Annotated in this window: 51 protein-coding genes and 1 riboswitch (1 of these 52 running past the window's edge); of the genes, 23 read left to right on the plus strand and 28 right to left on the minus strand. The window is 43.0% G+C overall.

From position 1 onward, the window contains the following. The first annotated feature begins 579 nt into the window (after positions 1 to 579). From secE to rpoC, 8 genes are all read left to right on the plus strand, one after another. Positions 580 to 966, plus strand: a complete 387-nt coding sequence (gene secE / locus AABS66_RS19165) for a preprotein translocase subunit SecE (protein WP_004265885.1) — start codon at positions 580 to 582, stop codon at positions 964 to 966. After that, a complete protein-coding gene (nusG, locus tag AABS66_RS19170; RefSeq protein ID WP_004264378.1) occupies positions 967 to 1,512 on the plus strand; it encodes a transcription termination/antitermination protein NusG in 546 nt (181 codons plus the stop codon). Positions 1,513 to 1,691: 179 nt separating this feature from the next. Next, positions 1,692 to 2,120 (plus strand): 50S ribosomal protein L11, encoded by a 429-nt coding sequence (gene rplK, locus AABS66_RS19175; protein ID WP_164456258.1) that lies wholly within the window; start codon positions 1,692 to 1,694, stop codon positions 2,118 to 2,120. A 4-nt stretch (positions 2,121 to 2,124) separates the two neighbouring features. Next, positions 2,125 to 2,826: a 50S ribosomal protein L1 gene (gene rplA, locus AABS66_RS19180; protein WP_206086831.1), complete on the plus strand. Its 702-nt coding sequence runs from the start codon at positions 2,125 to 2,127 to the stop codon at positions 2,824 to 2,826. A gap of 325 nt (positions 2,827 to 3,151) precedes the next feature. Next, positions 3,152 to 3,649 carry a 50S ribosomal protein L10 gene (rplJ, locus tag AABS66_RS19185; RefSeq protein WP_154626049.1) on the plus strand — a complete coding sequence of 166 codons (498 nt, stop codon included), beginning with the start codon at positions 3,152 to 3,154 and terminating at the stop codon, positions 3,647 to 3,649. A 60-nt stretch (positions 3,650 to 3,709) separates the two neighbouring features. After that, positions 3,710 to 4,078, plus strand: a complete 369-nt coding sequence (gene rplL / locus AABS66_RS19190; RefSeq protein WP_206086830.1) for a 50S ribosomal protein L7/L12 — start codon at positions 3,710 to 3,712, stop codon at positions 4,076 to 4,078. Positions 4,079 to 4,435: 357 nt separating this feature from the next. Next, entirely contained in the window at positions 4,436 to 8,464 is a 4,029-nt protein-coding gene (gene rpoB, locus AABS66_RS19195) for a DNA-directed RNA polymerase subunit beta (protein WP_206086829.1), read from the plus strand. A 108-nt stretch (positions 8,465 to 8,572) separates the two neighbouring features. Continuing rightward, positions 8,573 to 12,796: a DNA-directed RNA polymerase subunit beta' gene (gene rpoC, locus AABS66_RS19200; protein ID WP_225820899.1), complete on the plus strand. Its 4,224-nt coding sequence runs from the start codon at positions 8,573 to 8,575 to the stop codon at positions 12,794 to 12,796. 82 nt (positions 12,797 to 12,878) lie between these two features. Here the strand turns inward: rpoC and AABS66_RS19205 are convergent, their stop codons facing one another. Continuing rightward, a complete protein-coding gene (locus AABS66_RS19205; protein ID WP_430225323.1) occupies positions 12,879 to 13,388 on the minus strand; it encodes a pyridoxamine 5'-phosphate oxidase family protein in 510 nt (169 codons plus the stop codon). Positions 13,389 to 13,429: 41 nt separating this feature from the next. After that, positions 13,430 to 14,146 (minus strand): class I SAM-dependent methyltransferase, encoded by a 717-nt coding sequence (locus tag AABS66_RS19210; RefSeq protein ID WP_430225324.1) that lies wholly within the window; start codon positions 14,144 to 14,146, stop codon positions 13,430 to 13,432. Between the two features lie 337 nt (positions 14,147 to 14,483). Between AABS66_RS19210 and AABS66_RS19215 the strand changes: the two genes are divergently transcribed. Beyond that, positions 14,484 to 15,401 carry a VWA domain-containing protein gene (locus AABS66_RS19215; RefSeq protein WP_430225328.1) on the plus strand — a complete coding sequence of 306 codons (918 nt, stop codon included), beginning with the start codon at positions 14,484 to 14,486 and terminating at the stop codon, positions 15,399 to 15,401. A gap of 64 nt (positions 15,402 to 15,465) precedes the next feature. Here the strand turns inward: AABS66_RS19215 and dcuC are convergent, their stop codons facing one another. Together dcuC and pepT are read right to left on the minus strand one after the other, a co-directional pair. After that, positions 15,466 to 16,839 carry a C4-dicarboxylate transporter DcuC gene (gene dcuC / locus AABS66_RS19220; RefSeq protein WP_206086824.1) on the minus strand — a complete coding sequence of 458 codons (1,374 nt, stop codon included), beginning with the start codon at positions 16,837 to 16,839 and terminating at the stop codon, positions 15,466 to 15,468. Then, a complete protein-coding gene (gene pepT, locus AABS66_RS19225) occupies positions 16,836 to 18,089 on the minus strand; it encodes a peptidase T (RefSeq protein ID WP_272682097.1) in 1,254 nt (417 codons plus the stop codon). The genes dcuC and pepT overlap by 4 nt, the downstream gene beginning before the upstream one ends. 906 nt (positions 18,090 to 18,995) lie before the next feature. Between pepT and AABS66_RS19230 the strand changes: the two genes are divergently transcribed. Both AABS66_RS19230 and AABS66_RS19235 read left to right on the plus strand, forming a co-directional pair. Next, positions 18,996 to 20,555, plus strand: coding sequence for a sulfatase-like hydrolase/transferase (locus tag AABS66_RS19230; protein ID WP_206086822.1), 1,560 nt, complete (start codon positions 18,996 to 18,998; stop codon positions 20,553 to 20,555). A 124-nt stretch (positions 20,556 to 20,679) separates the two neighbouring features. Beyond that, positions 20,680 to 21,399 (plus strand): oligogalacturonate-specific porin KdgM family protein, encoded by a 720-nt coding sequence (locus AABS66_RS19235; protein WP_206086821.1) that lies wholly within the window; start codon positions 20,680 to 20,682, stop codon positions 21,397 to 21,399. Between the two features lie 179 nt (positions 21,400 to 21,578). Here AABS66_RS19235 and AABS66_RS19240 read toward each other — a convergent pair whose 3' ends face one another. The 11 genes from AABS66_RS19240 to agaR form a co-directional block, all read right to left on the minus strand. Then, the gene (locus tag AABS66_RS19240) at positions 21,579 to 22,646 is read right to left on the minus strand and encodes a glycoside hydrolase family 88/105 protein (protein WP_430225325.1); all 1,068 of its coding nucleotides are present in this window, start codon (positions 22,644 to 22,646) and stop codon (positions 21,579 to 21,581) included. Positions 22,647 to 22,663: 17 nt separating this feature from the next. Further along, complete coding sequence (kduD, locus tag AABS66_RS19245; protein WP_206086819.1) at positions 22,664 to 23,419, minus strand: 2-dehydro-3-deoxy-D-gluconate 5-dehydrogenase KduD; 756 nt, start codon at positions 23,417 to 23,419, stop codon at positions 22,664 to 22,666. A gap of 67 nt (positions 23,420 to 23,486) precedes the next feature. Further along, a complete protein-coding gene (gene kduI, locus AABS66_RS19250; protein ID WP_206086818.1) occupies positions 23,487 to 24,317 on the minus strand; it encodes a 5-dehydro-4-deoxy-D-glucuronate isomerase in 831 nt (276 codons plus the stop codon). Between the two features lie 37 nt (positions 24,318 to 24,354). Beyond that, entirely contained in the window at positions 24,355 to 25,527 is a 1,173-nt protein-coding gene (gene nagA / locus AABS66_RS19255; RefSeq protein WP_206086817.1) for an N-acetylglucosamine-6-phosphate deacetylase, read from the minus strand. After that, positions 25,524 to 25,955, minus strand: a complete 432-nt coding sequence (gene agaF / locus AABS66_RS19260) for a PTS galactosamine/N-acetylgalactosamine transporter subunit IIA (protein WP_206086816.1) — start codon at positions 25,953 to 25,955, stop codon at positions 25,524 to 25,526. Before agaF ends, nagA begins: the two co-directional genes overlap by 4 nt. Positions 25,956 to 26,017: 62 nt before the next feature. Continuing rightward, positions 26,018 to 26,905 carry a PTS system mannose/fructose/sorbose family transporter subunit IID gene (locus AABS66_RS19265; protein WP_206086815.1) on the minus strand — a complete coding sequence of 296 codons (888 nt, stop codon included), beginning with the start codon at positions 26,903 to 26,905 and terminating at the stop codon, positions 26,018 to 26,020. Continuing rightward, the gene (agaW, locus tag AABS66_RS19270; RefSeq protein ID WP_094962833.1) at positions 26,895 to 27,665 is read right to left on the minus strand and encodes a PTS N-acetylgalactosamine transporter subunit IIC; all 771 of its coding nucleotides are present in this window, start codon (positions 27,663 to 27,665) and stop codon (positions 26,895 to 26,897) included. Before agaW ends, AABS66_RS19265 begins: the two co-directional genes overlap by 11 nt. 48 nt (positions 27,666 to 27,713) lie before the next feature. Continuing rightward, entirely contained in the window at positions 27,714 to 28,208 is a 495-nt protein-coding gene (agaV, locus tag AABS66_RS19275) for a PTS N-acetylgalactosamine transporter subunit IIB (protein WP_206086814.1), read from the minus strand. 34 nt (positions 28,209 to 28,242) lie between these two features. Then, entirely contained in the window at positions 28,243 to 29,427 is a 1,185-nt protein-coding gene (locus AABS66_RS19280; protein ID WP_206086813.1) for an SIS domain-containing protein, read from the minus strand. 8 nt (positions 29,428 to 29,435) lie between these two features. Continuing rightward, positions 29,436 to 30,719: a tagatose-bisphosphate aldolase subunit KbaZ gene (gene kbaZ, locus AABS66_RS19285; RefSeq protein ID WP_206086812.1), complete on the minus strand. Its 1,284-nt coding sequence runs from the start codon at positions 30,717 to 30,719 to the stop codon at positions 29,436 to 29,438. A gap of 51 nt (positions 30,720 to 30,770) precedes the next feature. Then, the gene (agaR, locus tag AABS66_RS19290; protein ID WP_206086811.1) at positions 30,771 to 31,547 is read right to left on the minus strand and encodes a transcriptional repressor AgaR; all 777 of its coding nucleotides are present in this window, start codon (positions 31,545 to 31,547) and stop codon (positions 30,771 to 30,773) included. 527 nt (positions 31,548 to 32,074) lie between these two features. Here agaR and AABS66_RS19295 point away from each other — a divergent pair. The 6 genes from AABS66_RS19295 to AABS66_RS19320 all read left to right on the plus strand — a co-directional run bounded on the left by AABS66_RS19295 (position 32,075) and on the right by AABS66_RS19320 (position 39,668). Then, on the plus strand, positions 32,075 to 33,310 hold the full coding sequence (locus AABS66_RS19295) for an anaerobic sulfatase maturase (protein ID WP_349416040.1): 1,236 nt from the start codon (positions 32,075 to 32,077) through the stop codon (positions 33,308 to 33,310). Between the two features lie 23 nt (positions 33,311 to 33,333). Beyond that, positions 33,334 to 34,941 (plus strand): sulfatase family protein, encoded by a 1,608-nt coding sequence (locus tag AABS66_RS19300; protein WP_430225326.1) that lies wholly within the window; start codon positions 33,334 to 33,336, stop codon positions 34,939 to 34,941. Positions 34,942 to 35,004: 63 nt separating this feature from the next. Then, positions 35,005 to 36,471 carry a DUF2264 domain-containing protein gene (locus tag AABS66_RS19305; protein ID WP_272539921.1) on the plus strand — a complete coding sequence of 489 codons (1,467 nt, stop codon included), beginning with the start codon at positions 35,005 to 35,007 and terminating at the stop codon, positions 36,469 to 36,471. Between the two features lie 115 nt (positions 36,472 to 36,586). Next, positions 36,587 to 37,441 carry a tagatose bisphosphate family class II aldolase gene (locus tag AABS66_RS19310; RefSeq protein ID WP_206086807.1) on the plus strand — a complete coding sequence of 285 codons (855 nt, stop codon included), beginning with the start codon at positions 36,587 to 36,589 and terminating at the stop codon, positions 37,439 to 37,441. An 88-nt stretch (positions 37,442 to 37,529) separates the two neighbouring features. Beyond that, entirely contained in the window at positions 37,530 to 38,108 is a 579-nt protein-coding gene (locus tag AABS66_RS19315; protein WP_206086806.1) for a DJ-1/PfpI family protein, read from the plus strand. 258 nt (positions 38,109 to 38,366) lie between these two features. Beyond that, positions 38,367 to 39,668, plus strand: coding sequence for a uracil/xanthine transporter (locus AABS66_RS19320; protein ID WP_206086805.1), 1,302 nt, complete (start codon positions 38,367 to 38,369; stop codon positions 39,666 to 39,668). A 54-nt stretch (positions 39,669 to 39,722) separates the two neighbouring features. On the opposite strand, the gene thiH is transcribed toward AABS66_RS19320, so the two are convergent. The 12 genes from thiH to AABS66_RS19380 all read right to left on the minus strand — a co-directional run bounded on the left by thiH (position 39,723) and on the right by AABS66_RS19380 (position 51,363). Then, positions 39,723 to 40,844 carry a 2-iminoacetate synthase ThiH gene (gene thiH / locus AABS66_RS19325; RefSeq protein ID WP_272539920.1) on the minus strand — a complete coding sequence of 374 codons (1,122 nt, stop codon included), beginning with the start codon at positions 40,842 to 40,844 and terminating at the stop codon, positions 39,723 to 39,725. Continuing rightward, the gene (locus AABS66_RS19330; RefSeq protein ID WP_206086803.1) at positions 40,841 to 41,611 is read right to left on the minus strand and encodes a thiazole synthase; all 771 of its coding nucleotides are present in this window, start codon (positions 41,609 to 41,611) and stop codon (positions 40,841 to 40,843) included. Before AABS66_RS19330 ends, thiH begins: the two co-directional genes overlap by 4 nt. A gap of 2 nt (positions 41,612 to 41,613) precedes the next feature. Further along, a complete protein-coding gene (gene thiS, locus AABS66_RS19335; protein ID WP_225820908.1) occupies positions 41,614 to 41,814 on the minus strand; it encodes a sulfur carrier protein ThiS in 201 nt (66 codons plus the stop codon). Beyond that, on the minus strand, positions 41,802 to 42,560 hold the full coding sequence (locus tag AABS66_RS19340) for a HesA/MoeB/ThiF family protein (RefSeq protein WP_430225327.1): 759 nt from the start codon (positions 42,558 to 42,560) through the stop codon (positions 41,802 to 41,804). Before AABS66_RS19340 ends, thiS begins: the two co-directional genes overlap by 13 nt. A 74-nt stretch (positions 42,561 to 42,634) precedes the next feature. Further along, on the minus strand, positions 42,635 to 43,300 hold the full coding sequence (gene thiE, locus AABS66_RS19345; RefSeq protein WP_206086800.1) for a thiamine phosphate synthase: 666 nt from the start codon (positions 43,298 to 43,300) through the stop codon (positions 42,635 to 42,637). Continuing rightward, entirely contained in the window at positions 43,284 to 45,269 is a 1,986-nt protein-coding gene (gene thiC, locus AABS66_RS19350; protein WP_206086799.1) for a phosphomethylpyrimidine synthase ThiC, read from the minus strand. Before thiC ends, thiE begins: the two co-directional genes overlap by 17 nt. 147 nt (positions 45,270 to 45,416) lie before the next feature. After that, a riboswitch (TPP riboswitch) is annotated at positions 45,417 to 45,528 on the minus strand. Between the two features lie 521 nt (positions 45,529 to 46,049). Then, the gene (locus AABS66_RS19355; RefSeq protein WP_272539918.1) at positions 46,050 to 46,712 is read right to left on the minus strand and encodes an HAD family hydrolase; all 663 of its coding nucleotides are present in this window, start codon (positions 46,710 to 46,712) and stop codon (positions 46,050 to 46,052) included. 18 nt (positions 46,713 to 46,730) lie between these two features. Continuing rightward, a complete protein-coding gene (locus AABS66_RS19360) occupies positions 46,731 to 47,747 on the minus strand; it encodes an ABC transporter ATP-binding protein (protein ID WP_272539928.1) in 1,017 nt (338 codons plus the stop codon). After that, positions 47,747 to 48,571, minus strand: coding sequence for an ABC transporter permease (locus AABS66_RS19365; RefSeq protein WP_206086795.1), 825 nt, complete (start codon positions 48,569 to 48,571; stop codon positions 47,747 to 47,749). Before AABS66_RS19365 ends, AABS66_RS19360 begins: the two co-directional genes overlap by 1 nt. After that, positions 48,561 to 49,463: an ABC transporter permease gene (locus tag AABS66_RS19370; protein ID WP_206086794.1), complete on the minus strand. Its 903-nt coding sequence runs from the start codon at positions 49,461 to 49,463 to the stop codon at positions 48,561 to 48,563. The genes AABS66_RS19365 and AABS66_RS19370 overlap by 11 nt, the downstream gene beginning before the upstream one ends. After that, positions 49,463 to 50,278, minus strand: coding sequence for an alkaline phosphatase family protein (locus tag AABS66_RS19375; RefSeq protein WP_272574382.1), 816 nt, complete (start codon positions 50,276 to 50,278; stop codon positions 49,463 to 49,465). The genes AABS66_RS19370 and AABS66_RS19375 overlap by 1 nt, the downstream gene beginning before the upstream one ends. Positions 50,279 to 50,310: 32 nt before the next feature. Then, positions 50,311 to 51,363 (minus strand): ABC transporter substrate-binding protein, encoded by a 1,053-nt coding sequence (locus AABS66_RS19380; RefSeq protein ID WP_225820915.1) that lies wholly within the window; start codon positions 51,361 to 51,363, stop codon positions 50,311 to 50,313. Positions 51,364 to 51,628: 265 nt separating this feature from the next. Between AABS66_RS19380 and nudC the strand changes: the two genes are divergently transcribed. From nudC to AABS66_RS19410, 6 genes are all read left to right on the plus strand, one after another. Then, entirely contained in the window at positions 51,629 to 52,420 is a 792-nt protein-coding gene (gene nudC, locus AABS66_RS19385) for an NAD(+) diphosphatase (protein ID WP_206086791.1), read from the plus strand. Positions 52,421 to 52,512: 92 nt separating this feature from the next. Beyond that, complete coding sequence (hemE, locus tag AABS66_RS19390) at positions 52,513 to 53,577, plus strand: uroporphyrinogen decarboxylase (protein ID WP_349416032.1); 1,065 nt, start codon at positions 52,513 to 52,515, stop codon at positions 53,575 to 53,577. 117 nt (positions 53,578 to 53,694) lie between these two features. Continuing rightward, the gene (gene nfi, locus AABS66_RS19395) at positions 53,695 to 54,366 is read left to right on the plus strand and encodes a deoxyribonuclease V (protein ID WP_272682151.1); all 672 of its coding nucleotides are present in this window, start codon (positions 53,695 to 53,697) and stop codon (positions 54,364 to 54,366) included. A 74-nt stretch (positions 54,367 to 54,440) separates the two neighbouring features. After that, positions 54,441 to 55,028 (plus strand): YjaG family protein, encoded by a 588-nt coding sequence (locus tag AABS66_RS19400; protein WP_206086788.1) that lies wholly within the window; start codon positions 54,441 to 54,443, stop codon positions 55,026 to 55,028. 199 nt (positions 55,029 to 55,227) lie between these two features. Further along, a complete protein-coding gene (locus tag AABS66_RS19405) occupies positions 55,228 to 55,500 on the plus strand; it encodes an HU family DNA-binding protein (RefSeq protein WP_206086787.1) in 273 nt (90 codons plus the stop codon). Between the two features lie 89 nt (positions 55,501 to 55,589). Then, the gene (locus AABS66_RS19410) at positions 55,590 to 56,216 is read left to right on the plus strand and encodes a DUF1481 domain-containing protein (RefSeq protein WP_206086786.1); all 627 of its coding nucleotides are present in this window, start codon (positions 55,590 to 55,592) and stop codon (positions 56,214 to 56,216) included. Between the two features lie 210 nt (positions 56,217 to 56,426). Here the strand turns inward: AABS66_RS19410 and purD are convergent, their stop codons facing one another. After that, positions 56,427 to 57,671, minus strand: partial view of a phosphoribosylamine--glycine ligase gene (purD, locus tag AABS66_RS19415; RefSeq protein WP_206086785.1) — the 3' portion only. 39 nt of this gene lie beyond the right edge of the window; the window shows 1,245 of its 1,284 coding nt (coding positions 40-1,284); the start codon falls outside the window, past its right edge — the gene reads right to left on this strand; the stop codon is at positions 56,427 to 56,429.

Here is a 57,671-nt window from a genome sequence, read left to right on the forward strand (position 1 = left end):
GCTCTTTCTGAATAAGAAAGAACTACTTAGTAAAAAGGGCGTCTTATAGACGTCCTTTTTATACGTTGCAAAATTAAGAACCTATCTCATCAATCATTTCTAAATAATTATTGGTGAGATAGGCTCTGAAACAACGAATTAATAATTGCGTTGGTTCCTTTGCGCAGTTATATGAGATTTATTAAGGTTTTGCTCCGAAGATATGGTATATTTTACCGCTGCCACAAAAAGAACCTGGTTTTTCCTATTGGTGTGGCTGAAAATTTACTGAGCATGCTGAAAATCCTGCAAAATGGATAGCACTTGTGAAATGGAAAGTACTGACGAACGAATAGTACTTGCGAAATAGAATGTGGCTGCAATGGGCTGTATTTGCAGAACGAATAGCGCTAATTACCTCCATTAACAAGGCTAATTGTTTTAACTCGCGGGTGATGTTATTGATATCCCTATCAAATTTTGCAGGCTTAGTTTGTAGTAATTGAGGGATATGTTGGCATATTCTATTGGTTTGGCTTGATTGTTTTACCTTTGTAAGCAAACAGGCTTTGTACATACTTCATGGTAACAGGTTGAATTATGAGTGCGAATAGCGAAGCTCAAGGAAGTGGACGCAGTGCAGACATTTTCAAATGGGTGATTGTCTGTGCCCTATTAATAATTGCAATTGTTGGCAACTATTACTTCCGTCAATATAATCTCGCGCTGCGTGCTTTTGCAGTTGTGGCTGTGGTCGCTATTGCAGGTGCTGTCGCTTTATGGACAACAAAAGGTAAAGCAACACTGGCGTTTGCACGCGAAGCTCGTGTCGAGATGAGAAAAGTCATTTGGCCTACTCGCCAGGAAACATTACAAACTACTTTAATTGTTGCCGCAGTAACGGCTGTAATGTCATTAATACTGTGGGGATTAGATGGTATCCTGGTGCGTTTAGTTTCATTTATTACAAGCCTGAGGTTATTCTAAATGTCCGATTCACCTAAAAAGCGCTGGTATGTCATTCAGGCATTCTCTGGTTTTGAAGGTCGCGTAGCACAATCTTTACGTGAACATATCAAATTACATGCTATGGAAGATTCTTTTGGCGAAGTTATGGTTCCAACAGAAGAAGTTGTTGAAATCCGTAGCGGTCAGCGCCGTAAGAGTGAACGTAAATTCTTCCCAGGCTATGTCTTAGTCCAAATGGTCATGAATGATGACTCTTGGCACTTAGTACGTAGTGTACCTCGTGTAATGGGGTTCATTGGTGGGACTTCAGACCGTCCAGCACCAATTAGCGATAAAGAAGTTGATGCTATTATGAACCGCTTACAACAAGTTGGTGATAAACCACGTCCGAAAACATTGTTTGAACCAGGTGAAATGGTTCGCGTTAGCGAAGGTCCATTTGCTGACTTTAACGGTGTTGTTGAAGAAATCGACTATGAAAAGAGCCGCTTAAAAGTCTCTGTTTCTATTTTCGGTCGTGCAACTCCTGTCGAATTGGATTTTGGCCAAGTCGAAAAAGCCTAATCTAAACGACAAAACTGACTTGCAAAAGGCGTGAAATTTGACTACAATTTCGCGCCTTTTGTTTTTATGCTTTGCCAGTTTTGCTTCTTAATTGAGCTTATATTATAGGCAGGGCATGTTTAATGTAACGGGGAGCCTTACGAACGTTAAGGCGTTATCACCCATCTAGAGGAAATATCATGGCTAAGAAAGTTCAAGCCTACGTTAAGCTGCAAGTTGCAGCTGGTATGGCGAACCCAAGTCCACCAGTTGGTCCAGCTCTGGGTCAACAAGGTGTTAACATCATGGAATTCTGTAAAGCGTTCAACGCAAAAACAGACAGCCTGGAAAAAGGTTTACCAATTCCTGTTGTTATTACTGTTTACGCAGACCGTTCTTTCACTTTCGTTACCAAAACTCCACCTGCAGCAGTTCTGCTGAAAAAAGCAGCTGGCGTTAAGTCTGGTTCAGGCAAGCCTAACAAAGAGAAAGTTGGTAAAGTGACCTCTGCTCAGATTCGCGAAATCGCTGAAACTAAAGCTGCGGACATGACTGGTGCTGATGTTGACGCAATGATGCGTTCAATCGAAGGTACTGCTCGTTCCATGGGCCTGGTTGTGGAGGACTAAGACAATGGCTAAACTGACTAAGCGCATGCGCAATATCCGTGAAAAAGTTGATGCTACTAAACAGTATGACATCGCTGAAGCCGTTGCACTGCTGAAAGAATTAGCGACTGCTAAATTCGTTGAAAGCGTTGACGTTGCTGTTAACCTGGGCATCGATGCTCGTAAATCTGACCAGAACGTTCGCGGTGCAACTGTACTGCCACACGGTACTGGCCGTTCAGTTCGCGTTGCTGTGTTCGCACAAGGCGCAAATGCTGAAGCTGCTAAAGCTGCTGGCGCTGAACTGGTTGGTATGGAAGATCTGGCTGATAAAATCAAAGCTGGCGAAATGGACTTTGACGTTGTTATTGCTTCTCCAGATGCAATGCGCGTTGTTGGCCAATTAGGTCAAGTTTTAGGCCCACGTGGTCTGATGCCAAACCCGAAAGTAGGTACTGTAACGCCTAACGTTGCTGAAGCGGTTAATAACGCTAAAGCAGGTCAGGTTCGCTACCGTAACGACAAAAACGGAATCATCCACACCACTATCGGTAAAGTTGATTTCGACGCTGACAAACTGAAAGAAAACTTAGAAGCACTGCTGATCGCGCTGAAAAAAGCAAAACCAGCTTCTGCTAAAGGTGTTTTCATCAAGAAAGTTAGCCTGTCTACCACTATGGGTGCAGGTGTTGCTGTTGACCAAGCAGGTCTGTCAGCGACAGTTTAATTGCTATAGCTTCGGCTAATGAGTAATTAGGCTTTACCTTTGCGTCGATTTTGTATAAAATTTGACGCCTTGAGTTTGTTGGGTATAGAAATGTATCCAACAAACCACAAATTTCGGTATGGAGTCTGGCCTTTCCAGACCCCGTCCAAGACCGCAGGTGTGCTATTTATAGTCACTTAATTTACCTGCGTAGACGGTGACAGAGATACCTAGAATTTTATTCTGGATTCTATTCTGCTCACCGTGTTTTAGCGCTCAAATACATGTTGTATTCGAGTGATGTGAGTCCCGGGGGTTTCCCGGTTAATCCAGGAGCAAGAAGCTAATGGCACTAAATCTTCAAGACAAACAAGCGATTGTTGCTGAAGTCAGCGAAGTAGCCAAAGGCGCGCTTTCTGCAGTTGTTGCTGATTCACGCGGCGTAACTGTAGCAAAAATGACTGAACTGCGTAAAGCAGGTCGCGAAGCTGGCGTTTATATCCGTGTTGTTCGTAACACACTGATTCGCCGTGCTGTTGAAGGTACTTCTTATGATGTACTGAAAGACGCGTTTGTTGGTCCAACCTTAATTGCTTTCTCTAACGAACACCCGGGCGCTGGCGCTCGTCTGTTCAAAGAGTTCGCGAAAGCGAATCCAGCATTTGAGATTAAAGCTGCGGCCTTTGAAGGTGAGTTAATCCAAGCGAAAGATATCGATCGTCTGGCAACTCTCCCAACTTACGATGAAGCAATCGCACGCCTGATGGCAACCATGAAAGAAGCCGCTGCCGGCAAATTGGTTCGTACTCTGGCTGCTCTGCGCGATCAGAAAGAAGCTGCATAAGCCCTTTCCTTCGTTGCTTTTTAACGTATAAACTATTTCTGAATTTTAGGAACACTTGTTATGTCTATCACTAAAGACCAAATCCTTGATGCAGTTGCAGAAATGTCTGTAATGGACGTTGTTGAACTGATTACTATGATGGAAGAAAAATTCGGCGTTTCTGCTGCTGCAGCTGTTGCTGTTGCTCCAGGTGCTGCTGCTGAAGCTGCTGAAGAAAAAACTGAATTCGACGTTGTTCTGTCTGCTATCGGCGGTAACAAAGTTGCAGTTATCAAAGCAGTTCGTGGCGCAACTGGTCTTGGCCTGAAAGAAGCTAAAGACATGGTAGAATCAGCTCCAGCGACTATCAAAGAAGGCGCAAGCAAAGACGAAGCTGAAACTCTGAAGAAAGCTCTTGAAGAAGCAGGCGCTTCTGTTGAACTTAAATAAGTTCAATTTCAAGAACGCAGCTTAATTTAATTAGGCTGACGGCTGGTGATTTTTTAATCACCAGCCTTTTTGCGCTGTAAAGCGTGATGGGTGTTAACAGCTTTTCACGCAGTTTTAATGTTAACAACAACCCTCCAATACTTCTTTCTATTGACGACTTAATATACTGTGTTCTTCGCTACGACCCGCTCGGGTAGCTCGGTAGCCAAAGCGCGCAATGAAATGATTTAAGAGTAATAGCAATGAGTATTAAGGAAAGTATTCATTTTCCATTTCTTATATAAAACGCGTTGCGGTTAAGACTCTTACTTTAAGAGCTAACCACTTGGGTCACTGATCAACGAGCTGAGGAAACCTATGGTTTACTCCTATACCGAGAAAAAACGTATTCGTAAGGACTTTGGTAAACGTCCACAAGTTTTGGACATACCTTACCTCCTTTCTATCCAACTTGACTCGTTCCAGAAGTTTATCGAGCAAGATCCAGATGGCCAGAATGGGCTGGAAGCAGCTTTCCGTTCTGTGTTTCCAATTCAGAGCTACAGCGGTAATGCTGAACTTCAATATGTCAGCTATCGTTTAGGCGAGCCTGTTTTTGATGTTAAAGAATGTCAAATTCGCGGTGTGACTTATTCTGCTCCTCTACGTGTTAAATTACGCCTGATCGTTTATGAGCGTGAAGCACCAGAAGGCACCGTTAAAGATATCAAAGAACAAGAAGTCTACATGGGTGAAATTCCACTCATGACTGAAAACGGAACTTTCGTTATCAACGGTACAGAGCGTGTTATCGTATCTCAGTTACACCGTAGTCCAGGTGTGTTCTTCGATAGCGATAAAGGTAAAACACACTCTTCAGGTAAAGTGCTCTATAACGCACGTATTATCCCTTACCGTGGTTCATGGCTTGATTTCGAATTTGACCCGAAAGATAACCTGTTTGTACGTATTGACCGTCGCCGTAAATTACCAGCGACCATTATTCTGCGTGCAATGGATTACAACACCGAAGAAATTTTAAACCTGTTCTTCGAAAAAACTGTATTCCAAATCCGCGATAACAAACTGATGATGACGCTGGTTCCTGAGCGTCTGCGTGGTGAGACTGCTTCTTTTGATATCGAAGCGAACGGTAAAGTCTATGTTGAAAAAGGCCGCCGTATCACTGCTCGTCATATTCGTCAGTTAGAAAAAGAAGAAGTTAGCAACATCGAAGTACCTGTTGAATATATCGCAGGTAAAGTTGTTGCAAGAGACTACATCGATGAAAGTACTGGTGAGCTGATTTGTGCAGCGAACATGGAACTTTCTTTAGACATGTTGGCACGTTTGAGCCAGTCTGGTCACAAAACAATCGAAACATTGTTTACCAATGACTTAGACCACGGTGCTTACATTTCTGAAACCGTTCGTGTCGACCCAACTAACGACCGTCTGAGTGCATTGGTAGAAATCTACCGCATGATGCGTCCTGGTGAGCCACCGACCCGTGAAGCGGCAGAAAACCTGTTCGAGAACCTGTTCTTCTCTGAAGATCGTTACGACTTGTCTGCTGTAGGTCGTATGAAGTTCAACCGTTCACTGAACCGTGATGAAATCGAAGGTTCAGGTATCCTGAGCGAAGAAGACATCATCGAGGTGATGCGTAAACTCATCGATATCCGTAACGGTAAAGGTGAAGTCGATGATATCGACCACTTAGGTAACCGTCGTATTCGTTCCGTTGGTGAGATGGCAGAGAACCAATTCCGTGTTGGTCTGGTTCGTGTTGAGCGTGCAGTGAAAGAGCGTCTTTCTCTGGGTGATCTTGATGCATTAATGCCACAGGATATGATTAACGCTAAGCCTATTTCAGCCGCAGTTAAAGAGTTCTTTGGTTCCAGCCAGCTGTCACAATTTATGGACCAGAACAATCCACTGTCTGAAATTACGCACAAACGTCGTATCTCTGCATTAGGCCCTGGTGGTCTGACTCGTGAGCGCGCGGGCTTCGAAGTACGTGACGTACACCCAACTCACTACGGTCGTGTATGTCCAATCGAAACGCCTGAAGGTCCAAACATCGGTCTGATCAACTCATTATCTGTTTATGCACAGACCAATGAGTACGGTTTCTTAGAAACCCCATACCGTTTAGTTCGTGATGGCTTAGTCACTGATGAAATCCACTATCTGTCTGCAATTGAGGAAGGTAACTTCATCATTGCTCAGGCGAACACCGTATTAGGTGAAGATGGTAGCTTTATCGAAGAGTTAGTCACTTGTCGTAACAAAGGTGAATCAAGCTTATTCAGCCGTGAACAGGTTGAATATATGGACGTTTCGACTCAACAGGTTGTTTCTGTTGGTGCGTCACTGATCCCATTCCTTGAACACGATGACGCCAACCGTGCATTGATGGGTGCGAACATGCAACGTCAAGCGGTTCCAACTTTACGTGCTGACAAACCATTAGTTGGTACAGGTATGGAACGTGCAGTAGCGGTTGACTCGGGTGTAACGGCTGTTGCAAGACGTGGTGGTTCAGTTCAGTACGTTGATGCGTCTCGTATCGTTATCAAAGTTAACGAAGATGAGATGTATCCAGGCGAAGCTGGAATCGATATTTATAACCTGACTAAATATACCCGTTCTAACCAGAACACCTGTATTAGCCAGATGCCTTGTGTATCTTTAGGTGAGCCAGTTGAGCGTGGTGACGTGTTAGCAGATGGTCCTTCAACAGACCTCGGCGAATTAGCACTGGGTCAAAACATGCGCGTGGCATTCATGCCATGGAATGGTTATAACTTCGAAGACTCCATCTTAGTTTCTGAGCGTGTTGTTCAAGAAGACCGTTTCACGACTATTCACATTCAGGAACTGTCTTGTGTGTCTCGTGACACCAAATTAGGGCCTGAAGAAATCACTGCGGATATTCCAAACGTCGGTGAAGCTGCGCTTTCTAAACTGGATGAATCCGGTATCGTTTATATCGGTGCAGAAGTGAAAGGCGGCGACATTCTGGTTGGTAAAGTAACACCGAAAGGTGAAACTCAGTTAACCCCAGAAGAGAAACTGCTGCGTGCTATCTTCGGTGAAAAAGCGTCAGACGTTAAAGACTCTTCTTTACGTGTCCCTAACGGTGTTTCTGGTACGGTTATTGACGTACAAGTATTTACCCGTGATGGTGTAGAGAAAGACAAACGTGCATTAGAGATCGAAGAAACTCAGTTACGTGATGCGAAGAAAGACTTAACAGAAGAGCTACGTATTTTCGAAGCTGGCCTGTTTGCCCGTATCCGTTCTGTACTGGTTAACGGCGGAATTGAAGCTGACAAACTGGACAAGCTGCCTCGCGATCGTTGGTTAGAGTTATCTTTAGCTGATGAAGAGAAGCAAAACCAGTTAGAACAATTAGCTGAACAGTACGACGAACTGAAATCTGAGTTCGAGAAAAAACTCGATGCAAAACGTCGTAAAATTACCCAAGGTGATGATCTGGCACCTGGCGTACTGAAAATTGTTAAGGTTTATCTGGCTGTTAAACGTCAGATTCAACCGGGTGATAAAATGGCGGGTCGCCATGGTAACAAAGGTGTTATCTCAAAAATCAACCCAGTTGAAGACATGCCTTACGATGAAAACGGTAACCCAGTTGACATCGTTCTGAACCCACTGGGCGTACCATCACGTATGAACATCGGTCAGATTTTGGAAACCCACTTGGGGATGGCAGCAAAAGGTATTGGTGAGAAAATCAATGCTATGCTTAAACAGCATGAAGAAGTTGCCAAACTGCGTGAATTTATCCAAAAAGCGTACGATTTAGGTGATGATCCACGCCAGAAAGTTGACTTGAACACTTTCTCTGACGAAGAAGTGATGCGTTTGGCTGAGAACCTGAAAAAAGGTATGCCAATTGCGACACCAGTGTTTGATGGTGCGAAAGAGAAAGAAATCAAAGAACTACTGAAACTGGGCGGTCTGCCAACTTCAGGTCAGATTACATTATTCGATGGTCGTACTGGCGAGCGTTTCGAGCGTCAAGTTACTGTCGGTTACATGTACATGCTGAAACTGAACCACTTGGTTGACGATAAGATGCACGCCCGTTCAACAGGTTCTTACAGCTTGGTTACTCAGCAACCGCTGGGTGGTAAAGCGCAGTTCGGTGGTCAGCGTTTCGGGGAGATGGAAGTGTGGGCACTGGAAGCATACGGTGCAGCCTATACTCTTCAAGAAATGCTTACAGTTAAATCGGATGACGTTAACGGCCGTACGAAGATGTATAAAAACATCGTCGATGGCAGCCATCAGATGGAACCTGGCATGCCGGAATCTTTCAACGTATTGCTGAAAGAAATCCGCTCACTGGGTATCAACATCGAGCTGGAAGACGAGTAATTCGTTTTGTGCCGGAGGGTTCGCCTTCCGGCCTATGTAAGCACTGGGATTTGGGGAGAGTGTCTTTGAATACTCACCTGACAGGTCTAACTCCGACAGGAGCATTTTGTGAAAGACTTAATAAAGTTTCTGAAAGCGCAAACCAAGACCGAAGAGTTTGATGCTATCAAGATTGCTCTGGCATCACCTGATATGATCCGTTCATGGTCATTCGGTGAAGTGAAAAAGCCAGAAACGATTAACTACCGTACGTTCAAACCTGAGCGTGATGGTCTTTTCTGTGCGCGTATTTTCGGGCCAGTGAAAGACTACGAATGTCTGTGCGGTAAGTACAAACGTTTAAAACACCGCGGTGTGATTTGTGAGAAGTGTGGCGTTGAAGTTACACAGACCAAAGTCCGTCGTGAGCGCATGGGTCACATTGAACTTGCTTCTCCGACCGCACATATTTGGTTCTTAAAATCACTGCCATCCCGTATCGGTTTGCTGCTCGATATGCCACTGCGTGATATCGAACGTGTTCTGTACTTTGAATCATATGTTGTTGTTGAAGGCGGGATGACTAGCCTTGAGCGCGCACAGATTCTGACAGAAGAGCAATACTTAGATGCGCTGGAAGAATTCGGTGACGAATTTGATGCGAAAATGGGTGCGGAAGCTATCCAAGGCCTGCTGAAAAACCTCGATCTTGAGAACGAGTGTGAAACGCTGCGTGAAGAGTTAAACGAAACTAACTCTGAAACTAAGCGTAAAAAGCTGACCAAACGTATCAAACTGCTGGAAGCGTTCATTCAATCTGGTAACAAACCAGAGTGGATGATCTTAAACGTGCTGCCAGTATTACCACCGGATCTGCGTCCATTAGTTCCACTGGATGGTGGCCGTTTCGCAACATCAGATCTGAACGATCTGTATCGTCGCGTGATCAACCGTAATAACCGTCTGAAACGTCTTCTGGATCTGGCTGCGCCAGACATCATCGTACGTAACGAAAAACGTATGTTGCAAGAAGCGGTTGATGCGCTGTTAGATAACGGTCGTCGTGGTCGTGCTATCACAGGTTCTAACAAACGTCCTCTGAAATCTTTGGCTGATATGATCAAAGGTAAACAAGGTCGTTTCCGTCAGAACTTACTTGGTAAGCGTGTTGACTACTCAGGTCGTTCTGTTATCACCGTAGGTCCATACCTACGTCTGCATCAGTGCGGTCTGCCGAAGAAAATGGCTCTTGAGTTATTCAAACCATTTATCTATGGCAAATTAGAATTACGTGGTCTGGCAACAACCATCAAAGCTGCGAAGAAAATGGTTGAGCGCGAAGAAGCGGTTGTTTGGGATATCTTGGATGAAGTTATCCGCGAACACCCAGTCATGCTGAACCGTGCACCAACACTTCACCGTCTGGGTATCCAAGCGTTCGAACCAATTCTGATCGAAGGTAAAGCTATCCAATTGCACCCACTCGTTTGTGCGGCATACAACGCCGACTTCGATGGAGACCAAATGGCGGTACACGTTCCTCTGACTCTGGAAGCTCAGTTAGAAGCACGTGCGTTGATGATGTCAACCAACAACATCCTGTCACCTGCAAGTGGTGAGCCTATCATCGTTCCTTCTCAGGACGTTGTATTGGGTCTCTACTACATGACTCGTGACTGTGTAAACGCGAAAGGCGAGGGCATGGTATTAGCCGGTCCTAAAGAAGCTGAGCGTGTTTACCGTTCAGGTCATGCTTCACTGCATGCCCGCGTTAAAGTCCGTATCACTGAAGAAGTGAAAGATTCGGAAGGTAACATCACTATCAACACGGGGTTAGTTGATACCACGGTTGGTCGTGCAATTTTGTGGATGATCGTACCAAAAGGTCTGCCTTACGCGTTGGTTAACCAAGCGTTAGGTAAGAAAGCGATCTCTAAAATGCTGAACACCTGTTACCGTGTTCTGGGCCTGAAGCCTACGGTTATTTTTGCTGACCAAATCATGTATACCGGATTTGCCTATGCGGCACGTTCAGGTGCATCAGTTGGTATCGACGATATGGTTATTCCAGAGAAAAAAGCTGGGATTATCGCCGAAGCAGAAGCTGAAGTGGCAGAAATTCAGGAACAGTTCCAGTCTGGTCTGGTTACAGCAGGCGAACGTTACAACAAAGTTATCGATATCTGGGCAGCGGCAAACGAACGTGTTGCTAAAGCGATGATGGAAAACTTGTCAACTGAATCCGTTATCAACCGTGATGGCGTCGAAGAACAACAAGTTTCTTTCAACAGTATCTTTATGATGGCCGACTCTGGTGCTCGTGGTTCCGCCGCTCAGATCCGTCAGTTAGCGGGTATGCGTGGTCTGATGGCTAAGCCAGATGGCTCCATCATCGAAACACCAATCACGGCAAACTTCCGTGAAGGTCTTAACGTTCTCCAGTACTTTATTTCGACGCACGGTGCGCGTAAAGGTCTTGCCGATACCGCATTGAAAACAGCGAACTCTGGTTATCTGACTCGTCGTTTAGTCGACGTTGCACAGGACTTGGTTGTGACTGAAGACGACTGTGGAACTCACGAAGGTATCCTGATGACTCCGGTTATCGAGGGTGGCGACGTTAAAGAGCCACTGCGTGAGCGTGTACTGGGTCGTGTGACTGCTGAAGATATCCTGATCCCAGGTACAGCGGACATTCTGGTTCCACGTAACACCCTGCTTCATGAAAAACTGTGTGACCTGTTAGAAGCTAACTCTGTCGACAGCGTGAAAGTACGTTCTGTTGTAAGTTGTGAAACAGACTTTGGTGTGTGTGCACACTGTTATGGTCGTGACCTTGCTCGTGGTCATATCATTAACAAAGGTGAAGCTATCGGTGTTATCGCGGCACAGTCAATCGGTGAGCCAGGTACACAGTTAACGATGCGTACGTTCCACATTGGTGGTGCGGCATCTCGTGCTGCAGCTGAATCTAGCATCCAAGTCCGTAACACAGGTACTCTGAAACTGGTTAACGCGAAATTCGTTACGAACTCAGAAGGCAAACTGGTTATTACTTCGCGTAATACTGAGCTGCGTCTGATTGACGAATTCGGTCGTACGAAAGAAAGCTACAAAGTACCTTACGGTGCACACCTGTCTAAAGGTGATGGCGCTGCGGTAACGGGCGGCGAGACTGTTGCGAACTGGGATCCACATACCATGCCAGTCGTCAGTGAAGTTTCTGGTTTCATCAGCTTCTCTGACATGCTTGATGGTCAAACAATGACGCGTCAGACTGATGAATTAACGGGTCTGTCTTCAATCGTTGTTCTGGATACTGCGGAACGTACCAGTGGTGGTAAAGACCTGCGTCCTGCTCTGCGTGTTATTGACGCAAATGGTAACGATGTTCTTATCCCTAACACGGACATGCCAACTCAGTACTTCTTACCGGGTAAAGCAATTGTTCAGTTAGACGATGGCGTTGCTATCAATGCGGGTGATACTTTAGCGCGTATTCCACAAGAATCTGTGGGTACTAAAGATATCACGGGTGGTCTGCCACGCGTAGCTGACTTGTTCGAAGCACGTCGTCCGAAAGAGCCTGCAATCTTGGCTGAAATCAGCGGTATTATCTCGTTTGGTAAAGAAACCAAAGGTAAACGTCGTCTGGTTATCACCCCATTAGATGGTAGCGATCCGTACGAAGAGATGATCCCTAAATGGCGTCAGCTTAACGTGTTCGAAGGTGAGATTGTTGAACGCGGTGACGTTGTTTCTGATGGTCCAGAATCTCCACATGATATCCTGCGTCTGCGTGGTGTCCATGCTGTTACGCGTTATATCACGAATGAGGTTCAGGAAGTTTACCGCTTACAAGGCGTTAAGATAAACGATAAACACATCGAAGTTATCGTTCGTCAGATGCTGCGTAAAGTCACCATCGCGGATGCAGGAAGTTCTGAATTCCTTGAAGGTGAACAAGTCGAGTACTCACGTGTTAAAGTTTCTAACCGTAAATTGGAAGTGGAAGGCAAAATTCCAGCCAATTACGCACGCGACCTGTTGGGTATCACTAAAGCATCTCTGGCAACAGAGTCCTTTATCTCAGCAGCATCGTTCCAAGAAACAACACGCGTACTGACAGAAGCAGCCGTTGCAGGTAAACGCGATGAACTGCGTGGTCTGAAAGAAAACGTTATTGTTGGACGTCTGATCCCAGCAGGTACTGGTTTTGCGTATCACCAAGACCGTATCCGTCGCCGTCATCTGAACGACGTTGTGGAAGCGCCACAAGTTAGCGCAGATGAAGCAACAGCGAACTTAGCTGAACTGTTAAATGCAGGTTTCACGAGTGACAACCAGAATTAATTTCTGATTTCCAAGTGTTTCTTGATAAAAACTGGTGTCGTAAGGCACCAGTTTTTTTATGCCTAACAGATGATAAAAACGCTTATTTATTACTAAGCAATGATATTGGAACGGTGACTCTTCGACTTTCTTGCTTATCCTCCCAGCTTTTTATATCAAACATCCATAAATGATCGACTGTCACTTCATAAAAGCGTGAATGGCCATTGCTACGTAATGCATTTAAGTTTACCTGAGTGAAAGAGGGCGATATTTCATCAAAAGGTGATTGGGGATAAAATTCTTCAAGGGCTTCTTCACATTCCGCATCCGTGAGCTCTCGTGCTTTCCCTGTAAATTGCATTCCATCTAGACCTGATTTTAGCATTTCAGGTAATGAGTGATTAAATAATGAGCCACTGATCTTTTCATTTTGTTGGATATTCTTAGAGTGCTTTGCTTGTCGAGATGAAAACCAAATAAAGCGTAGTGGGTTTAATTTGACGCAATGTTCGACGGTTGATGCCCAAGGTAATTGATCATTACCTTGTGTAGCCAGTGTTAAAAAGCGGGTATTTTGCAGTAGTAATAAACTGCGTGTTTTTAAATTCATATAGGGTCCTTTAATCAAAATTGTAGGTTTATTAGAAATAACTATGCGGTTTTCGATGCAGTTATAAGTAGGGCGTGGGGACATTGTAGGTAGTCCAAATATAGCTCTGTAGTTTCAGAATGGTCGGCAATTATGTTTCCATATTGAAGATAGCTGAATCCAGCCTGTAAAATAGTATTACCTAAAGTGTTATAGGAATAATAGTAAGCTTGTATTGTTTCATTATACGGAGGGAGGCAAATATTAAAATGAATGGAACTTTCATATTTTCTTGGTTGTTTTTCAATTAACCGAAAACCATAATTATAATAATATTCGTTATTTCCAGAAAAATCAGGGTTAATTGTTAATATCGTGAAGCGACCATTTGGTTTCAATACACGATAAATTGACCGCACAATAGAATGTATGTCATTCGTATGCTGGAAATAAGGAAAAACATAAATGGCAAGAGCTAAATCAAAATATTCAAAATAATTATCAAGATTAGAGGTGTAAATAATATTTGAATTATTCAGTTTTGCATTTTTTCTTGCCAAATTGAGCATATTGGATGAAATATCAAACCCAAATATATTTTTTTCTCCTTCTTTCTCTAACCAGTGTGATATAAACCCTGCACCACATCCATAATCTAAAATAGCCAGTGTTTCTAGCTTATCTATATATGGTTTTATCGTAGAAATATCGATATGCATACGAAAGGGCCACTGAAAGGCATGACTGTAAATTTCAGTAAGTTGATCAAATTTTTTCATGTTACTTTAAATCATTTATTAAGTTGAATTAATCGTTTATTTTTATATTTATCATAATTTTTTAATTGGATGTTTTTACTGGTTATTTATTTTCTCTCACATGAGTTTTGAAAAAAATTTGAAATAATATAATGTTGGTAAATTTATATGTAAATATTGAGTTTTATTAGATGTTGTTAATTTTTATAGGATGATGATAAATAAAAAATAGTGATAATAAATGACCTCGATATCAATTAGAGGGAATAATAAGGGGATTAATTATTTTTTATTTTAAATTTTAAAGGAATATTAAATGGATAAAGATATTATAAATAATCAGAGTGATAATGAAAAAATGAACTTGTCTACCCAACAAGGGAATTTTTCGAATAATTTTGCCGCTATTAATACTTCCCAGATTGTCACTGGAAGTGGTTCTATTGCATTGGATTTAGTCGTTATTATTGATACCAGTGGTTCAATGTCTGATGAGTCAAATGACCTGAGTCAGCAAATTGATGCGGCTATCGAAAAAGCAGCTGCGAATTGTCCTTCTCAGTTAAGAGCCACTTTTTTAGGTATTCAAGGGACATGGGATAACACAAAATTTGACCAATCAGTGAGTGACTATTTAACTGCTTTAGGCGTTAATCAAAGTAGTTTACAGGCAAGGCAGCCTTTTAAAGAAGCTGATGGTATTGACCATGCAGGTAATAAAGAAGATTTGTGTCGCGCGGTGATTGATGTCAGTAACTATTTTGATTGGCGTGATAACGCACGTAGAGCGATTTTTGTCTTGGGGGATGAAGGCTTAGAAGGCGGCGGAGGGACGTTAACGAGCGCGGCGGTATTGAAAAATAACGAGGCTATTGCCGTTGCACAAAATGCCCATGTAAAAGTATATACTTATCAAGGCACACCAAATGATGATCCATCCAATATTGACCGTTTCCCAACCTTGAGTGACCGAGACAAAGTCACGAAAGAGTATGAGCGTTTAGCAGTACAAACGGGGGGACGTGCGTATATTTATACTACTGGAATAGCGAATTTTTCGTTGGTTCTGCAAGAGATTTTATGTGATAGCTTAACGCCTCCGAGTCGCCCAGATACAGAGAAGTCTAGCTGTGCAACGGTTTGTGAACAGCTCCCTTTAATTATCGCGACAGTTAATACATTGGCTGAAATTATCAATAAAACGATAGATGCTTGTTGTCCAGGAGGATCCGATAAGCACCATGATGTGGTTAAGGCTTGCCAATGTGATCATTGATTTTTAAGCAAAAAAAGAGGGAGTTTCTCCCTCTTTTCTATTTTGTGACTCATAGTCATACAGACTAATAGAAGATACCAATGATTGCACAGTGTGCAACAAAACCGACCATCAGCGGTACCGCCGTTCGTTTCACCACATCGAAAGGCTGTAGTTTTGCTCCACTGGATACGGCAATGATCACGCCTGCTACTGGGGACATACCACGACCCATATGGGAAGCTTGTTGCATCGGTAGGATCATCGAGATCGGGTTCACGCCCATGCTGTGTGCGATTTGCGGAATTAACTCCACAAACGCTAAGAATGGCGCATTACCTGAGCCCATGATAATTGCGGCAGCAAGTGTCACTAGGGCAAAGACGATCGCCATAGCAAATGGCGGTAAGCCGACTGACTCCGCCCCTAAAATCAGTTGGTCAATCGCACCACTGACTTTGATACCGTGAGCAAATACCCCAGCTGCAACGAGTAAGCCAACAACGTTACTAAAAGCATGTCCCATTCCGTTAAGGAACGTCTGAAAGCCATTACATACCAATTTAAAATTACGTACTCTTAGGGTTTCAATCACCATACAAATTGCCATCGCAATCAATACAATGGTCACCACATCTAAGTGAATACCTGCAAAGAATAGATTGGATGTACCGACCGCCATCACGATTGGTAGCATAGGAAGAAATGCATAGTATCCTGGAACGGATTTTTTGCTTTCAGCTTTCTCATTGGATTGAACGGCTTTACCGATTTCAGGCACAAAGCCTTGTTTACGGTCACAATGACGTTGCCAGAAAATATGTGTAATACCTACCACCAGCACAGTGGCTAATGCCGCAGGGCCTTGGTAGTAAAGGACATATTCAACGACAGACATATCAACGGCTTTTGCGCCACGAATCGCATCGATGGCGGTTGGTGTGTATGCAACACCGAGGGAGGTTGCAATAACCCCAGCCGCGGATGCAGGGGATAAACCCAAGCCAATCATTATCGGGAACATGGTTCCCATCAGTAATACAGCAAGACCAGTTGCTGACGGGATTGCCAGTTGTAGGATACTTGCCAATAAGAAAGAGAAAAACAGCAACACATATGGCGAACGCATGTTTTTCAGTGGCTTAGTGGCAACACGAACAACGGCTTCATTTGCACCGATATGGTCCATATACTGTGCAAAGCCCATCAAAGCCATGATCATCAAACCAAGATCTGCCGCACGACTACTGAAAAGGTCACGCATTACTTCAAATGGATCGAGCCAGGTTATCCCTGTTGTTGCGACGTTTTTAGGCAGGATTGGCCCCCAACCCAGTGCCATGGTGAAGATCATCAGTGCTAAACCCGCGATGAGTAACACAGGTTCTGCTTTGTAGCCCTTCAAAATAAACCGCGCAACCAAAACAACGATAATCAGAACCGTTAGAATTGGGATCATGCTTTCGCTCCTGGTTTGAAGCGTTCAGCCGTAATTTGGACCACTTGTTTCAGAACATCGCTTGCTGCGTACAGAGATTTTACTGGGAGGTATTCATAGATTGAATGGAAGTTATGAGCACCAGTAAAAATATTCGGGCAAGGTAAGCCATTTTGCGACAATGCCGCACCATCATAACCCCCACGCATTGGAATAACTTTCGGTGTAATTCCGCAAGCTTGGTAAGCATCAACAGCAATATCAATCGGATAGCTGTTATCACCTTGCAGGCTGTTATACACATTTGAATAGCGGTCGGCTAATTTGCAAACGACGCTTTCTTTGCCCCACAGGTCTTCACAGTTTTCAGCCAGTTTTTTCAAGAAAGCCATACGTGCACGGTAGCCTTCTTCAGTAAAATCGCGAACGTCCATTTTTAACACAGTACGCGCGCTGTTTCCTGACATTTGTTTAACCCAGTAGTAGCCTTCACGCCCTTCGGTATATTCGGGTGCTTCACCCCCAGGTAACATGGCAATAAATTTTTGTGCCATCAGTAATGAGTTGATTAATTTACCTTTTGCAGACATTGGGTGGGCAGATTTACCTGTAAAGATAATTTCTGCATCCCCTGCGTTCCAGTTTTCATACACTAACTCACCAATACCACAGCAGTCGAGAGTATAGGCAAAGTCTGCACCAAACTCTTTAACATCAAACACTTTTGCACCGCGCAGGCCTTGTTCTTCATCAGGTACAAAACCAACTTTGATGGTTCCGTGTTTTACGTCAGGGTTTTGTTTGAAGTACTGCAGCATATCCATGATAGATGCGATAGCCGCTTTATCATCAGCACCTAATAAGCTGGTTCCATCGGTGACAATGATGTCATCGCCAATGTAATTGACTAGCTCAGGGAAGTCGCTCTTACGTAAGTAAATATTCAGTTCTTTGTTCATACACAAGTCTTCGCCGGTATAAGGCAATATTTGTGCTTTAGTATCATTAGTTTGTTCTGCACTTGTGTCTAAGTGCCCAAAAAATGCGACAGTTGGGACGTCGTAATCAAGGTTAGAGGGCAGTGTGGCGGTGACAATGGCAGTGTCACGCAGTTTAATATCTTCAACGCCCAGAGCCTCTAGCTCCTGAACCAGTTGTTTCGCAAGTACACGTTGCCCTTCTGAGGATGGCATAATTCCTGCCGCGCCCTTTTCCCTATCAGTGGTGGTGTTAATTTTGGTGTAAGAAATAAACCGCTCAACAATATTCATTCTTTTAATTCCCCAGCATCTTATAGAATGCGTTTTACATTAGTTATATCTGTGACTGTAATTTCATTTCACAGTATTATTCTTGTATCACAACTAAAGATATTTTGAATATCAGACCTGTTGAATTTTTCTAAGAAATGCTAGTGAGAATATAAAATTGATAATTAATAGTGGCATTATTCGTATAATGAATTAAAATGAGCGACTTTATTCCTACCTTATTTTTCCCAACTTTGCATTGTTAAATTATTGATATTGATACGTGATAATATTCTTTCACAATGTATATTTTATTTAACACCTAGTATTAAACTCGCTCTATCTTAAATTTAATTAATATATATTTTTGTTAGGTAATTAAAAGATAATTTATTCTAAAAATAAAAACAATTTTAATTTAACAACATTAATAGAAAAGTAGATGGAATGAATGCTTAAAATCATATTTTGACATTTTATTTCTTTATCTTTCATTTAGATAATTGAATAAATTTTATAATGCCTCTTATATTGGTTGATTTTTATAGGGTAGTGATAAAAATTTTTCTTTGTATTGTTTCACATTGCCTCTATCTACCCCTTATTTGAAAGTAAATGAAAAATTACTGTCGACTGTTTAACTACCACTTGCTATGTAATTTCAAAGCAAAATTCCACTTTTGTGCTCAGTATCTCTGAATTATTAATTTTTATTAAAAATCAGTTGATTATGGTTATTTTTCCTAAGTTGTTATCATCTTTTTACAGCGAGGTAATCGACTTATTTTCGATGAATTGCTTACTTTTTGTGATCTCTACTTGAATTTTGGTATTTTCGATCACTTACTTTTTGATCTTATGTAAAAGTATAAATAATATGTATTAACCAAAAACGAAAGAAAACGTAAACAAAAAGAGGATGAAGCAATGACTGTTTCGCGAAGAACCTTTATAAAAGGATTAGCAGCCAGCGGTGCAGCAATATCGGTTTCTAGTCCCATTTTAGCCAATGAAGGAAAACCTTCAAACGGTACACCTTATCGGCCTGATAATGCGCCTAATTTATTGATAGTATTTCCTGATGAAATGCGTGCCCATGCGCTACAATTTATGGGAGAAGATCCGTCAATTACGCCTAATTTAAATAAGTTTGCCAAACAGGCGAAAGTCATGACGCAAATGGCGTCAAATTACCCATTATGTTCTCCATTCCGTGGCATGTTTATGACAGGACAATATCCTGTTCGTAATGGTATCACTGGCAATGCACATGATTATGGCGGAAAGGTAGGGATTGATTTATCGCCTTATGCTAATTGTTGGTCTGATGTATTAAAATCACTAGATTACAGCACAGGTTATATTGGTAAATGGCATTTAGATGCGCCATACGCCCCTTTTATTGAAAGTTATAACAACCCGATGGAAGGGCGTTATTGGAATGAATGGGCAGCGCCAAATCGCCGCCATGGCTTTGATTTTTGGTACTCCTATGGGACATATGACCTGCATATGAAGCCAATGTATTGGGCTAACGATACGCCACGTGAAAAACCTGTTTATGTCGACCAATGGGGACCAGAACATGAAGCGGATATGGCCATAAAATTCTTACAGAATAAAAATGGGCAATATCGTGACAATACAAAGCCATTTGCGCTGGTTGTTTCAATGAACCCCCCACATTCACCGTATGACCAAGTTCCACAAAAATATCTCGATGTCTATAAAGGAAAAACATCACAAGAGTTAAATACTCGGCAGAATGTTAAATGGGATACGGAATACCAAGAAGGTTACGGCCCTCAATATTTTAAAGAATATCTGGCAATGGTAAACGGCGTCGATGAACAATTTGGTCGTATTGTTGATGAGCTTGAAAAACAAGGGCTTGCAGATAATACACTAGTCGTTTTCTTTTCGGATCATGGGAGTTGTCTTGGTGCAAATGGCCAACCGACGAAAAATAACCCATATGAAGAATCGATGCGTGTTCCGATGATGTTCCGCTTGCCAGGTAAAATTAAACCAGGACAAGATGATGCATTAATGTCAGCACCAGATATCTATCCAACGATCCTAGGCTTATTGGGGTTAGAGCAGTGGATCCCTGGCTCAGTTGAAGGCAGTAACTTAGCTGAGCGTGTCGTTACTGGTGAAGGTGAAGTCGCCAATTCTCAACTTTATTTATTTATTCCTTATGGTGAACCTTCGTTTGGTAAACGTGGCGTAAGAACGAAAACACATACATTGGTTATTGACCGCCAAGATGGACAACCATTGAAATATACGCTTTATGATAATGTAAACGACCCTTATCAAATGAAAAATGTGGCAGACGAAAATAAGCCAATTATTGATGAATTAATTAAAGATGAGCTCATACCATGGTTAGAAAAAACGGGTGATTCTTGGAGACCAACAGAATTCATTACAGCAACAACAAATAAATTAAATAAAAAAGTTTCAGCTTGTGAAGTTAAATAAATCATTTTTTGCCACCTAATAAACTAGGTGGCATTAATTTAAAAAAATGAAAATATTATTCTCTAATAAAACAGGGAATCACTATCCTCGTGCTTAAATAGTACACAGCTTTGGAATAAAGATAATGAAAAAATTAATTATTGCTAGTGCAGTATTACTTTCAATTTCATCACAATATGCTCTTGCAAATAACTATAAAACAACAATTGAGTATCGCCATCAATATTTAGATGCATCAGGAAAAAGTGGAGATAGAATTAAGGCTTTTTTGGATACAGGGAAAAATATTGGATTTGAACTAGATGCTCGTTATGGGAATAAAGATGGTGCCTATGATGCAATGAAAATTGATGGCTCCGAATTCTCAGCATTTTATTATAAAAAATTGAACCCAAATTTAGTGGGACTAGTTGGTGCTTCTCTTGATTTTGATAAATTAGGTCTAGTGTATGTTCCTTATGTTCGTTTAAATTATACATTCGATAATGGCATTCGTTTGCAAGGCCGTTATAAATGGAAAGTATGGGATTATGGCCAAGCAGGGGAGAATGGCAGTAATTATCACTCTAAGATCCAAGAGTTTGATAGTTGGATCGGCTACAAATGGGGGAATTTAGATTTACAATATCAGTTAGATTTAATGTGGGAAATGGCTGACAACGCTCAACCTCTTTATAATGATAAGAAATTCGATTATCAACACAATGTTCGTCTTCGTTATGATATCAAAGCTGATGATGGTGCTTTGTGGCGCCCATTTGTTGAAGTGGGTAATGTAAAAGAAAATAGATTTTCAAGTGACCGACAAACACGTTTCCGTGTGGGTATTCAATATACCTGGTGATATCACTTTCTATTAAATAACTATATGCCCACGAGTGATCGTGGGTTTTTTTATTGCTGGCTATGTAAATAAAAGTGGAAGAATGATACGAAAAACAGTAAGAAAAATGGCCAATAAATTGGCCAAAAATAAATTAATGAAATGACAACTTGAGCAATGGTAAATTGGGTTGTAATAAATTAAATTTTGAGTTGAATAACTTCACTTGCTGCTAATAAATAGGCTCCAGCGCCATAATCCATATTATGGTCATACTGGACATCTCGTGGGTTGAATGCTGGAAGCTGCACCCAACCTAACATCCCATTGGGATGAATACAGCTTTGTAGTGCGCACCATGATTTTTCGAGCAAAGGCAGGTAGTGTGTTTCTTCCAGTAAACCTTGGTTTAAGCCCCACGCTAAGCCATAGCAAAATAACGCAGTGGCACTACTTTCGGGAGCTGGAAAGCTTTGGGGATCGAGCAAACTGGTACGCCAGAAACCATCTTCTTGTTGGTATTGAATGACAGTTTCTATTAGCTGAGTAAATAAATCCACATACTGCTGACGAGCAGGAAAATCATCAGGTAAAGATTGTAAGATGCGCGGGATAGAAGCTATAACCCAGCCAATACCTCGACTCCAAAATACTTTTTCACCATTTTTTTCACGCAACTCACCACCTTTGCCATCAGGAATATAGCGATAATCACGATAAATTAAGCCAGTTTCAGGATCTCGTAAATGTTCTATCGCATCCCAATAAGCAGTATGCATATAATCTAAATAACGGCTGTCATTTGTATGTGCAGATAATGCTGCAAAAGCGGGAGGAGCCATGAAAAGAGCGTCACACCACCACCAGTCCTCTCGACCTGGTTTTGGCTCAACTAACATAAGGTTGAATGCGTTAATAGTGGGCTCAAGGACTTCTGGATGATCAAATTGTGAGCTTACGGCTAAATAGGCTTGGGTACAGACATGGTCATCGGCAAATCGCGGGTTAGGTCCTGTACGAAATCCTGTATGTAATGTGTAATCCAATACACCAGCGAGATATTCGTTATCCTGTGTTGCTTGCCATGCAGCAGCAACACAAGACCACAGAACACCACGTTCCCAGTCCGTATCTTTAATAAAACGGGTTTTGCCACTACGACGAAGCACACTGCGTACTTGGTTTTTTGATTGATAACGGTAAACCCGTTTCATATCGTCTAAAACTGTATTACGTTGTAATGGTTTTGGTAATGATGATTGTTCCATTCTTTTCTCCAGATGGGTTAGCGAGCTAACCAGCCACCATCAACCGCAATGGTATAACCATTAATATAGTCACTTGCTTTGGAGGCTAAAAAGATGGCAGGTCCCGCCAAATCCTCTGGTGTTCCCCAACGGCCTGCTGGAATACGTTCTAAGATAGCTGCGTTGCGATCTGCATCAGCGCGCAGTGCCGCCGTGTTGTCTGTTGCCATGTAACCTGGGGCAATTGCATTCACATTGATATTGTATTGGGAAAGTTCAGTGGCAAGTGCTCGAGTGAGCCCCATGACAGCTGACTTACTTGCCGTGTATGATGGAACTCGAATACCACCTTGGAACGAGAGCATTGACGCAATGTTAATAATTTTCCCGCCATTACCTTGTTTCACGAATTGGCGCGCAACGCGTTGAGATAAAAAGAATAAGGTTTTTTGATTAATATTAATCACATCGTCCCAATCTTTTTCACTAAACTCTAATAAGTCTTCACGGCGAATAATACCTGCATTATTGACAAGGATATCAACATGGCCCATAGCGGATACTGCATCATCAACCAAAGTTTGTAACCCATCTTGTTCCATTAAATTCATAATAATATAGTGAAACTTACGGCCTAAAGCTTCAACTTGAGCACGTGTTTCAGGGGCATCTTGGATACCAACTCCGACAATATCCGCGCCTGCTTGGGCTAAACCAATTGCCATCCCTTGACCTAAACCGGTATTACATCCAGTGACAATCGCAACTTTTCCTGTTAAATCAAATAAGTTCATCTGTGCCTCACTTACGATGTGACAGTACTGCCACATCGTTTTTTATTATGTTAAAAAGATAAAAGGGTTATTTCAGATCTTTCATCGCGACATGGTCCATATCGTGGAATACCTGGTTTTCCCCAACCATTCCCCATATAAATGTATAAGCCGCAGTTCCCACGCCTGAGTGAATAGACCAGCTTGGACTAATGACGGCTTGTTCATTACGAACAACAATGTGACGTGTTTCGGAAGGCTCACCCATATAATGGAAAACAACGTTGTCTTCTTTCATATTAAAATACAGATACACTTCCATACGGCGCTCATGGGTATGGCATGGCATGGTATTCCATAAGCTACCGGGTTCGAGTACTGTCATGCCCATTGATAATTGGCAGGTTGGTAAAATAGATGGGTGTAAGAATTTATAAATGGTTCGAACGTTACAATTTTCAACATTACCCAATTTTTCTGGTGAAGCTTGTTCGATAGTAATTTTGCGTGTTGGATAGGTATGGTGTGCAGGAGCACTGTTGATGTAAAAACGTGCAGGGGTAATGGCATCGTTACTGATAAACTCGACAGATTTAGCACCCATACCAATATAAATAGCTTCTTTTGGTGCGATATCATAAGTTTCGCCATCAACGATAACTTGACCTGCCCCCCCAATATTAATTGCACCTAGTTCACGACGCTCAAGAAAGAACTCAACGCCTAATGCTTTTCCTGCCATAAGAGCGAGTGGCTTTTGTGTTGGAACAATGCCGCCCACAATAATGCGATCGATATGGCTATAAGTGAGATTCATTTCCCCTTCACGGAACAAGTTCTCGATCAGGAACTGTTTGCGTAAGCCTTCAGTATCAAGTGTTTTTGCATGCTCACTGTGAATTGGTTGACGAATTTCCATTATAAATACCTCATGATTTACTGATAGGTAACCAACCTTAATGGTCGGTATCCCCGAATACAGAGTGAACGTGTTCACCTCTGATGAATGTGTCTGTTAGATAAAAATTATTATCAACAACGGCAAAATTAGCTTGAGCCCCAACTCGGATGTAGCCAAATTGGTCATCAATTCCAAGGTATTGAGCGGGGACCGATGTGGCCATTTGTACAGCTTCCCACTCAGGAACATGAGCGAGTTGCACCATATTGCGCAGTGCGTTATCAAGGCTGCACGTACTACCAGCAAGAGAACCATCTGCAGTGCGAGCTTGCCCTTGGGTGACTTTCACCGTCTGTGCCCCTAGGGCATAATCACCATCTGGTAGCCCTCCAGCTCGCATGCAATCCGTGATTAACGCTAGCTGTTGGTAACCTTTCATTCGATAAGCCAACTGCATCATGACAGGGTGAACATGAATGCCATCGGCAATCAGTTCCGCAAGGACATCGTGGTACAACACTGCGCCACAACAACCAGGCTCTCTATGATGTAAACCCGTCATGCCGTTATAAAGATGCACGCCACAATCTGCACCATGTGAAAATGCGAGGCGGGTTTGTATAAAATCGGCAGCAGTATGTGCAACACTGGTTTTAATACCGTGTTGTACTAACCAATCAATAACCTCAATAGCGCCTTCTGCTTCAGGTGCAACAGCTACACGCAAAAGGGTGTGGTTAGCACATTGCACAAGGTCTTCCAACTCATGAATGCTCGGCGCCTTTAAGTACTTAACAGGATGTGATCCTCGATGACGTTCAGTGAAGTAAGGGCCTTCTAAAAAACTGCCGACTAATTGGGCGCCTGATGTTTGCGGCTTGGTGATAAATTCACACACTTGGATTAGTGCGCGTTTGATATCATCCATGGGGGCGGTGACGGTCGTTCCCACCCAAGCCACAACACCTGTTTTGACTAATGCATCAGCAATGGTTTGCAACCCTTGTTGGCTTGCATCCATGACGTCTGCACCAGCACGGCCATGAATATGGATATCAACAAATCCTGGTAGTAAGGAGCGGCCTTCAAGACGAATGACTGGGCAGTGTTCGGGGGCGGTATCCGTAATTTCCTGTATAATACCGTTACACACTCGAACATATTGCTGATAGCGAATTCCCTCTGGAGTAAAGGTGCGATCCGCTAAAATGGCATATTGCTGTTTCATAGGCCATCTTCTTCAAATTCAGGTGCTGATATCATAGTCAGTTGCTGACGTAGGTCTTGAATACTGCTAGTGCCAATATCGTGTAAGATAGAAAGAAGTTCTTTTGTATCAACGCCTTCACGCTCTAATGCCGCATTGACGATCATCGGCAGATTAACGCCAGCTAAAACTTCAACGGATTTATCTTCCATCATAATTGCCATAGCGCGATTACAAGGGGTTCCACCAGGAAGGTCGGTGAGAAAAAGCACATGTTCACAATTCATGGTGTCCATTGCTGCTCGCATTTGTTGTTCCAATTCGTTGGGAGAAAGGGTCTCAACAAAATCAATAAACACCATATTTTCCTGTTCACCTGCGATGGCTTTAACTGCGGAAGCCATGCCACTTGCAAAATTAATGTGTCCAGAAACAATCAAACCAATCATTTACAACTCCTTGCTGGTGGGTAACTTAGTTACCCACCTAAAAACAATTTAATACGATTCTGTTACATCACACCAAGTACATGGCCAATAACACCGAAGGCTAAGACAGAGAAGATAAGTACTGGCGGTTTTGCCCAGAAACCAGTCCCTTTCACCATTTTGAACATCAAAAAGACAAGGCACAGAGGGAGCAAGTTAGGCATGATTTTGTCGAACAAGGCGGTTTGTAGTTCGACCACCTTGCCACCCACCTCGACTGCGGCGGTGGTTTGTACCTTTATGAAAGTGGCGGAAAGTGCTCCAATCACAAAAATACCCATGATGTTAGCGGCTTTAGCCAGTTTTTCTGTTGCGTCGCTCATGTTAACCATCGCTGCAGTACCTGCGCGATAGCCCATGAACATCAAGCCGAAATAGACAAAAAAGTGAACAATTTGGTACAAAAAGAAGAAAACGAATGGGCCAGCAATTGAGCCTTCCATTGCGATAGATGCACCTAACGCTAAAGTCAGTGGCATCAATGTCATATGGTCGATAGCATCGCCAATTCCACCTGTTGGGCCCATACCCGCTACTTTCATGACGTTAACAGTAGAAGGCTTCTCTTTGTTTTCTTCCATGGCAACAGCAGTACCAAGTAAGAAAGTAAATAATTTTGGACTCGCATTAAAAAACTGTAAGTGGTTTTTCAGTGCGGTTGCATAATCACGTTTGTTATTACCATGAATTTTGCGTAGTGCTGGGATGATGGAGAATGCAAATCCTCCCCCCTGCATACGTTCAAAGTTAAAGTTACCCTCCATAAATAGCCCGCGAAAAGCACAACGCCATAGATCGCCTTTCGTGATGACTTTGCGGACAGTGGTATCTTGATACTCATCAATGCCATCAACGTAGGATTCCGCTGGTAAGTTTTTGGTTTCTACTGCAGTTTTGTTATCAGATACCATCTTCAAAATCCTCATTTTGTTGTGAGTTATTCTTGTTGTTGTTACCGCTGAAGAAGTAATACAGTGCCGCTGCAGATGCACCGAGTATTGCTACGGCCATAATTGGTAGTTTGAGATAAGTGGTCATAACGAAACCAACAAAGAACACGCCAGCCACTTCTTTTGACCACATGATTTTTAACAGCATAGCGAAACCAATTGCTGGAACCATTTTTGCCCCAATACCTAAGCCTTCGAGGAGCACTTTTGGCGTGTTTTCATCAATCCACTGTGCTGCGTGTTCACCAAAGTAAACTGTTACAAAGGCGACGATCGCATAGAGTAAAGAACGAACGGTAATTGTGGCGATTAATAATCGGGAGATCCCAGCTGCATCCGCTTTTTCCGCGTAGCGATCAGCTTTCCCCATGGTGAATGCGGTGATAGCGAAAAACCCGATAATGATCATTTGCATGAGAACAGCAATTGGCATTCCGATCCCCATAGCTACCGCTGGTGACTGGTTAGTCATGATGGCAAATGCAACAGCAGCGATAGTTCCTAAAGTGACATCAGGTGGCTGAGCCCCAGCATTTGGAACAAGCCCAAGCCAAGCTAATTCTAATGTTGCACCTGCAATTAAACCGACTTGCATATCACCCATAATCAGGCCAACTACAGGCCCTGTGATCAGCGGGCGGTGGATATTGAGTGCAACGTCATACTTATCTATACCGCAAAAGAAGGCCCATAAAGCCACAAGAGAAGCTTCATAAATCATAATAGTTTTCCTTAAACGCCTTAGTGTTAAGTTGTTATTTCACTCTGCCTATGCTGATGCGAGAGTCAGAACATTAACGGGGGTTTGATCGGGAGTATTTTGAATCGTGCAAGCTACTCCTTTGTTAACAAGCCGACGAAATGCATCTAAGTCGCTTTCATCCACTGACACCGTTTTGGCAATTTGGCGCTTTCCTTCATGGAAATGCATATTACCGACGTTGCAGTGAGTGATAGGAACGCCGCCTTCGACAAGACGAGCAACATCTGTTGGGTTATTGCAAAGAATAAAGATTTTTTGACGAGGAGATGCTTTGTGAATGACATCAATGGTTTTTTCAATAGAGAAAAACCGGACGGCATATTCTCCACCCGCGGAGGCTTTCATTCCTGCTTGCATAAAAGCGGCGTTAGGACCATCCGCAGCATCGTCATTAGCAACAAGAATTAAATTTGCTTCAGTGTGTTTACCCCAAGTGATTCGAATTTGCCCATGTAATAAACGCTCATCGATTCGGGTCCAGACAATATTTGGTGCGTGCATATAATTGCTCTCTTATTATTAGCTATATTTATCATTAAGAAGGTATGACGCCATCTTCTTGATATGAGAACGGGTAAATAGTGACACCTTGAACAACTCGATTAATTTCTCCAGTTGGAGATGGGTTATCAGGTGTATTCCCCAGTGCAATGGAACTATGGAATGCAAAGGCCTGTGCTAACATTAAATAAGGAAAAAACAGGGCTGAGTCTGAGCATTTCTCCATTTTTTTAATATAAACAAAACTTTCTTCTATTTGTGTGTCATCAGAAGAGGAGGTGACCGCGATCACTTTTGCTGAAGCATTATCGTGAATTACCTCTCTTAATAAGTCAGTTTCATACTGTCTGGTGTATTTATCGTTTGACAGAAACAGCACGACCAACGTTTCTTTATTGACGATAGATTTCGGTCCATGGCGAAAGCCTAAAGGAGTATCGAAGTTAGCAACGACCTTACCAGCCGTTAATTCCAACATTTTTAAGGCGGCTTCTTGTGCTAATCCTTGTAGGCCACCACTACCTAAATAAATGACTCGTTTAAATTTACCTGCATAATCTTCCCGGATACGACGGTTAAATTGGGTATAACTGTCGTGATAATCTTGGAAATAAGGTTTAATTTCGTTTAAATAGAAGGATTCGGTTAAGAAGATACACAGTGCAGCCATCATCATGGATGAAAAGCTTGACGTCATTGCTAATGAACGGTCATTTGACTCTTCAGGCATTAAAATGGCTAATGCATGGGTATTATTTTGGCAATAACGATATAGCTGTCCTTGTTCGTTACAGGTTAAAACTAAGTGATAACATTGAGTTAAGCATTTTTCTGCCACATCGAGGGCGGCAACACTTTCGGGGCTATTGCCCGAGCGAGCAAAAGAAATGAGTAACGTTGGTACGTCTTCCGCTAAATATTCTTTTGGGTCGGCAACTAAATCCGTGGTGGCAATGGCATCTACGCGACGTTTTAAATGGCCTGTTAGAACAGGGGCAAGAGCGCGCCCTGCAAAGGCTGATGTTCCAGCACCTGTCATGATAATCCGTGCGTTTGATGCCTGAAGTACTTTAGCTAAAAATGCATCAATTTCAGCGCGTTGCTTTTGTATTAGCTGGTTTGTTTTTTCCCAACACTCAGGTTGTTGTTCAATTTCTTTTGCTGTCCAGAATGCGTTTAGCTTTTCGAGTTCAGGTGTTTGATAGCTTAAATATTCCATGTCAAACCTCAGTGACTAAATTTACATGCATCGGCATATACCGAAAGTACGTCGCGAATTTTTGCAAAAATAAAGGACTTCGCTGAGCCGTCGATCATGCCTTCTCTCAATTGTTGGAATTGATGCGGCATGTATTGGCTTAAAAGTGGTAAAGGGATCGGTTTTGAAGATAAGTTAGCCATCAGTGTTTCTATGGCTTGGTTAATTTCTTTATCAGGCCAGTAATAACGAATTCGGTCACTAAAGCTATAAACGCGTGCAAACGCTTGCTGCTGGGCATCACCATGGTAGTACTTTTGCCAAAATTCGGGCTCACGGCACATCAGCTGTTCCATTTTCTCTTTTAAGTGGGAACACTGTTCCGTCGGGAACATTTCATCCTCAATTTCACATAGAGAATAGAGTGCTTCTCGCATAGCAAATGTTAAAGCAGGGCCAACTTTTAAAATGGCAAAGTGGTCTTGAACGAGCTGCTTATAGGCATCTGGTGTTTGGTAATCGGTTGAGTGTGCTTCAAAAACGAGGTGAGGATAGTCATTAACAACTTTACTCAAGGCTTGTGCTTTTTGGGGTTGGTAATCAATAACATGAATATGGTCAAACTCCACGCCAGGTTGAACGACTAGGCCAATAACACGTGTCCAGCAATCACTGATACCTGCTTTTTCGAATGCTTTCGCATGGCAGTCTAATGTTTTCTTCGCGGCTTGTGGGGCTGTCACTTCAACGCCTTCAAGATCTTCAGTTGCTCCACCAGGTACAGGAACTTCTGTACCAATAACATACACGATATCGCTGTAACCGAATTTTTCTTTGGCGGTCTTTTCTGCAATAACGGCGAGTCGGGCGGCACGTTGTGCAACAATTTCATCCGTGAGTGGAACGGGATCATCTGCACAGGACATACTGCAATCAAGGTGGATTTTCTTGAACCCTGCGGCAACGTAATGCTCAATTAAGACATCCGCATTATTCATGGCATCAGCGGCATTAAGCCCTTGCCAACGATTAGGACCTAAATGGTCACCACCAAGAATTAACTTATTCAGAGGGAAATTGATTTTTTCTGCTTTTTCAACTACATAATTGAAAAAATCAGCCGGAGTCATACCCGTATAGCCACCAAATTGGTCAACTTGATTCGATGTGGCTTCAATTAAAAGAAAGGAATCATTATCCAGCGCTTGGTGCAATGATGCTTCAATCACAAATGGGTGGGCTGAGCAAACAGAATAAATACCATTCTGTTTACCAAGTTTATTTTGCTGAACAATCTTTTCTAAAGGATGCATTAATACTAACTCCACAATCAACACGGTTGTATTGTTAATGGAGTTAGCGAATTATTGCTCTTTATCGACGATGACTACTTCAATTTTATGGTTTTTCAACTCTTGGACATATTCTTCAGGAATCCCAGAGTCTGTCACCAAAACATCAATATCAGCGAATTCACGGATCATATGACAACTGCGCTTACCAAATTTCGTAGAATCAGCAACCGCAATAACTGTTTCCGAGATTTCACACATTAACCGGTTAAGGCTAGCTTCCTGTTCATTGTGTGTTGTGATACCAACGCGTAAATCGAATCCATCAACCCCAAGAAAAACCTTGTCAAAACGATAATTTCTGAGGCTATTTTCTGCTTGTGAGCCAGAAAACGATAAAGCATTTTTGCGCAATGCGCCGCCAGTCATTAGTACATCAACGCCTGCGGCTGTTGCTAACTCCATTGCGACATCTAAACCGTTAGTCATGACAACGACGTTATCCCGCGACTTTAAGTGTGTCGCAATTTCCCGTGTCGTTGTCCCCGAGTCTAAAATGATCGTGTCGCCATCATTAATGAGCGCGGCGGCGGCTTCCCCTATTAATGTTTTTGTGCCCGCATTCTGCCCACGCTTTTCGTGGATGCTTAGTTCAGCAATAAACCCAGTATTCGGAATTGCTGCCCCATGGGAGCGGACCACATAACCATTCTTTTCAAGAAAGCTTAAATCGCTACGGATGGTGACACTTGAAACTTTAAATATTTCGGCTAAATCTTCGACTCGTGCTTTACCTTGTTGGTTAATCATGTCTAGGATTTCCATACGCCGTTCAACTGCCGCTTTCACTTTCGTCTCCTTACGAAACCAAATGATTTGCTTTCATTTGATTTCGAATTAAGTTTACTACGCTAAAAAATACCGACAACGAAAAAAAACAAAACTTTTGATCTCTTTCACAAAGTTTCGATTTGCGTGTTGTTTGCTTACGGATATTTTCAAATTTTAAATATCATATCTTCGAATAAGAAAGTATCCAATCAATAAAGTATCAATAATTGTACTTTTACTGAGCAAACTCGGTGTTTTGCATAAATATTAGCAATATTTGCAAAAAATTCGCGGAATATAAGCTCAAAAATCGGCATAAAGTGTGAAGGTGATATTTAAATTTCGAAAGGAAGAGAAGTTTCTTTAAATCAAAAACAAAAGTCAGCGGTTTACTGTATGTTATTTATACTCTCTTCAATTGTTCTAACTCAAACTACTTTCTTTCAAATTCTTTCATTTTGCCGTTTTGTGATTTCAATCTCTTTTGATTTTTCGTGTTTTGGGTAATGCTATAAAAATAACCTGACTGTTTCGGATTAATTTAAATGCCTGCAAACCAACCCACTTACTTTCATATGATGGCGAAACCCACGAGTTATCGCTGCAATATTAAATGCGAATACTGTTTTTATCTGGAAAAAGAAAATGTGTTTCACGAGCAACCTGCGCAAGACCAACATGACGTTATGCCTGATAACGTGCTACGTCGTTATATCAAAGACTATATCCAGTCCCATGCAGGTGAGCAGGTCGATTTTTCATGGCAAGGTGGTGAGCCAACACTTGCAGGGCTCGAATTCTTTGAGCGAGTTGTAAAATATCAAAAGCAATATGCCCAAGGAAAAACCATCACAAACAGTGTGCAAACTAATGCGATAGCGATTAATCGGCAATGGGCGCAGTTTTTTGCAGATCATCATTTTTTAATCGGTGTATCTATTGATGGTTTAGAAGCAGTTCATGATAAATATCGAATTTCCGTTAATGGCAACCCAACTTTTGAGCGTGTTAAAAAAGCAATTCAGCTTTTGATTGAATATGGTGTTGAATTTAATACCTTAACCGTTGTTAATGACCAAAATTGGCGGAAAGGGAAAGAAACGTACCGTGCGTTGAAAGCATTGGGTTCCACGTTTTTTCAGTTTATCCCTATTGTTGAGGTGGATAGGCGCTTTCCTCATATCCAAGGTGGCCATTATGCACCTGGGCCAAATGCCGTGATGGCACCTTTTTCAGTGCCCGCTGAAGGTTATGGGCAGTTTATGGCTGATATTTTCGATGAATGGATCCATCAAGGAGATATTGGCAAAGTTTATATTCGTCTATTTGATAGCTTATTAGGGACTTGGATGGGCTATCCAGCATCAACCTGTGTGCAATCTAAAACGTGTGGGCAAGCGCTGATTATTGAATCTAATGGGGATGTCTATTCCTGTGATCACTATGTGTACCCCGCAAATCGATTAGGTAACGTACAACAACACTCCCTTTCTCGTATTGTCTCCTCTAAGCAGCAAGTCCGTTTTGGGCAAAATAAATATGACAAGCTAACTAATCTTTGCCAGCGCTGTGAGGTTCAAAGCCTCTGTTATGGTGGTTGCCCTAAGCACCGGATCACGGCGATAGAAGGTGAAAAATATCGCCATAATTATTTATGTCATTCATATAAAAAGATTTTTCATCATACCGCTTTAGGTATGCAGTTAATGCGCCAAGCGATATCACGTGGCGCTTTAGCCAGTGATGCACTGGGTGCAATACAGCATGCTTACAAGCAATAATCATATTATCTGGAGATATTTTTGTGAGATTACCTTCTATGAAGAGAAGCCTGCTAGCTGGATTGATAGCAGCGAGTAGCCTAGTGCCTCCTATTGCGGCGAATGCGGGCGGGACACCAGAAAAGCCGAATGTTTTATTGATTATCATGGATGACTTAGGAACAGGGCAGCTCGATTTTGTGCTTGATAGTCTTGATGTCAAAGAACTTGCACAGCGCCCGTCACCACAGCGTTATCAGGGTGATATTAATCAGATGGTGGAAGCAGCAAGAGTGGCAATGCCAAATGTTGCGGATATGGCTGCTGGTGGAATTAAGATGACCAATGCATTTGTTGCTCATCCTGTTTGTGGCCCATCACGAGCGGGTATTTTTACTGGGCGTTCTCCTGCGAGCTTTGGCACTTACAGTAATGATGATGCGATGTTAGGTATTCCACAAGACATCAAACTATTACCGGCACTATTCCAAGAAAATGGTTATGCCACAGCTAGTATCGGGAAATGGCATAATGCGAAGGTCTTGAAAAAACCTAAAATTGCATCAGAAAAGCAAACTCGTGATTATCACGATAATATGATTTCGACACCAGAGCCTGGTTTTTCACCTCATGAAAGAGGTTTCGATTATGCGTATAGTTTCTATGCATCGGGAGCGGCACTTTGGAACTCTCCGGCAATGTGGCGAAATGGTGAAAATGTGCCAGCGTCTGGCTATACCACGCATTTACTAACGGATGAAACTATTAATTTCATTGATGGGCACAAAGATAAACCTTTCTTTATCAATCTTTCATACAGCGTACCACACATCCCATTAGAAGAAGCCTCGCCAGCGAAATACATGGATAAATTCAACACGGGTAATGTTGAAGCCGACAAATATTTTGCTGCATTAAATGCGGCTGATGAGGGAATTGGCAAAATTATCAACACGCTAAAGGAAAATGGTGAATTAAATAATACGCTAATTTTCTTTATTTCTGACAATGGCGCAGTGCATGAGTCGCCAATGCCAATGAATGCGATGGATAAAGGCTTTAAAGGACAAATGTTTAATGGTGGTGTACGTGTTCCATTTGTCGCTTATTGGCCAGGGCATATTCCAGCGGGTAAACAGAGTGATGCGATGGTCTCTGCGATTGATATCTTACCAACTGCATTACAAAACGCAGGGATCTCCACACCTGATAGCATGAAGGTTGAAGGCAAAAATATTATGCCACTCTTAATGGGTAAAACAGAAAAGTCACCACATGACTACCTGTATTGGACAGGGCCAGGGACGAAACATTACAGCGAAGAAAACCAAGATTTTTGGCATGGCTACCATGAATGGATCACTTATCAACGCAAAGAAATTCCAAACAACCCAAATTTAGAAAAACTATCGAAAGGTTCATGGGCGATCCGTGATGGGGAATGGGCACTTTATTTTTATGATGATGGTTCTAACCAGCTTCAATTATTCAATGATAAACAAAACCCAGCCGAATCGAATGATTTAGCGGCGCAATATCCAGAAAAAGTAAAAGAGTTAAAATCTGCTTATTATCAATGGGTTAAAGATAAGCCTAAACCCGTTGTATGGGGGCAAGATCGTTACCAAGTTCTGATTGAATCAGCAAAATAAACACAAGATTTTATTTTAATCTGCGCGCAAGGATGCGCCTGTTTGCATCATAGAGAAATACGTATGACAATACCGACTGAACGCCCAAAGCTGCCTTATGAACACCCTGATATCAAAATTTATCAGAAGTTATTCAAAGAGAATATCATTCGAAGATTAATTAGAAAGTCAGCCTATCAATGTAACGATAACCACATCACCAAAGCCTTTCAAGATGAAAATCAACCTCTTTCAGTTCTTTGCGAATTATTAGTACGCTATACGACGGAAGCCTTTGTTCATTATCAAACATGGGGTTACTCCCACGCTTACTACCCTGGTAGCCCAGGCCAGCAAACAGTGCGAACTGATGCCCTAGAAGGGGTTAGTAGGGTACTACCTTTACTTGCTTCATGGCTAGTTCACAGCCAAAAAGCAACATTGAATGGGTTAAATTTAGCATCAATTGACCTTTCTGAAATCATCAAAAATGCATTTTTACATGGTACAGACCCTGCTCATAAAGGCTATTGGGGAAGGCTTGAAAATTATGACCAAAAAATTTGTGAATCTGCAGATTTAGCGCTGACTCTCTGGTTGAGTCGTGAGTGGGTATGGGAAAAATTAGATAACCTTGCGCAACAACGAATTATTGAGTGGTTTGAACAGGTTAATCATTGCGATATCGTTGATAATAACTGGCACCTTTTCCCGCTTACTGTGCAATTTGTGCTCCAAGCTCTCACTGGTCGAGATGCCATTGCAACGTGGCGGTATGAAAGAGTAAAACAATTTTACGTGGGTGATGGCTGGTTTCGAGATGGCGCGAAAGGTAACTTCGATTATTACAATGCATGGGGATTTTACTACTCATTATATTGGCTAAACCAAATTTGCCCAGACTTCGATGAAGAATTCATTCGTAGTTCACTAAATCAGTTTAACCATCATTATCGTTATTTTATGACACCACAAGGGATCCCCTTTTTTGGCCGCAGTGCATGTTATCGCCTCGCGGTGTCCGCGCCTTTACTTGCAGGCGTTGATTTAGGTGGTGATGCAGTGAGTGTGGGTGAGGCTAAAAATGCACTAGAAAGCACTTTACGTTATTTTATTGGCCATGGTGCTTTAAAAGCAGGAGCGCCAACTCAAGGTTTATTTGGTTATGATGCCCGCTTAGTCGATAATTATAGTGGTCCTGCGAGTAGTTTTTGGTCATTACGTGCAGTGATTATTGCTTTGTATTGTGGCAACCGCATTCAACTTTGGGATAGCCCTAGCAGTCCGCTGCCAATTGAACACTCAGACTTTCATTTCGAAATATCGTCCATTGCAGCAACGGTTATTGGTGTGAAAGAAACACAAGAGGTTACTGTGATATTTCGTGAAGATTACCTCAAACAACAATCTCCTCTGACACGTCGCTTAGAAAAGCAGTTATGTTCTCAGAAAGTAGTTGAAATGCTATTAGGTCAATCAAGGCGCCCTAAAAACAATCTGTTACGTAAAGGAGTCACGAGTTATAGCTCTAAAATGGCTCACTACTTCTAGCCTTTCTTTCATTTGCTTTCAGTGCGAAAGGGATGGAAATGTGATTTAGATCTTTTACCTTTCCTATTCTTTCGTTTAATATTAATCGAAATCAATCGAAAGTTAAGAGGCGACTATGTACTTGGTATCTACCCGTAATATGTTGAACAAAGCCCAACTGGGAGGCTATGCAGTTCCCGCATTTAATATTCACAATTTGGAGACCATTCAAGTTGTTATGGAAACTGCCGCAGAAATGGCGTCTCCCGTTATTTTAGCGGGGACACCGAGTACATTTTCTTATGCAGGAAGTGACTACTTGATCGCTATTTGTCAGCAAGCGGCTGAGCGCTATAAAGTCCCAGTCGCTTTACATCTCGATCATCATGAAGATATTCCAGATATTTTCCAGAAAGTCTCTGCGGGGGTGCGCTCTGCGATGATTGACGCTTCTCATTTTCCGTTTGATGAAAATATTCAAATCGTTAAACGGGTTGTTGATTTCTGTCATCAATGGGATTGCACAGTAGAAGCGGAGCTGGGGCGTTTAGGCGGACAAGAAGATGACTTAGTTGTTGATGCCGCGGATGCGCTTTTTACTGACCCTGATGCCGCCGTTACTTTTATTCAAAGAACGGGTATTGATTCATTAGCCGTTGCAATCGGAACAGCTCACGGTATGTACAAAAGTGAGCCACATCTGGATTTCGCTAGGCTAGAAGCAATCCGTAAAAAAACAGATGTGCCTTTAGTGCTTCATGGTGCTTCGGGGATCCCTGATGCGGATGTTAGGCATTGTATTGAGCTTGGAATTTGTAAAGTCAATGTCGCAACAGAACTCAAAATCGCATTTTCTGATGCAATTAAGCAGTATTTCATTGAAAACCCAGAAGCGACAGATCCCCGTCATTATCTGGTTCCCGGAAAGGCGGCGATGAAAGCGGTTGTGATGGATAAAATTCGTGTTTGTAAAAGTGATGGAACACTTTAATAAGCCAAAATAATCTGAATTTGTTTGATGTATAAACCAAATTTGTTGTTGATGATACGCAGTAGATCTTTTTAAAAAAAGGAATGTTATGAAACAAGTTGCTGTTTTACTCGCTGATGGTTTTGAGGAAGGAGAAGCGGTCGTTTTCATTGATGTCATGCGCCGGTTAGATATTCATGTAGATGTGCTGTCTTGCATGGATACGCTTGTTTTAAATACGTATTTTGGTACTAAAATTAGTGCAGATCATCTTTTAGTCGATAAGCTAGCCCATAGTTATGATGCGGTGATGATGCCTGGGGGGCCAAAAGGAACTGATCGCTTGTATGCGAATGAAAAGGTGGTTGATTTTCTTCGTCGGCATATACATGAGGATAAATATATTTGTGCACTATGCTCTTCAGGCGCAAAGGTATTAGCCGCACACGAGTTACTGGAAGGGAGATACTACAGTACAGGCGACAAGCTGGCTGAAAAATTTAATGATGGTATTTATCTTGATCAGGATGTTGTTGTTGATGGAAAGTTTATCAGTGCAAAAGGGCTTGGTGTGAGTTTTGAATTTGCATTTACAGTTGCAAAACATTTATTGGTCGACAATATTGATAAAGTGGATTGGCAAGCTAAGCATATTTATTTTAAACACTGGCCGCTTTCCTATCTATAATTTTTATTGGTAACTACGTACTTTTATATCGGCAATAAAGGTAATAAATAAAGCGGGAATAATATTTTCCCCCGCTTTATTTTTATCAACTAGTCGAATGAAAATAAAAATAGAGAATTAATAGCGTATGAAGCTATTTTTTATAATGATAAGAATAAATGATGATTTATAAATATCATAACAATTAGATTTAAATTAGAAATTTTCCGTTATAAACATTAAGCTGGTCAGATATATAATCACCAGTAAGGAATGAAAATGCGGAATATTGCTATTACAAAAAATAATATTATTTCTGGCTTTCAATGGTTCTTTTTTATCTTTTGTAATACGGTTGTTATTCCCCCGACGTTACAGTCTGCTTTTCATTTGTCACCACAAACCACGTTTGTTATTACTCAGTATGCTTTTTTATTAACAGCTTTAGCTTGCTTGTTGCAAGCATTTATAGGCCATAAACGCTCCGTGATGGAGGGGCCAACAGGGTTGTGGTGGGCAACAATTTTAACCGTAACTTTGTCAGAATCTATGCAAGGAACTCCTCTTGAGACGATTGGATGGAGTTTAGCCATGGGGATTTTTCTGTCTGGGATTATTACTATTCTTATTGGCCTAAGCGGTCTTGGTGGTTGGTTAGCGGGTTTGTTCAAGCCTGGTGTGCTGGTGGTCTTTATGTTTTTACTTGGCGCGCAACTGGTCACTATTTTTTTAAAAGGAATGTTAGGGCTACCCTTTGGTGTTGGCAGTGAAAATATTACAGTTAATTATCCTGTATTCTTTTTGGCGCTCGCAGTACTGATATTTGTGATAGGGGTAATTGTGTATTTACCCGTGAATATTAGCAAATATGCATTATTGATTGGAACAATCATAGGGTGGGTTGCCTATAGTGGGTTATTTGGTAGCACGATATCATCTGTTTCATCAGGGGAATGGGTATTATTTCCATTAGGCCGCTCTGATGAAATTAATATAAGCATTGTGATAACAGCGATTTTGGCTGGGATATTAAACACATCAAATACGTTTGGAGCAATGCGCGGAACGGATGTTTTTTACCCTAATTCATTACCCGTTAAGTCCTTATATCGGCGTAGTTTTATGATGTCAGGAGTTGTAACAATATTAGCAGCGCCGATAGGCGTAGTGCCTTTTTCACCGTTTGTTTCATCAATTGGTCTAATTACTCAAACAAAAGATTGTTCACGTATCTCTTTTACTATTGGCAGCCTTATTTTCTTATGTGTGGGCGGGGTTGCAGTATTGACTCAATTTTTCCGCTCTTTGCCGTTAGCCATTGGTAGCGCGGTTATGTTAGCAACTTATTTGCCGTTATTGTTTTCGTCATTTTCATTTCTGACGGATATGAAATTAAATGCACGTAATATTTATCGCCTCGCATTACCTATTTTTATTGGCATTTTTTTGATGTCAGCACCTGCTGCGGTACTAAATTCGTTACCAACAATGTTTAGTTCTTTACTGGGTAATGGGTTACTTATAGGCATTATATTGGCTCTTATTTTAGAAAATACGATCAAATGGGATAAAATCTCCTAAATAATAAAAGAGCACTAAGCGGTTGTGCAGCTAATGCTCTTTTTCAGTAAAATTCTAACGGCCTAAATAACCATCCCAATCTTTCCAAACGGGCTGTAAACCGGCTTGCACAAGTGCATTCGCTACTTGTGCGGCACTGCGGTTATCATTTGGGGAAAATTGTTCTAGCTCTTCTTTGGTATCTGCATAACCCCCTGGTTGGGTTTTTGAGCCTGCGCTGACATTATTAATCGCGAGTGGTACTACATGGTCGCGAAAATACGGAGACTCACGAGTCGACAGTGAAAGCTCAACATTGGGGGCAAGTAACCGAAAGGCACAAATGAGTTGGACCAATTCCGCTTCATTCATCAGTGATGCAGGCTCAACGCCACCCGCACAAGGGCGCAAACGCGGAAATGAAATGGAATAGCGGCTTTGCCAATAATATTGCTGCAAATACAGTAAATGCTCGGCCACCATGTAGCAATCGGTGCGCCAACTATTAGATAAACCAATTAATGCCCCAAGACCAATTTTATCCACACCAGCTTCACCAAGGCGTTCAGGGGTGGCTAAACGCCAGTGGAAATCTTGTTTTTTACCCTTGAGGTGATGCAACTGGTAGGTTGGCTCATGGTATGTTTCTTGATACACCATCACACCATCTAAGCCCAATGTTTTCAATTCCTTATATTCGTCAGTGCTTAATGGCTGCACTTCCATCATCAACGAACTGAAATAAGGGCGAATGATAGGCAAGGTATGGCGGAAATAATCCATCCCCACTTTACTTTGGTGTTCCCCTGTGACTAACAATAAGCTATCAAACCCAATTTTGCGGATCGTTTCGCACTCATTGATTATCTCAGCATCATTGAGTGTTTTGCGTTTGATTTTGTTACTCATCGAAAAACCACAGTAAGTACAATCGTTTGCGCAGAGATTGGATAAATAAAGAGGAACGTAAAACCCAACTGCATGACCAAAACGTTGGCGGGTGAGTCTTTGTGCTTTTTGTGCCATTGCCTCGACATAAGGGCGTCCAGCAGGGGAGAGTAGCGCCATAAAATCATCGAGGGTGAGGATATCACTCGCTAAAGCGTGTTCTACATCGTGGGCGGTTTTGCTGTTGATTCGCAGTGTTGTGTCGTCCCAATCCAATGTACTTAAGCGCTCTTGGAAACGGGGGATCATGATAATGCCTCCAAAAAGCTGGTGAGTGGGCTGGAAGCTTGGGCTTGTTGCTTCGGTGCCGCTAATCCACTTTGATAAGCTAGTTCAGCGGCCTCGACGGCAAGTTTAAAGGCTTTCGCCATTAAAATGGGGTGCTTGGCAACGGCAATCGCGGTATTCACCAACACCGCATCAGCCCCCATTTCGATAGCCTCTGCGGCGTGGCTCGGTGCGCCAATCCCTGCATCGACAATAACGGGCACGGTGGCTTGCTCGATAATAATCCGCAGCATCTCTTTAGTGGCTAAGCCTTTATTGGTGCCGATAGGCGCACCTAATGGCATAACTGCCGCGCAGCCAACTTCTTCAAGACGGCGGCACAGTACAGGGTCTGCACTGCAATAAGGTAATACCACAAACCCTTCTTTGACGAGCTGCTCCGCGGCGAGCAGGGTTTCGATAGGATCGGGTAATAAATAGCGCATATCAGGGTGAATTTCGAGTTTGACCCAGTTGGTGCCCAGAGCCTCTCGAGCAAGGCGGGCAGCAAATACCGCTTCTTGGGCGTTTTTTGCCCCCGATGTATTGGGTAAAAGCTTTACGCCAAGCTCTTGAAGAGGTTGTAAAATACCATCATCCTGTCCACGCAAATTAATTCGTTTCATGGCCATGGTGACTAATTGGCTACCTGAGGCTTGAATGGCATCTTGCATTAGCCTGGCATTGGCAAACTTTCCTGTTCCTGTAAATAGACGTGATTGAAAGGTAAAATCGGCGATTTTTAACATTGTTAGCCCCCAGCGATAGCTTGAAATAACAAGATATTGTCTTGGTCATTAATGAGATGAGAATCCCACTGACTCTTTGGAATGATCACTTGGTTGATAGCCAGCGCTGTGCCAGCGGTGGAGCGGCCTAGCGTCTCAAATAACTGGTTGACAGTCAGCGGGGCATCAAGCGCCATAGTTTGGTCATTAATTAGGATATGCATGCTTCTTCCCGACAAACTGGACATTGCAGCGAAGGCGTTAACTGCAAAGTGTTCCACTGTTGTTGTTTTCCATCGAACAAGCGTAGTTTTCCGCTTAAAGATGAAGGCAACCCGACAAGTAATTTAAGGGCTTCAAGTGCTTGTAGCGTACCGATAACACCAACGACAGGCCCTAATACTCCCGCTGTGCGGCAGTTTCGCTCAGGTTCATCTTGATCGGGGTAAAGGCAGGCGTAACACCCTGAACTAAACGGCGGTTCGAGCACCATTAGCTGTCCACCAAAGCCCACTGCGCTACCGCTAACGAGTGGCGTGTTGGTCATGACACAGGCGGCATTGACGGCATGGCGTGTTGCCATGTTATCGCAGCAATCAAGCACTAAATCGACCTGCTCAACGAGTGGGATTAATGTTTCAACTTCTAGTTTTTGCACAACTGCTCGTGTTTTCACGAGCGGGTTGAGTTGATGAAGCCTCTTTGCTGCAAGTTGGGCTTTTGACTGTTCGATATCATCAGTATTGTAGAGCACTTGTCTTTGTAAATTAGAGACATGCAGGTTATCGTGGTCAGCAAGCCATAATTCGCCAACGCCTGCACCAGCTAAATAGAGGGATGCGGGAGAGCCTAACCCACCTAAACCGACAATCAGCACTTTGCTATTTTTCAGTTTTTGTTGCCCTTCAGGGCTAATGTCTTCAAGTAATAGCTGGCGGCTGTAACGCATGAATTCTCGGTCACTTAACATGATTAAATTCCTCGAATTATCAACCGTGTGTCTATTTCACTAAATACACGGCTAATTATTTGATTATGAATTAATTAACAAGCGCGATGACGCTCAATTAAATTCAGTAACGTTTCAGTGGCTGCCCGCCAATCATCGGCTTTGGTAATTGCACTGACCAGTGCCACACTGCCAACACCTGTTGCTAAAACAGCAGGTACGCGCTCAATGGATATTCCACCAATGGCGACAGTTGGGTAATCAGGTGTTGCCTCAACCATCGCTTTTAGCGTTTCCAATCCTTGAGGAGATGACGGCATCTCTTTGGTTTGTGTGGGGAAAATATGCCCCATTGCAATATAAGAGGGGCGCACGGATTTGGCGATGGCTAACTCATGTTCATCGTGAGTTGAAATGCCTAACCGAAGCCCTGCTTGGTGGATTGCCAGCAAGTCAGTGGTTTCCAAATCCTCTTGACCAAGGTGTACGCCGTAAGCGCCAAACTCCACGGCTAAGCGCCAGTAGTCGTTGATAAATAACCGTGCGTTATGTTTTTTACCCAAAGCAATAGCTTTTTGGATATCATCGCGTACATCAGCATCCGCTTTGTCTTTGATGCGTAATTGAAGGGTGGAAACACCTGCACTAAGCAGGCGTTCAATCCATTCAACGGAATCAACAACAGGGTAGAGACCGAGGTATTGCTCGGTTTCGGGAAATGGCGATGTTGGCGTAATAATAGGATTAGGCGATTTTTTCATTATCAGCGACCTCTGCATTCACAATTTCTGCGCCATGGTATAGCTCGCTACCGTGGGCTCGGAAGGCTTCAGACATCTGTTCCATACCCGCTTCTTTTTCGTTTGCTTCTTTTTGGGCTGCGTAATCACGTACTTCTTGGGAGATTTTCATCGAACAGAATTTCGGCCCACACATTGAACAGAAATGGGCAATTTTCCCCGAAGCTTGTGGCAAGGTTTCATCGTGATATTTACGTGCGGTTTCGGGGTCTAATGCCAAGTTAAATTGGTCTTCCCAACGGAATTCGAAACGTGCTTTTGACATGGCATTGTCGCGAATTTGTGCACCTGGGTGGCCTTTGGCAAGGTCAGCTGCGTGCGCTGCAATTTTATAGGTGATAAGCCCTTGTTTAACATCGTCTTTGTTCGGCAGGCCCAAATGCTCTTTTGGTGTGACATAACAGAGCATTGCACAACCAAACCAGCCGATCATTGCTGCACCAATGCCTGAGGTAAAGTGGTCATAACCTGGTGCAATATCGGTTGTGAGCGGCCCTAAGGTATAGAATGGGGCTTCGTGGCAATGCTCCAACTCTTCCGTCATGTTGCGGCGGATCATCTGCATCGGTACGTGGCCGGGGCCTTCAATCATCACTTGGACATCATATTCCCACGCAATTTTGGTTAACTCGCCAAGGGTATGAAGTTCGGCAAATTGTGCGGCATCGTTTGCATCTTGGATGGAGCCTGGGCGCAAGCCATCACCTAATGACAAGGAAACGTCGTAAGCGGCACAAATTTCACAAATTTCGCGGAAGTTTTCGTACAGGAAGTTTTCTTGGTGATGAGATAAACACCATTTTGCCATGATAGAACCACCGCGCGAGACAATGCCCGTCAAGCGTTTAGCGGTCATTGGTACGTAACGCAGCAAGACTCCAGCATGGATAGTAAAGTAGTCAACGCCTTGCTCGGCTTGTTCTAATAACGTATCGCGGAACATTTCCCACGTCAGGTTTTCCGCTACGCCATTGACTTTTTCAAGGGCTTGGTAGATGGGAACTGTGCCGATGGGGACTGGGCTATTACGTAAAATCCATTCACGGGTTTCATGGATGTAGCGGCCCGTGGACAAATCCATTACGGTATCTGCGCCCCAGCGCGTTGACCAAATCAGTTTTTCCACTTCCTCTTCGATGGATGAAGTGACCGACGAGTTGCCGATATTGGCGTTCACTTTCACCAAGAAGTTACGGCCAATAATCATCGGCTCAGATTCAGGGTGATTGATATTGGCTGGGATGATGGCGCGACCCGCGGCGACTTCTTGGCGAACAAACTCAGGCGTGATATTTTCGGGCAAATTAGCCCCAAAGCCTTGCCCTGGATGTTGTTGCAGCAAAACCTCACCACGAATACGTTCACGACCCATATTTTCGCGGATGGCGATAAACTCCATTTCTGGGGTAATGATGCCTTTACGAGCGTAGTGAAGTTGGGTGACGCATTTGTTGGTTTGCGCTTTTAATGGGTGTGGGCGGTTGTTAAAGCGTAAGTGGTCGAGACCCGCATCAGCGAGACGCTGTTGTGTGAAGTCAGAACTTAAGTTTTCGACTTCGGTGGTGTCTGAACGTTCGTTTATCCACGGTGCGCGAATTTTTTTCAGGCCTTTGTGAACGTTGAGTTCTGATGTTGGGTCGCCGTAAGGGCCTGAGGTATCGTAGATAGGAACGGGTTCGTTATCTTCAAATTGCGGGTTATCTTTGTCGCCACCAATGAGGGTTTGCGAAAGCTGGATTTCTCGCATCGGGACTTGAATATCGTCTCTTGAACCTTGGAGATAAATACGTTCAGAATTCGGAAATGAAACACCAGAAACGGTGTTAATAAAGTTTTCAGCGGCGTCACGTTGGGCCTTACGCGTGCGAGCAGGTGCAGCTTGTGGGGATAAATCAGCGGTCGGTATAACATTATTTGTAATATTGGACATAGCAATTTCCTGACATTGTCACGGCTATGATGCAAAGCGCACCAAGCGGGTTTATCGAAAGAAAGTTGCTTGTCAGGAGTTCGGAGGAGTAATAAAAAAGACGTTGCGTTTAAATTTTCACCAAAAGGAAAAGGTCAAAAATGGCGCTGAGTGATTACTCTTGTTCCCTTCGCGGGTATTAACCCGATCAGGTTCCGCGGATCCCGAATTAACGGTCTCAGCCTGATGCTATGCATACTAGGCACTCCGACAAGAGATTTCAGTATAAGCTTTCCTCGTCATTCTTCAAGCGATAAGTGCGTTGGCTGCGCTCGTCTCCCCAAGTCACATACTTATGTATGCTCCTTGGGATATCCTCGTTTACCGCCTTCTTCTCACTTGAATTATTTAGAGGAAAGAGGAAAGAGGAAATTAAAGTGGAATAAGGTTATTTCCTCGTCACTCTTCAAGCGATAAGTGCGTTGGCTGCGCTCGGCTCCCCAAGTCACATACTTGTGTATGCTCCTTGGGATATCCTCGTTTACCGCCTTCTTCTCACTTGAATTATTTAGAGGAAAGAGGAAATTAAAGTGGAATAAGGTTATTTCCTCGTCATTCTTCAAGCGATAAGTGCGTTGGCTGCGCTCGGCTCCCCAAGTCACATACTTATGTATGCTCATCGGGATAATTCTATTTATCTCCTTCCTCTAGCACGAATAATTTAGAGGAACCTTTGAAAGGCAAGTTAGTTAAAACCTAAAACCTAAAAAATTGAAATCAAGGTTCGGATAACAATAAGGTTTATAAATTCCACTGATATTGCGGCCAATTATTTTCATTGGCGGCTTGGAGAAGTCGGTGGTCGCCGTTGACAATAAACGTTTCGTCGGCGAATTGGCACATCGGGAGGTCGTTAGCAGAGTCGGTGTAGAAGTATACATACGCATCGGTGATTGGCTGGTGGCGAACCCAATTCATAAGGCGTTTAACCTTACCTTCCTTAAAGGTTGGAATACCATCAATTTCGGTCGTATAGCAGCCATTTTGCTGCTTAATATCAATGCCCATGGCGACATCGGCATTGAGTTGAGCCGCGATCTTTTTGACAATAAATGAAACGGTTGCAGAGATCACAATAATCGGGATCCCCTTGGCGCGGTAGCGGGCGATCGTTTGACTCGCTTCAGGGTAGATCTTTGGTAAAACCACGCTTTGCACGAAATCATCCAGCCAGATATCCACTTGTTCCGTTTTGATATTAGCGAGGGTTTGCAGGTTAAAATGCAGGTAAGTCGGCATATCCAAAGTGCCTGCATTATACTGCGCCATCATGGCTTTATCGGCTTCCACAAACTGCGGGTCACTGATGATTTGCTTATCCCACAGGTATTGTGTCCACAATACGCTGCTATCCCCTTGAATCAACGTATCATCTAAGTCAAAAATGGCTAATTGGTTTTGCATTATATTCCTATCGTATGATTAGCTAAGTGCGCGAATTTCATTTTTATTAAACATTAACTCAAGGCGGGTGCCAGGTTCAAATAAACGTTCAGAAGAGCGATTGAGTAGGTCGACGGTCATATCTCCTACAGGGGTATTCACGCTATAACGAATAATATTGCCAAGCAACTGATGATCTAAAATCACGGCATCCACAGGGTGAGAAATATGTGTACCGTATTGGCGACCCGCTTCTTTCACATAAATAGATTCAGGGCGGATGGCGAGTGTACCCTGTAAATTTAACCCTAACATGGTATTGGCTTTGTGAGCATCCACCAAATTGTAGTGCCCCATAAAACGAGCAACAAACTCGTTCGCTGGCTGGGTATAAATATTCTCTGCCGTATCACTTTGTACGATCTGCCCTTTATTCATCAAAAAGATCCTATCAGACATGATCATCGCTTCGTCTTGGTCATGGGTGACAAAAATCGTCGTTAGCCCAAGTTCCCGCTGAATATGTCGAATTTGCTGGCGCAAATGCTTACGAATGCGTGCATCAAGGGCGGATAACGGCTCGTCGAGTAATAAAATTTGCGGTTTCATTACTAGCGCCCTTGCTAGTGCCACGCGTTGGCGCTGTCCGCCTGACAATTGGTGGGGAAATTGCTGCTCTTTACCTTGCAATTCAACCAGTTCGATTACTTCTGCAACGGCTTTGGTTCTTTCGTTGCTATCGATTTTACGTATTTTTAAGCCGAAGGCGATATTGTCTGCGACGGTCATATTGGGGAATAGCGCATAGCTTTGAAACACCATGCCCACACCGCGTTGTTGGGCAGGTTGGTGGGTAATATTTTTGTGGTTAATATAAAGCTCACCACTATTAGGTTGCTCAAGGCCTGCAATACAGCGTAATAACGTTGATTTCCCGCAACCACTTGGCCCTAATAGGGTGATAAATTCGCCTTTTTCAATGGTAAATTGAATATCGGCGAAGACCTGATTTGACCCGAAAGATTTCGTTAAGTTTTCAGCAATAACATAGCTCATCATTCATCTCCTGAACGATTTAAACGCATTGCTAACCACGTCAGCAATAACGTAAATAAGAAGTAAGACATCACTAGTGCAGAAGTGAAGTGCCCACTGGTTTGGCGCATATTGAACAAGTAGATTTGCAAGGTCTCATAACGTGTTCCCACTAAAATATTGGCAAACACAAACTCACCCATCAAAAATGAAAATGAAATTAATAATGAAACCAACATGCCTTTGCGAATATTTGGCAGCACAATCATCATGAAAGCATTAAAGGTATTTGCCCCCAGCAAATGTGCCGCATCCATTAGGTCATGTAAGTTAATCCCTTGAAAACTATTGGCGAGGGCGCGGTACATAAATGGCAGTGTGATGGTGAAATAGGTGCCAATTAAGATCCATGGAGTGCCCACTAACATAAATGGTTCATCCGCGAAAATTTGCAATAAACCGACGGACGACACCACGGGGGGGATCGCAAAAGGGAGGATAATCAATAAATCCATTAGCCCTTTTAGCTTGGGAAAGCGATAAAACACAGCAAATGTCATCGGTAAAATGACCAAGGTACTGATTAACAGCGTGCCAAAACAGATAATCAACGAACGGCCAAATGCCATTAAAAACCGCGGGTCTTGCCACAATTGCAGATACCATTTAATGGACAAAGCATCGGGTAACACGGTTGCGCCCCAAGAACTGGCGATGGAATACACAAACGTAGCAATAATAGGCAGTGCTAATAAGCTGGCAACACTGATTAGCACTAACTTATGAAACCATAATCCAGAGTTCTTATTGGTTATGGTAGGGCTAATCACATTGTTATTTTGCATGGTAGCTCCGCTTGATTAACCAATGATGGATACCCGTGATAAACCCTAAGATCGCGATAAGTAGGACAGATAACGCCGCCGCCATATTTGGCTCGAGGAATAAATCACCAGACACTAAGCTGGCAATACGGATGGTCACAAGGTTGTAGTTACCGCTAGTTAATGCATAGGTACTGGCGTACGCACCCATCGCATTGGCAATTAAGATAATAAAAGTGCCAAGTAAAGCTGGGGAAAGCACTGGAATAGCGACTTTCAACCAATAGGTTAATTTGCTGGCCCCCATAGTTTTTGCCGCATCTTCCCACTCAGGTTTGAGGGCATCAAAGGCAGGGTAGAGCAACAATACACCGAGTGGAATTTGAAAATAGACATAAAGCAGCATTAACCCGCTGGCGCTGTAGATATTAAAATCTTCGATAATCCCCCACGCTTTGAGCTGCAAAGTGATTGCGCCATTAAAGCCCAAAATAATGATAAACGCGAAGGCCAGCGGAACGCCGCTAAAGTTACTTGCCATAGTGGTGAATGAAATCATCATTCGGCGCACCTTGCCTTGCATCTTGTAGATAGAAAAGGCGGTAACACTAGCGATAAACAAACCGATCACGCTACAAATCAACGATAACCATAAGGTATTTTCGAAGGCTTGCAGGTAAAAATCATTGGTAAACACATCAAAGTAATTACCTAAGGACCAGGCTTCTTCATAGATAAAACTGTTGATAAACACCCAAATCATCGGGGCGAGTTGAAATAGGCCAAACAATACAAAAAAGGGCAACAGGAGTAATGCTGCGCGCCAATGAAAACGGGCAAAGGTTTTTTTTAACATGGCCATTTTCCCCAGCTGTGGTTGGGCTTGCTCGTAGGGCGCAGTCAGGTCAGCCATCATGCATCTCCTTGTAATAGCGCATCACACACAGGCTTGTCGAGCGGGTCGATACCCAATAAACGGCATACTGTGCCACAAATGTCAGTTTGCTGAATATCACAAGGCTGATGGGCAAATTTTGAACCCATAACAAACAGCGGAACCCAGCACTCTTCGGGGAGTGTACCGCCATGGCTACGGTCATTGTTCATGCCATGGTCACTAGTGACAAGAATTTGATAGCCTTGCTCAATCCATGTTGGGATGTAATTCGACAAAATAATATCGGCATGACGAGCTGCATTGCGGTATTGCGGTGAATCAAACCCGAACTTGTGCCCTGTATCGTCAATGTTCATCGGGTGAATCAACAAGAAGTCAGGATCAAATTGGTTACGCAAATACTCTGCATCCAGCAAGAGATGGTCATCGGGGTAGCTGTCTGCTTGGTAAAAACAGCCGTGCTGAATAGTGAGCAATTCATCGTGCGTAAAGCGGTCGCGAGTCGCCACGAATGGTGCGCGGTTATATAGCTCGCTCACCCAATAATAAGCGGCAGCTGCTGTGGTTTTGCCTGCAAGACGTGCGAGAGAGAAAATGCTGTCAAAGTGGGATAAACGTACAACCTCATTGTTGACGATCCCGCTTTTCACTGGCGGCACACCTGTTAAAATGCATTCATACAACGGGCGGGACATGGAAGGGAGTTCGCACTCCAATTGATAAAGTGTTGCGCTATCGGCTTTGATAAGTCCATTGAGATAGCCCATGCACTGATGGGCTACTGAATAACTTAAGCCGTCTAGGACAACAAGTATGACTTTTTCAGACATCAGACTTTTATTCCTAAATTCAACAAATTCAATTACTGCTGGTGGATCAGAACTTGTTGTTGCCACATTTTTGGTAAATTACGCGATGATTTTTCCCAGCCGTCAGCATCTTTGATTGGCTGAACATTTTTATACTGTTCTTCTGGTAGTAATTTTGCTTTAACATCATCAGGTAATGTCAGATATTGGGCACGAATTGGACGAGCATAGCCTTCTGCCAGGTTCAACTGACCTTTATCACTGAAAATAAATTCACGTGCTAACTTGGCCGCATTTGGGTTTTTTGCAAATTTATTGATGATAGTGGTGTAGCCAGAGATCACTGAGCCATCGGATGGAATGACAACAGTAAAACGATCTCGGTTGATCTGATCGCGATAATTCAAGGCGTTAAAGTCCCATAAGATCCCAACTTCCACTTCACCTTTTTCAATATTTGCAACGGTAGGGTCATTGACTGATAGGCGCTTTTGCTTAGCTAACTCAGCAAACAATTCAATGGCAGGTTTAAGGTTATTTTCATCACCACCGCGGGCAAATGCAGCGGCTAAAACGGCATTGTTGGCTTGTGCTGCAATGCCAACATCACCTACGGTGACTTTGTATTTGCCTTTTAATAAGTCGTCCCAACTTTTTGGTGCATCTTTAACTAAGTCATTATTAATCATAAAGGCAATTGAACCGGTATAGGCTAATGCCCAGTGGCCATCTTTATCTTTTGCCCAATCAGGAATTTGTGACCATGTGGTGGGTTTATAAGGCTGGGTGACTCCTTTTTGTACCGCTACAGGGCCAAACGATGCGCCTACATCACCAATATCTGCCGTTGCGTTATTTTTTTCGGCGGCAAATTTGGCAATTTCTTGTGCGGAACTCATATCCGTATCTTGGTGTTTTAAGCCATATTGCGTGGCTAAATCTTGCCAAGTTCCTTTCCAGTTTGCCCAAGAATCAGGCATCCCAACGCTGTAAACTTGCCCTTCTTTTTTCGCTGCATTGATTAACTCTGTTAAATTAGCATCAGCAGCAAATGTCATACTGGATGCGGTCAGTGATAGTAAAATCGCAGGAACGATAGCTTTCATTGTTTTCTCACTTTTGAGGAACGGTGAACCAGATTGGTTACTGAGCATCCTAATTTTAATTAGTGACAGTGAGTTGACCGTTTTATGACAGTTTTTAGACATTTTAAGGGATGAATTGTCTAAAAACTGTCAAAATTGACAGGGATAGGAAATGAAACAAACGTTTGAATGACATTGTGTCAAAGAAGTGTATTGTGTGATTCGAGACTGATTTTTTATCGACAACCTTTTTATCAACAACAAAAAGCCAAAAAAGATAGAGAAAATGAATAAATTAACGTTAGTAGGAACAGAAAGTGGCTGGTGGTTCGTCTGTTTCGCTGGTCGATTGTGGTTACCGAAAGGGGATATTCCACGCGGCAGTGCTAAAGACTATTCATTAGAAGGTAAAAGTGCGACGCCAATCGGTGAATGGCAAGGGGAAATTGTCTGGCTGATCGCAGAAAAAATGCCATCAGATATGGCGTCTCCGCGGGTTGTTGCAGCGCAAGATGAAGGCTTATTCCGCCTAGCAGGGCGCGGCGTACAACTGGCTGAATTCTATCGTTCCCACCGCTATTGTGGTTACTGTGGCACGGCAATGCGCCACAGTGCAACAGAATGGGCGTGTTTGTGTGATCATTGCCATGAGCGTTATTACCCGCAAATTGCCCCTTGTATTATCGTAGGGATCCGTCGTGATGACCATATTCTCTTGGCGCAGCACCGTCGTCATTCCCAAAACCCATTATTTACCGTATTAGCAGGTTTTGTTGAGGTGGGTGAAACATTAGAAGAAGCCGTTATGCGCGAAGTCATGGAAGAGAGCCAGATAAAAGTGAAAAATATTCGCTACGTCTCTTCACAGCCATGGCCTTTCCCTCATTCCTTAATGATGGGCTTCCTTGCGGATTATGAGAGCGGTGATATTCAGGTTGATCCAAACGAGTTAGTCAGCGCAAATTGGTATCATTACAATGACTTACCGCTTATCCCTCCAGGGGATACTATCGCAAGGCGTTTAATTGAGGACACAGTAGCGTTGTGTCGTCAAAGTGAGTACGAATCGGACAAGTAGCAGTGCGCTGATATTGTTGCCTTTTACATGTTACAATAGCCATCTTTGCTTATAGCCATTTGCGGCGGCCACTAATAATAATGGAGTAAATAATGACTGAGTTAAAAAATGACCGCTATCTACGTGCTCTGCTACGTCAGCCTGTAGATGTGACCCCGGTATGGATGATGCGTCAAGCGGGGCGTTATTTGCCTGAATACAAAGCAACGCGCGCCGAGGCTGGTGATTTTATTGCGCTGTGCAAAAATACTGAGCTTGCGTGTGAAGTGACATTGCAGCCATTACGTCGTTTCCCATTAGACGCCGCAATTTTATTCTCTGATATCCTAACTATCCCTGATGCCATGGGACTTGGACTGTATTTTGAAACAGGCGAAGGTCCACGTTTTCAAAAGCCTATCACCTCTGTGGCGGATGTAAAAAACATCCCAATTCCCGATCCTGAAATGGAGCTGGGGTATGTGATGGATGCTGTTCGTGCTATTCGTAAAGCCCTTGAAGGGAGCGTGCCACTAATTGGTTTCTCTGGAAGCCCATGGACATTAGCTACTTACATGGTAGAAGGCGGTAGTAGTAAAGCCTTCACTAAAATCAAAAAAATGATGTATGAAGACCCGAACACACTGCATTTATTATTGGATAAACTGGCGGATAGCGTCATTTTATACTTAAATGCGCAAATTCGTGCGGGCGCACAATCCATCATGATTTTTGATACATGGGGTGGTGTATTAACTAAACGTGATTATTTACAGTTCTCTTTGAACTATATGCATAAGATCATTGATGGATTAATTCGTGAAAACGATGGCCGTCGTGTGCCAGTTACCTTGTTCACCAAAGGTGGCGGACAGTGGTTAGAAGAAATGGCTGCAACTGGTTGTGATGCATTAGGCCTTGATTGGACAACAGAAATTGCCGATGCGCGCCGCCGTGTTGGTGATAAAGTTGCGCTGCAAGGTAATATGGATCCGTCTATGTTGTATGCGCCACCTGCACGTATTGAAGACGAAGTGCAAAATATCCTGTCTGGTTTTGGTCACGGCGAAGGGCATGTTTTCAACTTAGGTCATGGCATCCATCAGGATGTGCCACCTGAACATGCAGGCACATTTGTTGATGCGGTTCACCGTTTCTCTCGCCAATATCATCAGTAGTCATCATTTCTTGATGTTCTTGATGTTCTTGATTTGTGGTGTATTTATAGAACCTTGTAAGTACACCATTATCATCTATGATTAAGAATAATTAAGTATCGAAGCATTGGATGCGCTATGGTTTTAGATACTCAACAGCTACGAAAAGAACAAACTAACCAAGCCTCAAAAATCATTTTGCAGGATGAGTTTCCATCATTGAAACTGATTGGTGGGGCGGATGTGGGCTTTGAACAACAAGGCACAATTACCCGTGCAGTGATCGTTGTGCTGTCTTGGCCGCAGTTAGAACTCGTTGAGTATCAAATAGCACGAATCCCGACTCAGTTGCCTTATATACCTGGGTTACTTTCTTTTCGTGAAGTGCCTGGTCTAATGGCTGCGTGGGAAAAAATACAGCACAAGCCTGAATTAGTCCTCGTGGATGGGCAAGGTATTGCTCACCCAAGGCGCTTTGGCGTGGCTTGCCATTTTGGTTTACAGGCCAATGTTGCAACGATAGGCGTTGCAAAAAGTCGTTTATGTGGTGATGCAGCTGAATTAGGCGACTCTCCCGAAAGTGTTCAGCCATTAATGGCAGGGAAAAATCAACTCGGTTGGGTATTGCGGAGCAAAAAACGCTGCAAACCATTATATGTTTCGCCGGGGTATAAAGTCGGTTTTTCGTCTTCCTTATCGTGGGTTAAGCAGTGTCTAAAGGGTTATAGGTTGCCTGAACCAACACGTTTTGCTGACGGAATTGCATCAAATCGAACGTTTTTTAAGCGAATGAATGAGAAAATCAGCTAATTATCAGCAAAATATGTGGCATTGACAGATTTTCAGGTAAACTGCGAAGTATTAAGATTGATGAGTCAGAAATTATGTTAAGAAATCCCATTCATTTGAGGTTGGAAAAATTAGAAAGCTGGCAACATACAACTTTCATGGCAAGTTTATGTGAAAGAATGTATCCCAACTTTCAGATGTTTTGTCAGCAAACTGAATTTGCCGATGCAAAAGTTTATCGTTCCATCCTTGATTTAGTTTGGGAAACTTTGGTCATTAAAGATAGCAAAGTCAATTTCGACAGTCAGTTAGAGAAATTAGAAGAAATTATCCCATCAGCAGATGATTTCGATATGTATGGTGTGTATCCAGCTATTGATGCCTGTATTGCATTAGGTGAAATCATTCACTCAAAATTGAGTGGGGAAACCCTTGAGCACGCAATATTGGTTAGCGAAGCCTCCATTCGTACGGTTGCCATGCTCGAAATGACTCAAGCAGGGCGGGAAATGACAGATGAAGAACTTAAAGAAATTCCTGCGATTGAAGAAGAGTGGGATATCCAGTGGGACATTTTCCGTTTACTGGCAGCTTGTGAAGAGCGCGACTTAGAGTTAATTAAAGGATTAAAATCTGACCTTCGCGAAGCGGGGGTGAGCAATATAGGTATTACTTTAGGCTAATTTTTACGCTTTCGTTATCGAAAACGTGACTTAGCGCAGTAATGCTGAGTACTAAGACTTCACATTTGCCCCTACTCTGGTCTACATTTAGGGGCGAGAAGAAGTGGCTATCGGGGGCGTGTATCAGGGGCTGTCAATTTGGCATATCCGACGCACTCGATGCTTTGCAAACGATAAACACACTGTGTAAGGATAATTTATGAACAAGACTGAATTAGTTGATGCTATCGCAGAATCAGCAGACCTGACCAAAGTTCAGGCAAAAGCAGCTTTAGAATCTACTCTGAATGCTATTTCTGAAACGCTGAAAAAAGGTGACAGTGTACAACTGGTCGGTTTCGGTACTTTTAAAGTTAGCCACCGTGCTGCTCGTACTGGTCGTAACCCACAAACTAAAGCAGAAATCCAAATTCCTGCGACAACTGTACCAGCTTTCTCTGCCGGTAAAGCACTGAAAGAAGCTGTAAAATAAGTACATTGTATACTCGAATTATCAGAGGGGGTAAGAAACTACCCCTTTTGTTTATTCAAAAAGGGTTGCTGGTATTGGGAGCTCTCTCAATGCTAAGCGCCTGTTCCTCGAATGCACCAAAGCTTCCAGAGTTTAGTGCAAGTGGTTTTATTGCCGATGATGGCGTCATTCGTATGTGGCGGCTGAATGATGCAAAAAGCCAACCCCTTGTCCTGATGATGGTTTACAGTCCTTATAAAGGCACTGATACTTCCGTTAATTTCTTCGAATACCGTTCTGGTAATCTCTGGCAAATTCGCAGCCAAATCTTGAACCAAAAAGGTGGCGATATTACGGAACAGCTACGCTTCGATAAAAATAATGATGTTATTTTTATGCAGCGTGCTCAGGATGGTACTAAAACACCTCTTTCTACCGATGAAATCACGCGTTGGCGCTTTGAAGCAGCTCGGGTACTTGAGACCAACACCGCGCTTATCGTGGGTGGCGTTAAACTTTATCAAGGGCGTTGGCAGCAAGGTAAAGTGACGACTTGCGAAGGTGATGTGAGAGACGTGACTTTCGAACCATATGCTGAAAACTGGTTACAAAGCCGTGCGAAAGTGTGGCATTCTCAGCTGAATTTGGCGTGGTTGGAGTCTTCCGAGGGAAATCAGCTTTTGATGGTGGCGGATACGGATTTTTGCCGCTGGCAGCCTTCTAAAGATTCACTCTAATTTCACCGCTCGTCGTCTTTCAAATCCTAGCGTTGTTGGCTTCGGTGACTTAACCCAATCACATAGTTATCTATGCTTCTGGGCATAAGTAACCTTGCCGCCTAGCTATGCTTCGAAATACTTAGAGCCATTGGCTGCTAGTAAAAACAAACAACAATAAAAAAGCTGATAAAAGTTTCCTCTTATCAGCTTGTCGATTATTGGATTTTATTACTTAATACGTGCGATGGCGCGGTAGCCGATATCGTTGCGATAAAAGCTATCATTCCAGTGAATATTCTTAGCGGCTTCATATGCTTTAGTTTGGGCTTTCTCGATATCATCACCCAACGCGGTCACGCATAGTACACGGCCACCAGCAGTAACGACATCACCATCTTTCATGCGAGTGCCTGCATGGAACACTTTGCTATCAGCGGCTTCAGTGGTTGGCAATCCAGAAATAACATTACCGTTACAGTAATCCCCAGGGTAACCCCCAGCAGCAATGACAACACCTAAAGCAGGGCGCTCATCCCACAGTGAATCTTTGCCTGCCAGCTCACCGTTCGCGCCGGCTAAACACAGTGCGACTAAGTCTGACTGTAAACGCATCATGATAGGTTGTGTTTCAGGATCGCCAAAGCGGCAGTTAAATTCGATAACTTTTGGATTGCCCGCTTTATCAATCATTAACCCTGCGTATAAGAAGCCTTGGTAACGATTACCTTCCTGATCCATGCCTTTAACAGTAGGATAAATCACTTGCTGCATCACACGTTGATGAATTTCATCTGTGACAACCGGAGCGGGAGAGTAAGCCCCCATTCCGCCTGTATTGAGACCCGTATCACCATCACCAACACGTTTATGGTCTTGGCTAGTGGCCATTGGGATGACATTCTCACCATCGACCATCACGATAAAGCTGGCTTCTTCACCATCAAGAAACTCTTCAATCACAATACGGTGTCCTGCATCGCCAAAGGCATTACCTGCTAACATATCTTGAACAGCGTCTTTTGCTTCTTGAAGTGTCATCGCGACAATAACACCTTTGCCCGCCGCTAAGCCATCAGCTTTAATCACGATAGGTGCGCCGACTTTATCTAAATACGCTAACGCGGGTTCCACTTCTGTGAAATTTTCATAAGCCGCAGTCGGAATATGATGGCGAGCTAAAAAGTCCTTAGTAAATGCTTTTGAACCTTCAAGTTGTGCAGCCCCTTTTGTTGGGCCAAAAATTGTTAAGCCTGCCGCTTTAAATGCATCGACAACGCCAATCACTAAAGGGGCTTCAGGACCGACAATCGTTAAATCGATTTGTTTTTCTTTGGCGAACTGCAGCAGGCCATCAATATCAGTAGCAGAAATATTCACATTTTCGATAGCAGACTCAAGTGCTGTTCCTGCGTTACCTGGTGCAACATAAACTTTTTTTGCTAAAGGCGATTGCGCCGCTTTCCACGCTAATGC

Origin of the sequence: Providencia sp. SP181, assembly GCF_050446505.1 — a bacterium.
In the GTDB taxonomy this organism is placed as follows: Bacteria; Pseudomonadota; Gammaproteobacteria; order Enterobacterales; family Enterobacteriaceae; genus Providencia; species Providencia vermicola.

Coding starts and splice junctions, on each gene's coding strand:
- secE (WP_004265885.1), top strand. CDS start 580: ATGAGTGCGAATAGCGAAGCTCAAGGAAGTGGACGCAGTGCAGACATT.
- nusG (WP_004264378.1), top strand. CDS start 967: ATGTCCGATTCACCTAAAAAGCGCTGGTATGTCATTCAGGCATTCTCT.
- rplK (WP_164456258.1), top strand. CDS start 1,692: ATGGCTAAGAAAGTTCAAGCCTACGTTAAGCTGCAAGTTGCAGCTGGT.
- rplA (WP_206086831.1), top strand. CDS start 2,125: ATGGCTAAACTGACTAAGCGCATGCGCAATATCCGTGAAAAAGTTGAT.
- rplJ (WP_154626049.1), top strand. CDS start 3,152: ATGGCACTAAATCTTCAAGACAAACAAGCGATTGTTGCTGAAGTCAGC.
- rplL (WP_206086830.1), top strand. CDS start 3,710: ATGTCTATCACTAAAGACCAAATCCTTGATGCAGTTGCAGAAATGTCT.
- rpoB (WP_206086829.1), top strand. CDS start 4,436: ATGGTTTACTCCTATACCGAGAAAAAACGTATTCGTAAGGACTTTGGT.
- AABS66_RS19205 (WP_430225323.1), bottom strand. CDS start 13,388: ATGAATTTAAAAACACGCAGTTTATTACTACTGCAAAATACCCGCTTT.
- AABS66_RS19210 (WP_430225324.1), bottom strand. CDS start 14,146: ATGAAAAAATTTGATCAACTTACTGAAATTTACAGTCATGCCTTTCAG.
- AABS66_RS19215 (WP_430225328.1), top strand. CDS start 14,484: ATGAACTTGTCTACCCAACAAGGGAATTTTTCGAATAATTTTGCCGCT.
- dcuC (WP_206086824.1), bottom strand. CDS start 16,839: ATGATCCCAATTCTAACGGTTCTGATTATCGTTGTTTTGGTTGCGCGG.
- pepT (WP_272682097.1), bottom strand. CDS start 18,089: ATGAATATTGTTGAGCGGTTTATTTCTTACACCAAAATTAACACCACC.
- AABS66_RS19230 (WP_206086822.1), top strand. CDS start 18,996: ATGACTGTTTCGCGAAGAACCTTTATAAAAGGATTAGCAGCCAGCGGT.
- AABS66_RS19235 (WP_206086821.1), top strand. CDS start 20,680: ATGAAAAAATTAATTATTGCTAGTGCAGTATTACTTTCAATTTCATCA.
- AABS66_RS19240 (WP_430225325.1), bottom strand. CDS start 22,646: ATGGAACAATCATCATTACCAAAACCATTACAACGTAATACAGTTTTA.
- kduD (WP_206086819.1), bottom strand. CDS start 23,419: ATGAACTTATTTGATTTAACAGGAAAAGTTGCGATTGTCACTGGATGT.
- kduI (WP_206086818.1), bottom strand. CDS start 24,317: ATGGAAATTCGTCAACCAATTCACAGTGAGCATGCAAAAACACTTGAT.
- nagA (WP_206086817.1), bottom strand. CDS start 25,527: ATGAAACAGCAATATGCCATTTTAGCGGATCGCACCTTTACTCCAGAG.
- agaF (WP_206086816.1), bottom strand. CDS start 25,955: ATGATTGGTTTGATTGTTTCTGGACACATTAATTTTGCAAGTGGCATG.
- AABS66_RS19265 (WP_206086815.1), bottom strand. CDS start 26,905: ATGGTATCTGATAACAAAACTGCAGTAGAAACCAAAAACTTACCAGCG.
- agaW (WP_094962833.1), bottom strand. CDS start 27,665: ATGATTTATGAAGCTTCTCTTGTGGCTTTATGGGCCTTCTTTTGCGGT.
- agaV (WP_206086814.1), bottom strand. CDS start 28,208: ATGCACGCACCAAATATTGTCTGGACCCGAATCGATGAGCGTTTATTA.
- AABS66_RS19280 (WP_206086813.1), bottom strand. CDS start 29,427: ATGGAATATTTAAGCTATCAAACACCTGAACTCGAAAAGCTAAACGCA.
- kbaZ (WP_206086812.1), bottom strand. CDS start 30,719: ATGCATCCTTTAGAAAAGATTGTTCAGCAAAATAAACTTGGTAAACAG.
- AABS66_RS19295 (WP_349416040.1), top strand. CDS start 32,075: ATGCCTGCAAACCAACCCACTTACTTTCATATGATGGCGAAACCCACG.
- AABS66_RS19305 (WP_272539921.1), top strand. CDS start 35,005: ATGACAATACCGACTGAACGCCCAAAGCTGCCTTATGAACACCCTGAT.
- AABS66_RS19310 (WP_206086807.1), top strand. CDS start 36,587: ATGTACTTGGTATCTACCCGTAATATGTTGAACAAAGCCCAACTGGGA.
- AABS66_RS19315 (WP_206086806.1), top strand. CDS start 37,530: ATGAAACAAGTTGCTGTTTTACTCGCTGATGGTTTTGAGGAAGGAGAA.
- AABS66_RS19320 (WP_206086805.1), top strand. CDS start 38,367: ATGCGGAATATTGCTATTACAAAAAATAATATTATTTCTGGCTTTCAA.
- thiH (WP_272539920.1), bottom strand. CDS start 40,844: ATGATCCCCCGTTTCCAAGAGCGCTTAAGTACATTGGATTGGGACGAC.
- AABS66_RS19330 (WP_206086803.1), bottom strand. CDS start 41,611: ATGTTAAAAATCGCCGATTTTACCTTTCAATCACGTCTATTTACAGGA.
- thiS (WP_225820908.1), bottom strand. CDS start 41,814: ATGCATATCCTAATTAATGACCAAACTATGGCGCTTGATGCCCCGCTG.
- AABS66_RS19340 (WP_430225327.1), bottom strand. CDS start 42,560: ATGTTAAGTGACCGAGAATTCATGCGTTACAGCCGCCAGCTATTACTT.
- thiE (WP_206086800.1), bottom strand. CDS start 43,300: ATGAAAAAATCGCCTAATCCTATTATTACGCCAACATCGCCATTTCCC.
- thiC (WP_206086799.1), bottom strand. CDS start 45,269: ATGTCCAATATTACAAATAATGTTATACCGACCGCTGATTTATCCCCA.
- AABS66_RS19355 (WP_272539918.1), bottom strand. CDS start 46,712: ATGCAAAACCAATTAGCCATTTTTGACTTAGATGATACGTTGATTCAA.
- AABS66_RS19360 (WP_272539928.1), bottom strand. CDS start 47,747: ATGAGCTATGTTATTGCTGAAAACTTAACGAAATCTTTCGGGTCAAAT.
- AABS66_RS19365 (WP_206086795.1), bottom strand. CDS start 48,571: ATGCAAAATAACAATGTGATTAGCCCTACCATAACCAATAAGAACTCT.
- AABS66_RS19370 (WP_206086794.1), bottom strand. CDS start 49,463: ATGGCTGACCTGACTGCGCCCTACGAGCAAGCCCAACCACAGCTGGGG.
- AABS66_RS19375 (WP_272574382.1), bottom strand. CDS start 50,278: ATGTCTGAAAAAGTCATACTTGTTGTCCTAGACGGCTTAAGTTATTCA.
- AABS66_RS19380 (WP_225820915.1), bottom strand. CDS start 51,363: ATGAAAGCTATCGTTCCTGCGATTTTACTATCACTGACCGCATCCAGT.
- nudC (WP_206086791.1), top strand. CDS start 51,629: ATGAATAAATTAACGTTAGTAGGAACAGAAAGTGGCTGGTGGTTCGTC.
- hemE (WP_349416032.1), top strand. CDS start 52,513: ATGACTGAGTTAAAAAATGACCGCTATCTACGTGCTCTGCTACGTCAG.
- nfi (WP_272682151.1), top strand. CDS start 53,695: ATGGTTTTAGATACTCAACAGCTACGAAAAGAACAAACTAACCAAGCC.
- AABS66_RS19400 (WP_206086788.1), top strand. CDS start 54,441: ATGTTAAGAAATCCCATTCATTTGAGGTTGGAAAAATTAGAAAGCTGG.
- AABS66_RS19405 (WP_206086787.1), top strand. CDS start 55,228: ATGAACAAGACTGAATTAGTTGATGCTATCGCAGAATCAGCAGACCTG.
- AABS66_RS19410 (WP_206086786.1), top strand. CDS start 55,590: ATGCTAAGCGCCTGTTCCTCGAATGCACCAAAGCTTCCAGAGTTTAGT.